This window comes from Arthrobacter sp. Leaf234 (assembly GCF_001422665.1).
Classification (GTDB): domain Bacteria; phylum Actinomycetota; class Actinomycetes; order Actinomycetales; family Micrococcaceae; genus Arthrobacter_D.
Genome location: NZ_LMLU01000008.1, coordinates 57,346 through 113,852 on the forward strand (window position 1 = coordinate 57,346; position 56,507 = coordinate 113,852).

54 protein-coding genes (2 of these 54 only partly in view) are annotated in these 56,507 nt (G+C 71.0%); 10 read left to right on the plus strand and 44 right to left on the minus strand.

Features of this window, described 5'->3' with window-relative positions:
- From ASF21_RS13920 to dapA, 3 genes are all read right to left on the minus strand, one after another.
- On the minus strand, positions 1 to 1,435 hold the start of the coding sequence (locus ASF21_RS13920) for an FtsK/SpoIIIE family DNA translocase (protein ID WP_055772509.1). Its footprint begins 1,442 nt before the window's first position; the window shows 1,435 of its 2,877 coding nt (coding positions 1-1,435); it begins with the start codon at positions 1,433 to 1,435; its stop codon lies beyond the left edge, outside the window.
- A gap of 120 nt (positions 1,436 to 1,555) precedes the next feature.
- Positions 1,556 to 3,256, minus strand: coding sequence for a ribonuclease J (locus ASF21_RS13925; protein ID WP_055772513.1), 1,701 nt, complete (start codon positions 3,254 to 3,256; stop codon positions 1,556 to 1,558).
- Positions 3,253 to 4,191 (minus strand): 4-hydroxy-tetrahydrodipicolinate synthase, encoded by a 939-nt coding sequence (gene dapA / locus ASF21_RS13930; RefSeq protein WP_055772516.1) that lies wholly within the window; start codon positions 4,189 to 4,191, stop codon positions 3,253 to 3,255. The genes ASF21_RS13925 and dapA overlap by 4 nt, the downstream gene beginning before the upstream one ends.
- A gap of 78 nt (positions 4,192 to 4,269) precedes the next feature.
- Between dapA and ASF21_RS13935 the strand changes: the two genes are divergently transcribed.
- A complete protein-coding gene (locus ASF21_RS13935) occupies positions 4,270 to 5,448 on the plus strand; it encodes a heparan-alpha-glucosaminide N-acetyltransferase domain-containing protein (RefSeq protein WP_055772519.1) in 1,179 nt (392 codons plus the stop codon).
- A gap of 48 nt (positions 5,449 to 5,496) precedes the next feature.
- On the opposite strand, the gene ASF21_RS13940 is transcribed toward ASF21_RS13935, so the two are convergent.
- The 7 genes from ASF21_RS13940 to ASF21_RS13970 form a co-directional block, all read right to left on the minus strand.
- On the minus strand, positions 5,497 to 5,985 hold the full coding sequence (locus ASF21_RS13940) for a hypothetical protein (RefSeq protein ID WP_055772522.1): 489 nt from the start codon (positions 5,983 to 5,985) through the stop codon (positions 5,497 to 5,499).
- Entirely contained in the window at positions 5,979 to 6,749 is a 771-nt protein-coding gene (dapB, locus tag ASF21_RS13945; RefSeq protein ID WP_055772524.1) for a 4-hydroxy-tetrahydrodipicolinate reductase, read from the minus strand. The genes ASF21_RS13940 and dapB overlap by 7 nt, the downstream gene beginning before the upstream one ends.
- 16 nt (positions 6,750 to 6,765) lie before the next feature.
- Complete coding sequence (locus ASF21_RS13950; RefSeq protein WP_055772527.1) at positions 6,766 to 7,197, minus strand: molybdenum cofactor biosynthesis protein MoaE; 432 nt, start codon at positions 7,195 to 7,197, stop codon at positions 6,766 to 6,768.
- Positions 7,184 to 7,669 carry a molybdenum cofactor biosynthesis protein B gene (locus ASF21_RS13955; protein ID WP_055772530.1) on the minus strand — a complete coding sequence of 162 codons (486 nt, stop codon included), beginning with the start codon at positions 7,667 to 7,669 and terminating at the stop codon, positions 7,184 to 7,186. The genes ASF21_RS13950 and ASF21_RS13955 overlap by 14 nt, the downstream gene beginning before the upstream one ends.
- On the minus strand, positions 7,666 to 8,178 hold the full coding sequence (gene moaC / locus ASF21_RS13960; RefSeq protein WP_055772533.1) for a cyclic pyranopterin monophosphate synthase MoaC: 513 nt from the start codon (positions 8,176 to 8,178) through the stop codon (positions 7,666 to 7,668). The genes ASF21_RS13955 and moaC overlap by 4 nt, the downstream gene beginning before the upstream one ends.
- A 30-nt stretch (positions 8,179 to 8,208) precedes the next feature.
- On the minus strand, positions 8,209 to 9,516 hold the full coding sequence (gene glp / locus ASF21_RS13965; protein ID WP_082471588.1) for a gephyrin-like molybdotransferase Glp: 1,308 nt from the start codon (positions 9,514 to 9,516) through the stop codon (positions 8,209 to 8,211).
- Between the two features lie 93 nt (positions 9,517 to 9,609).
- The gene (locus ASF21_RS13970) at positions 9,610 to 11,166 is read right to left on the minus strand and encodes a molybdopterin-dependent oxidoreductase (RefSeq protein ID WP_055772536.1); all 1,557 of its coding nucleotides are present in this window, start codon (positions 11,164 to 11,166) and stop codon (positions 9,610 to 9,612) included.
- A gap of 194 nt (positions 11,167 to 11,360) precedes the next feature.
- Between ASF21_RS13970 and moaA the strand changes: the two genes are divergently transcribed.
- Positions 11,361 to 12,431 carry a GTP 3',8-cyclase MoaA gene (gene moaA / locus ASF21_RS13975; protein ID WP_055772539.1) on the plus strand — a complete coding sequence of 357 codons (1,071 nt, stop codon included), beginning with the start codon at positions 11,361 to 11,363 and terminating at the stop codon, positions 12,429 to 12,431.
- A gap of 1 nt (position 12,432) precedes the next feature.
- Positions 12,433 to 12,684 (plus strand): MoaD/ThiS family protein, encoded by a 252-nt coding sequence (locus ASF21_RS13980; RefSeq protein WP_055772807.1) that lies wholly within the window; start codon positions 12,433 to 12,435, stop codon positions 12,682 to 12,684.
- 78 nt (positions 12,685 to 12,762) lie between these two features.
- Here ASF21_RS13980 and ASF21_RS13985 read toward each other — a convergent pair whose 3' ends face one another.
- From ASF21_RS13985 to truB, 8 genes are all read right to left on the minus strand, one after another.
- Positions 12,763 to 14,139, minus strand: coding sequence for a M16 family metallopeptidase (locus ASF21_RS13985; RefSeq protein WP_082471589.1), 1,377 nt, complete (start codon positions 14,137 to 14,139; stop codon positions 12,763 to 12,765).
- A gap of 110 nt (positions 14,140 to 14,249) precedes the next feature.
- A complete protein-coding gene (locus ASF21_RS13990) occupies positions 14,250 to 16,508 on the minus strand; it encodes a polyribonucleotide nucleotidyltransferase (protein WP_055772542.1) in 2,259 nt (752 codons plus the stop codon).
- 308 nt (positions 16,509 to 16,816) lie between these two features.
- Positions 16,817 to 17,086, minus strand: coding sequence for a 30S ribosomal protein S15 (gene rpsO / locus ASF21_RS13995; protein ID WP_055772546.1), 270 nt, complete (start codon positions 17,084 to 17,086; stop codon positions 16,817 to 16,819).
- Positions 17,087 to 17,189: 103 nt separating this feature from the next.
- A complete protein-coding gene (locus ASF21_RS14000; protein ID WP_055772548.1) occupies positions 17,190 to 18,185 on the minus strand; it encodes a bifunctional riboflavin kinase/FAD synthetase in 996 nt (331 codons plus the stop codon).
- Between the two features lie 226 nt (positions 18,186 to 18,411).
- The gene (locus tag ASF21_RS14005; protein WP_055772551.1) at positions 18,412 to 19,104 is read right to left on the minus strand and encodes a DUF4345 domain-containing protein; all 693 of its coding nucleotides are present in this window, start codon (positions 19,102 to 19,104) and stop codon (positions 18,412 to 18,414) included.
- A 180-nt stretch (positions 19,105 to 19,284) separates the two neighbouring features.
- Positions 19,285 to 19,686: a hypothetical protein gene (locus ASF21_RS14010; protein WP_055772812.1), complete on the minus strand. Its 402-nt coding sequence runs from the start codon at positions 19,684 to 19,686 to the stop codon at positions 19,285 to 19,287.
- Positions 19,687 to 19,799: 113 nt separating this feature from the next.
- On the minus strand, positions 19,800 to 20,168 hold the full coding sequence (locus ASF21_RS14015; protein WP_055772554.1) for a hypothetical protein: 369 nt from the start codon (positions 20,166 to 20,168) through the stop codon (positions 19,800 to 19,802).
- Positions 20,169 to 20,170: 2 nt separating this feature from the next.
- Complete coding sequence (gene truB / locus ASF21_RS14020) at positions 20,171 to 21,073, minus strand: tRNA pseudouridine(55) synthase TruB (protein WP_268753706.1); 903 nt, start codon at positions 21,071 to 21,073, stop codon at positions 20,171 to 20,173.
- Positions 21,074 to 21,173: 100 nt separating this feature from the next.
- Here truB and ASF21_RS14025 point away from each other — a divergent pair, with 100 nt between their 5' ends.
- The gene (locus tag ASF21_RS14025; RefSeq protein ID WP_055772557.1) at positions 21,174 to 22,355 is read left to right on the plus strand and encodes a pyridoxal phosphate-dependent aminotransferase; all 1,182 of its coding nucleotides are present in this window, start codon (positions 21,174 to 21,176) and stop codon (positions 22,353 to 22,355) included.
- A gap of 194 nt (positions 22,356 to 22,549) precedes the next feature.
- Here the strand turns inward: ASF21_RS14025 and rbfA are convergent, their stop codons facing one another.
- The 5 genes from rbfA to rimP all read right to left on the minus strand — a co-directional run bounded on the left by rbfA (position 22,550) and on the right by rimP (position 28,222).
- Positions 22,550 to 22,987 carry a 30S ribosome-binding factor RbfA gene (gene rbfA, locus ASF21_RS14030; protein WP_055772560.1) on the minus strand — a complete coding sequence of 146 codons (438 nt, stop codon included), beginning with the start codon at positions 22,985 to 22,987 and terminating at the stop codon, positions 22,550 to 22,552.
- Between the two features lie 112 nt (positions 22,988 to 23,099).
- The gene (infB, locus tag ASF21_RS14035) at positions 23,100 to 26,012 is read right to left on the minus strand and encodes a translation initiation factor IF-2 (protein ID WP_055772563.1); all 2,913 of its coding nucleotides are present in this window, start codon (positions 26,010 to 26,012) and stop codon (positions 23,100 to 23,102) included.
- 124 nt (positions 26,013 to 26,136) lie between these two features.
- Positions 26,137 to 26,556 carry a YlxR family protein gene (locus ASF21_RS16590; RefSeq protein ID WP_082471591.1) on the minus strand — a complete coding sequence of 140 codons (420 nt, stop codon included), beginning with the start codon at positions 26,554 to 26,556 and terminating at the stop codon, positions 26,137 to 26,139.
- 36 nt (positions 26,557 to 26,592) lie between these two features.
- Entirely contained in the window at positions 26,593 to 27,582 is a 990-nt protein-coding gene (gene nusA / locus ASF21_RS14040; protein WP_055772566.1) for a transcription termination factor NusA, read from the minus strand.
- Between the two features lie 10 nt (positions 27,583 to 27,592).
- On the minus strand, positions 27,593 to 28,222 hold the full coding sequence (rimP, locus tag ASF21_RS14045) for a ribosome maturation factor RimP (RefSeq protein WP_055772818.1): 630 nt from the start codon (positions 28,220 to 28,222) through the stop codon (positions 27,593 to 27,595).
- Between the two features lie 105 nt (positions 28,223 to 28,327).
- Here rimP and ASF21_RS14050 point away from each other — a divergent pair, with 105 nt between their 5' ends.
- Together ASF21_RS14050 and ASF21_RS14055 are read left to right on the plus strand one after the other, a co-directional pair.
- Entirely contained in the window at positions 28,328 to 29,623 is a 1,296-nt protein-coding gene (locus ASF21_RS14050) for a DUF4439 domain-containing protein (RefSeq protein WP_162237553.1), read from the plus strand.
- Complete coding sequence (locus ASF21_RS14055; protein WP_055772572.1) at positions 29,616 to 30,650, plus strand: aminoglycoside phosphotransferase family protein; 1,035 nt, start codon at positions 29,616 to 29,618, stop codon at positions 30,648 to 30,650. Before ASF21_RS14050 ends, ASF21_RS14055 begins: the two co-directional genes overlap by 8 nt.
- Before the next feature lie 58 nt (positions 30,651 to 30,708).
- On the opposite strand, the gene ASF21_RS14060 is transcribed toward ASF21_RS14055, so the two are convergent.
- The 16 genes from ASF21_RS14060 to ASF21_RS14135 form a co-directional block, all read right to left on the minus strand.
- Complete coding sequence (locus ASF21_RS14060; protein ID WP_055772821.1) at positions 30,709 to 31,521, minus strand: sulfite exporter TauE/SafE family protein; 813 nt, start codon at positions 31,519 to 31,521, stop codon at positions 30,709 to 30,711.
- Between the two features lie 14 nt (positions 31,522 to 31,535).
- Positions 31,536 to 33,335: a proline--tRNA ligase gene (locus ASF21_RS14065; RefSeq protein WP_055772575.1), complete on the minus strand. Its 1,800-nt coding sequence runs from the start codon at positions 33,333 to 33,335 to the stop codon at positions 31,536 to 31,538.
- A gap of 130 nt (positions 33,336 to 33,465) precedes the next feature.
- A complete protein-coding gene (locus tag ASF21_RS14070) occupies positions 33,466 to 34,368 on the minus strand; it encodes a GNAT family N-acetyltransferase (RefSeq protein ID WP_055772578.1) in 903 nt (300 codons plus the stop codon).
- Positions 34,322 to 35,488: a flavodoxin-dependent (E)-4-hydroxy-3-methylbut-2-enyl-diphosphate synthase gene (gene ispG / locus ASF21_RS14075; protein WP_055772581.1), complete on the minus strand. Its 1,167-nt coding sequence runs from the start codon at positions 35,486 to 35,488 to the stop codon at positions 34,322 to 34,324. Before ispG ends, ASF21_RS14070 begins: the two co-directional genes overlap by 47 nt.
- 110 nt (positions 35,489 to 35,598) lie before the next feature.
- A complete protein-coding gene (locus tag ASF21_RS14080; protein ID WP_055772584.1) occupies positions 35,599 to 35,889 on the minus strand; it encodes a YciI family protein in 291 nt (96 codons plus the stop codon).
- 18 nt (positions 35,890 to 35,907) lie between these two features.
- Positions 35,908 to 36,348 (minus strand): hypothetical protein, encoded by a 441-nt coding sequence (locus ASF21_RS14085; protein WP_055772587.1) that lies wholly within the window; start codon positions 36,346 to 36,348, stop codon positions 35,908 to 35,910.
- A 215-nt stretch (positions 36,349 to 36,563) separates the two neighbouring features.
- A complete protein-coding gene (locus tag ASF21_RS14090; protein ID WP_055772590.1) occupies positions 36,564 to 37,166 on the minus strand; it encodes a hypothetical protein in 603 nt (200 codons plus the stop codon).
- A 39-nt stretch (positions 37,167 to 37,205) separates the two neighbouring features.
- A complete protein-coding gene (locus tag ASF21_RS14095) occupies positions 37,206 to 38,549 on the minus strand; it encodes a M50 family metallopeptidase (protein WP_055772593.1) in 1,344 nt (447 codons plus the stop codon).
- A complete protein-coding gene (gene dxr, locus ASF21_RS14100) occupies positions 38,546 to 39,811 on the minus strand; it encodes a 1-deoxy-D-xylulose-5-phosphate reductoisomerase (RefSeq protein WP_055772598.1) in 1,266 nt (421 codons plus the stop codon). The genes ASF21_RS14095 and dxr overlap by 4 nt, the downstream gene beginning before the upstream one ends.
- A 29-nt stretch (positions 39,812 to 39,840) precedes the next feature.
- Complete coding sequence (locus ASF21_RS14105; protein WP_055772601.1) at positions 39,841 to 40,662, minus strand: HpcH/HpaI aldolase/citrate lyase family protein; 822 nt, start codon at positions 40,660 to 40,662, stop codon at positions 39,841 to 39,843.
- Positions 40,659 to 41,267: a MaoC family dehydratase gene (locus ASF21_RS14110; RefSeq protein ID WP_082471593.1), complete on the minus strand. Its 609-nt coding sequence runs from the start codon at positions 41,265 to 41,267 to the stop codon at positions 40,659 to 40,661. Before ASF21_RS14110 ends, ASF21_RS14105 begins: the two co-directional genes overlap by 4 nt.
- Positions 41,264 to 41,914, minus strand: coding sequence for a CoA transferase subunit B (locus ASF21_RS14115; protein ID WP_055772603.1), 651 nt, complete (start codon positions 41,912 to 41,914; stop codon positions 41,264 to 41,266). Before ASF21_RS14115 ends, ASF21_RS14110 begins: the two co-directional genes overlap by 4 nt.
- Positions 41,915 to 41,916: 2 nt before the next feature.
- Complete coding sequence (locus tag ASF21_RS14120) at positions 41,917 to 42,714, minus strand: CoA transferase subunit A (RefSeq protein ID WP_055772605.1); 798 nt, start codon at positions 42,712 to 42,714, stop codon at positions 41,917 to 41,919.
- A gap of 39 nt (positions 42,715 to 42,753) precedes the next feature.
- Positions 42,754 to 43,926 carry an acyl-CoA dehydrogenase family protein gene (locus ASF21_RS14125; RefSeq protein ID WP_055772607.1) on the minus strand — a complete coding sequence of 391 codons (1,173 nt, stop codon included), beginning with the start codon at positions 43,924 to 43,926 and terminating at the stop codon, positions 42,754 to 42,756.
- Entirely contained in the window at positions 43,923 to 46,022 is a 2,100-nt protein-coding gene (locus ASF21_RS14130) for a biotin carboxylase N-terminal domain-containing protein (RefSeq protein WP_055772610.1), read from the minus strand. The genes ASF21_RS14125 and ASF21_RS14130 overlap by 4 nt, the downstream gene beginning before the upstream one ends.
- A gap of 4 nt (positions 46,023 to 46,026) precedes the next feature.
- Complete coding sequence (locus tag ASF21_RS14135) at positions 46,027 to 47,646, minus strand: carboxyl transferase domain-containing protein (protein ID WP_055772613.1); 1,620 nt, start codon at positions 47,644 to 47,646, stop codon at positions 46,027 to 46,029.
- A gap of 116 nt (positions 47,647 to 47,762) precedes the next feature.
- Between ASF21_RS14135 and ASF21_RS14140 the strand changes: the two genes are divergently transcribed.
- Positions 47,763 to 48,374 carry a TetR/AcrR family transcriptional regulator gene (locus ASF21_RS14140; protein WP_055772616.1) on the plus strand — a complete coding sequence of 204 codons (612 nt, stop codon included), beginning with the start codon at positions 47,763 to 47,765 and terminating at the stop codon, positions 48,372 to 48,374.
- 132 nt (positions 48,375 to 48,506) lie between these two features.
- Positions 48,507 to 48,974, plus strand: a complete 468-nt coding sequence (locus ASF21_RS14145) for a GNAT family N-acetyltransferase (RefSeq protein ID WP_082471594.1) — start codon at positions 48,507 to 48,509, stop codon at positions 48,972 to 48,974.
- Positions 48,975 to 49,084: 110 nt separating this feature from the next.
- Here the strand turns inward: ASF21_RS14145 and ASF21_RS14150 are convergent, their stop codons facing one another.
- Genes ASF21_RS14150 through pdhA form a run of 3 tightly spaced genes read right to left on the minus strand, consistent with a single transcriptional unit; the run spans position 49,085 to position 52,901 of the window.
- Positions 49,085 to 50,680 (minus strand): dihydrolipoamide acetyltransferase family protein, encoded by a 1,596-nt coding sequence (locus ASF21_RS14150; protein WP_055772619.1) that lies wholly within the window; start codon positions 50,678 to 50,680, stop codon positions 49,085 to 49,087.
- Complete coding sequence (locus tag ASF21_RS14155) at positions 50,677 to 51,699, minus strand: alpha-ketoacid dehydrogenase subunit beta (protein WP_055772624.1); 1,023 nt, start codon at positions 51,697 to 51,699, stop codon at positions 50,677 to 50,679. Before ASF21_RS14155 ends, ASF21_RS14150 begins: the two co-directional genes overlap by 4 nt.
- Positions 51,699 to 52,901, minus strand: a complete 1,203-nt coding sequence (gene pdhA / locus ASF21_RS14160) for a pyruvate dehydrogenase (acetyl-transferring) E1 component subunit alpha (protein ID WP_082471595.1) — start codon at positions 52,899 to 52,901, stop codon at positions 51,699 to 51,701. Before pdhA ends, ASF21_RS14155 begins: the two co-directional genes overlap by 1 nt.
- 185 nt (positions 52,902 to 53,086) lie before the next feature.
- On the opposite strand from pdhA, the gene ASF21_RS14165 reads away from it, so the two are divergent.
- Together ASF21_RS14165 and otsB are read left to right on the plus strand one after the other, a co-directional pair.
- Positions 53,087 to 53,563 carry an Lrp/AsnC family transcriptional regulator gene (locus tag ASF21_RS14165; protein ID WP_055772626.1) on the plus strand — a complete coding sequence of 159 codons (477 nt, stop codon included), beginning with the start codon at positions 53,087 to 53,089 and terminating at the stop codon, positions 53,561 to 53,563.
- Between the two features lie 122 nt (positions 53,564 to 53,685).
- Positions 53,686 to 54,462 (plus strand): trehalose-phosphatase, encoded by a 777-nt coding sequence (otsB, locus tag ASF21_RS14170; RefSeq protein WP_055772630.1) that lies wholly within the window; start codon positions 53,686 to 53,688, stop codon positions 54,460 to 54,462.
- A 153-nt stretch (positions 54,463 to 54,615) separates the two neighbouring features.
- On the opposite strand, the gene ASF21_RS14175 is transcribed toward otsB, so the two are convergent.
- Both ASF21_RS14175 and ASF21_RS14180 read right to left on the minus strand, forming a co-directional pair.
- Entirely contained in the window at positions 54,616 to 56,253 is a 1,638-nt protein-coding gene (locus ASF21_RS14175) for a cation acetate symporter (RefSeq protein ID WP_082471596.1), read from the minus strand.
- A protein-coding gene (locus ASF21_RS14180) for a DUF485 domain-containing protein (protein WP_055772633.1) crosses the window boundary here: on the minus strand, positions 56,250 to 56,507 show its 3' portion. The gene runs 126 nt beyond the window's last position; only the last 258 of its 384 coding nucleotides appear in the window; the start codon falls outside the window, past its right edge — the gene reads right to left on this strand; its stop codon occupies positions 56,250 to 56,252. The genes ASF21_RS14175 and ASF21_RS14180 overlap by 4 nt, the downstream gene beginning before the upstream one ends.

Consider the following 56,507-nt stretch of genomic DNA (forward strand, 5'->3'; position numbering starts at 1 on the left):
GCGCGAGTTCGATCTCGTAGCGCGTGACCGTCGGACCACGCGAGAATCCGGTGACCTTGGCGTCGACGTTGAACTGGTCCATGGTGTGCGTCAGGGCGGCGACGACGGCGTCGTTGGCCTCCGAGCGCTCCTTGGGCGGGGTGCCTGCCGGCAGGTAGTCCGACGGCGGCAGGGTGTAGGCGACGTCCCCGGCGAGCTGCAGCTGCTCGGTGCGCTGCGGGATCGGCGTCGGCGGCACCTGGGGCTGCACCGGGGTCGACGGGACGATCAGGGCCTTCGCCGCCGGGACGACGTCGATGGCTTCGGTGGCGCCCTCGGGCGCGCGCTCCGGGGCCTCGGCGGCCGGCAGCCGGGCTGCGTTCGACCGCTTCAGCTCCTCGGCGGCGAGCTCCTGCTTGGTCGGGCGGCGGATGCCCGGGGGCACGGCGGCCTCGGCCTCGCGGGCGCGGCGCTCCTCGTCCTCGATGACGGCGCGCTCGAACGCCTCGTCGCCGACGTAGCCGTCGACGTCGTCCTCGCCGTGGTCCCCGGTTGCGGCGGACTGCCGGTCCTTGCCGAACAGGCGCTTGCGCTTCTTCGGCTCCTGTGCGGCGGTGGCCCCGTGCGTCTCGTAGAGGTAGCTCTGGTCGTGGCCGTCCTCTCGCCGGTGGTCGGCCGCGTCCGGGTCCTGGCCCATGAGGTGCTCGTAGAGGGTCCGCAGGCGCGAGGGGATGTGGCGGAAGGGTGTGGCGGTGACGATCAGCAGGCCGAGGAAGATCGCCGCGGTGAGCACGAGGGCGACGGGCCAGGCCGTGAGGACGCTGCTGAGGGGTCCGGCGACGACGAAGCCGGCCACTCCCCCGGCGCGCCAGAGGGCGTCCAGTCCTGCCGCGAGGCCGGGCTGGCCACCGACGAGGTGCGCGATGCCCGAGCCGGCGACGAGGATGACGAGCTGTCCGATGGCGACGCGGTTGTTGGCCCGGTGGCGTTCCGGGTACCGGAAGAGCCTGACGGCGCCGACACCGAGCATGAAGGGCACGAGCAGGGCCATCCAGCCGAATGTCCCTCCGGCGGCCGCGTGGACGATGTCGGCCGGCGTCCCGGTCAGGGCCCACCATTCGACGGCCGCGACGGCCAGTGCCAGCAGGAGGAGGAAGAACCCGGTGCCGTCACGGCGGAGGTCACGCTCCGGTTCGACGTGGTGCCCGAACGTGCGGACACCCGACCCCACGAGGCGCGCCGTGCCCATCCAGACGGCCCGGACGGCCCGCAGCGGCAGCGCCAGGCGGTCCTCGTGCTGCGGCTCCGGAGCGACCGGCACCTGCCGGGTCTTCGCCGTCGTGCGCTGGGTGTCCTTGGCGGGCGCCTTGGCCCGGCCGGTCCCCGCAGCGGCGGAGGCTCCCTTGCCGCGGGTCTGGTGCTGGCCCCGCGGGGCAGGGGACGTTCGAGTGGCCATGATCCTCACGGTACCGGACCGCGCCGCCGAAGCGTCGGATTCCCGCACCCACGGCACCCGGCACCCGGCACCCGGCACCCGGCACCCGGTCGAGCGTCGCCGCGGTGGACCCGTCTGCCGTCAGGCCTCGAGGACGACCGGGATGATCATGGGCCTGCGGCGGTACCGGCGATTGACCCAGGTCCCGATGATGCGCCGGACCACCTGCTGCAGCTGGTACGTGGTGTGGTCCGTGGTGTTCATCACGGCTTCCTCGAGCGCCTCGTTGATCTTCGGCTTGATCTCGTCGAACACGGAGTCGTCCTCCGCGAAGCCCCGCGCGTGGATGTCGGGGCCGGAGACGACCTTCCCCGTGGTCCGGTTCACGACGGTGATGATCGAGATGAACCCCTCCTCGCCGAGGATCCGCCGGTCCTTGAGGTCCGCGTCCGTGATCTCTCCGACGCTGGAGCCGTCCACGTACACGAAGCCGCACTCCACGGCGCCGACCACCCGCGCCCTGCCGTCCACGAGATCGACCACGGAGCCGTCATCCGTCAGGAGCACGTTGGAGGCGGGGACGCCGGTCTGCTGCGCCAGCTTCCCGTTCGCGATGAGGTGGCGCGTCTCGCCGTGCACGGGCATCACGTTCTTCGGCCGGAGGATGTTGTAGCAGTAGAGGAGCTCGCCCGCTGCGGCGTGCCCGGAGACGTGCACCTTCGCGTTCCCCTTGTGGATGACGTCCGCGCCGAGCTTCAGCAGGCCGTTGATGACCCGGTAGACGGCGTTCTCGTTGCCCGGGATGAGCGAGGACGCGAGGATCACGGTGTCGCCCTTGCCGACGGTGATGCGGTGGTCCCCGTTGGCCATGCGCGACAGCGCGGCCATGGGTTCACCCTGGGAGCCGGTGGACATGAGGACCACGCGGTCGTCCGGCAGGTCGTCGACGTTCTTGATGTCGACGAGGATCCCGTCCGGGACCTTGAGGTAGCCGAGCTTCGCGGCGATGGCCATGTTCCGGACCATCGACCGGCCGGCGAAGCAGACGAAGCGGCCGTGGGCGTGCGCGGCGTCGATGACCTGCTGCACGCGGTGCACGTGCGATGAGAAGGACGCGACGATGATGCGCTTGCGGACCTGCCCGAAGAGGTTCTCGAGGACCGGGCCGATCTCGCGCTCCGCCGTCGTGAAGCCGGGGACGTCCGCATTGGTGGAATCCACCATGAAGAGGTCCACGCCCTCCTCGCCGAGGCGGGCGAAGGCGCGGAGGTCCGTGATGCGGCCGTCGAGGGGCAGCTGGTCCATCTTGAAGTCACCGGTATGGAGGACGTTGCCGGCCTCCGTGCGGATGAAGACCGCCAGCGCGTCCGGGATGGAGTGGTTGACCGCCACGAACTCGCACTCGAAGGGGCCGAACTGCTCGATCTGCCCCTCGGACACCGTCAGGGTGTAGGGGCGGATCCGGTGTTCCTGCAGCTTGGCCTCGACGAGCGCGAGGGTGAGCTGCGAGCCGATGACCGGGATGTCGGCCTTGAGGCGCAGCAGGTACGGGACGGCGCCGATGTGGTCCTCGTGGCCGTGCGTGAGGACCAGCCCGACGACGTCGTCGAGCCTGTCCTCGAGGTAGGAGAAGTCCGGCAGGATCAGGTCCACGCCGGGCTGGGTCTCCTCGGGGAAGAGGACGCCGCAGTCGACGATCAGCAGCTTGCCGCCGATCTCGAACACGGCCATGTTCCGGCCGATCTCCCCCAGCCCGCCGAGCGGGACGATCCTCAGCGTGCCGGCCCCGAGTGCCGGTGGCAGGGTGCGCAGGGCGGGCCCGACACCGGCGGCGTCACTCATGCGCCTGCGCCCCGGTGCGCTCCGGTCGGGGCCAGGTCCCACCCCGCCTCGGCGAGATCCGCGAGGATCGGGGCGAGCTCCTGCTCGTCGGCCTGGACCAGGGGCAGGCGCACGACGGCGTTAGCCAGGACCCCCTGCAGGTGCAGGATGTGCTTGGCGGAGACCGCGCCGGGGATGTGCGTCATGACGGCGCGGATCACGGGGTCGAGCTCGAAATGGATGCGCCGGGCCTCCACGAAGTCCCCGGCGGCCGCCGCGTCCACCAGCGCCCGGAAGGCCGCCGTCGCGACGTGGGCGCTGACGCTGACGACGCCGACCGCTCCGGCCGCCATCCAGGGCAGGGTCAGGCCGTCGTCGCCGGAGTACACGTCGAGGTCGGTGGAGGCGAGGACCCGGGTGATCGCCGCGAAGTCGGCCTTGGCGTCCTTGAGGGCGCCGATCCTCGGATTCTCCGCGAGCCGGATCATGGTCTCGGTGGTGATGGGGATGGCCGAGCGGCCGGGGATGTCGTAGATCATGATGGGGAGGTCCGATGCCGCCGCGACGGCGTCGAAGTGCGCGATCACCCCGGCCTGGGTGGGCTTGTTGTAGTACGGCGTCACGACGAGCTGCGCGTGGGCCCCTGCCCGCTCCGCACGGCGCGCCATCTCCACCGAGTGCGAGGTGTGGTTGGTCCCGGTCCCGGCGATCACGCGGGCTCGGTCCCCGACGGTCTCCACGACCACGCGGTAGAGGTCCTCCTTCTCGGAGTCCTCCAGTGTCGAGGTCTCCCCCGTGGTCCCCGACACCACCAGGCCGTCGCAGCCGTCGTCCACGAGCTTCGAGGCGAGGACGGCGGTGGCGTCGAGGTCGACGGCGCCGTCGGCGGTGAACGGCGTGACCATGGCGGTCACGAGGGTCCCGAAGGGAGGGGTGCTCGAGGGGGTGTCAGCCATGGATGAAACGTTACCCGTTCGGGCGGCACCCGGTGGGACCCGGCGTGACCGTCACGATGCCTGTGGGACCATGACAGCATGCAGACGACGGCCGCGCCGCGGCGCCTCACCGGGATCGACGCGGCCCGCGGCGTGGCGCTGTTCGGGATGATGAGCACGCACATCCTGCCGCTGTACGCACCCGGGAGCACGACCGCCACCTTGACCGCCCTGGTCTTCTCCGGACGCGCCTCCGGCCTGTTCGCGGTCATCGCCGGGATCGGGCTGGCGCTGCTCACCGGCGGGCGATCGCCGCACCGCGACCGCACGCTCTCCGCCGACCGGACCGGGATCGCGGTGCGCGCCCTGCTCATCGCGCTGACCGGCCTGATCCTGGGCGGCGTCGAGACGAACATCGCGATCATCCTCGTCCACTACGGCGTACTGTTCCTCCTCGCCCTTCCCTTCGTGGGCCTCCGGCTGCGTGCGCTGGCCGCCTGGACCGTCGGGTGGCTCGTCCTCGCGCCCGTCGCGGCCTACCTGCTGCGGCCCGTCGTCACGGCGGGGATCGACCCCCCGACCCTCGGCGGCAATCCGGTCTTCGATCACCTCCTCGTACCGCAGACCCTCGCCGCGGACATCATGCTCACCGGCTACTACCCGGCACTGCAGTGGCTCGGCTTCATCCTCGTGGGGCTGGTCGTCGGGCGGCTGGACCTCCGCCGACTGCCCGTGCAGCTCGGCCTCCTCGGGGGAGGCGTCGCCGCGGCGATCGGGGCCAAGCTCCTCAGCGCACAGCTGCTCCGGGCGGGCGGCCTCGACGCCATCCTCGCGACCCCGGACGGCTCCCGGTATCCGCTGCAGGCCATGCTCGACGTCGGCCTCGCGGGGATCGACCAGACCGGGTCCTGGTGGTGGCTCGCGGTCAGTGCCCCCCACTCCGGCTCGACCCTCGACCTGGTGCACGTGTCCGGAGCGGCCGCCGCCGTCGTCGCCGTCTGCCTCCTGCTGACGCGCCGCTTCCCGCAGGCGCTCCTGCCGCTCTCGGCGCCGGGGGCCATGACGCTGACCCTCTACAGCCTCCACGTCTGCGTCATGAGCTGGGCCGACCAGCTGACTCCGCTCCCGGATCCCGTGCAGCTCTTCTGGCTCCAGCTGGCGGCCGCCGTCGCCATCGGCATCCTCTTCCAGCGCGTGCGCTCGCGGGGGCCCCTGGAACTCATCGCGTCGGGCGCGGCCAACGCGGCACGCGACGGCCGCATCGAAGCCCGCCGCTGAGCCGCTGGGGCTCCGGCGACCCGGTCCCGGTCCGTGCAGGCGACGCCGTCAGGGCGTGCTGGCCGCGTCGTTCTGCCGGTGGAGCTTCGCGGCCTCACGCATCGCCCGCCGGGCCCGCTTGCGGTCCCCGGCCGCATCGTAGGCGCAGGAGAGCCTGAACCAGCTGCGCCAGTTCTCCGGGTCGGACTCGACCTCGGCCTGGTAGGCGGGGAAGGCCTCGTCCGCCGCGGAGCGGACGATACGCCCGGCAGGGGTCCTCGGCAGGTCGTCGACCGGTAGCCCGCCCTCGCGGTCGAGCTGCCGCGCCATGCGCTGGGTCTGCGCACCGAACAGCAGTTCGCGGATCAGTGCCCACGCCCCGATGCACGGCAGGAGCAGGTACCCCGCGCCGATCGCCTTAGCCACGGGCTCGGGGTCGCCGAGCAGCAGGAAGCTGCGCTGGAAGGCGACCGCGAGCCAGAACACGAGCAGGGCCGTCACCAGCAGGACGCCGAGCTTGACCTTGTGCCGGCGGTAGAGGTCCACGGCGTTCACGATCGTCCGCCGGTCTGCAGGTCGAGGTAGCCGTCGAGTCCGACGGTCAACCCCGGATGCCCGGCCACGGAGCGGATGCCGAGGAGGACGCCCGGCATGAAGGACGCGCGGTCGTAGGAGTCGTGCCGGATGGTCAGCTGCTCCCCCGGACTGCCGAGCAGCACCTCCTGGTGCGCCGTGAGTCCCCGGAGCCGGACGGAGTGCACGGGGACGCCGTCCACACGGGCCCCGCGGGCCCCGTCGAGCTCGTCGCGCGTCGCGTCCGGCGCCCGGGAAACCCCAGCGGCGGCCCGCGCCGAGGCGATGAGCTGCGCGGTCCGCGCGGCCGTGCCCGACGGCGCATCCACCTTGTCCGGGTGGTGCAGCTCGATGATCTCGACGGATTCGAAGTACCGGGCCGCGGTGGCGGCGAACGCCGATGCGAGGACGGATCCGAGGGCGAAGTTCGGCGCGATGAGGACTCCCGTCGCGGGGCTGCCGGCCAGCTGGGCCTCGAGTTCGGCGAGCCGGTCGACGGTCCAGCCCGTGGTCCCCACGACGGCGTGCATGCCGTGGTCGACGATGAAGCGCACATTGGACGCCGTGGCCTCGGGTACGGTCAGGTCGACGACGACGGCGGCGCCGGCGGAGACGAGGGACTCGAGCGGGTCGCTGCTGCCGAGGGCGGCCACGAGGTCGAGGTCGGGCGCCGCCCCGATGGCGCGGACCGCCTCGGAACCCATGCGTCCACGGGCGCCGAGGACGGCGACGGGCAGGAGTTCGGTCATGCCCTCCAGCCTACTGTCACGCGCCGGCGCCGACCCATTCCGCGGTGCCGTCCGTGAAGAACTGCTCCTTCCAGATGGGCACCTTCTCCTTGACCAGGTCCACGAGGTCCGAGCACGCCCGGAACGCCTCACCGCGGTGGGCGGCCCCGACGGCGGCCACCAGGGCCTGGTCGCCGATGTCGAGGGGACCCACGCGATGCGCCACCCAGACGCGGATGCCCTCGTGCCGGGACGCGATCTCCTCGGCGACCTCGCGGATGATGCGCTCCGCGCTCGGGTGCGCGGAGTAGCTCAGGGACGTCACGCCCTTGCCGCCGTCGTGGTCCCGCACCACACCGCTGAAGCCGACGACGGCACCGCAGAACGGAGAATCGACGGCGGCGTACGCCTCCTCGGGGGTGATCGGCGATGCTGCGACGGCTGCGTGGACGACGTCACCGGTGGTCATTGCGGCCCTCCAACTGGGAGCAGATGTGGTCGATCAGCGGCGAGAGCACGGAGAGTCCGTCGCGGACCCCGCCGGGCGAACCGGGCAGGTTGAGCACGAAGGTGCTGCCGGCGGTGCCTGCCAGGCCACGGCTCAGCACGGCCGTCGGCACCTTCGGCTCACCGGCACGCCGGATGGCCTCGACGATGCCGGGGAGGCTGCGGGTGAGGTAGGGCGCCGTCTGCTCCGGCGTGGCGTCGTCGGGGCTGAGGCCCGTCCCGCCACTCGTGATCAGGACGGCGGGACGCGCCTCCAGGGCCGCGCCGATGGCGGTCCCCACGGCGTCGCCGTCCGGGACCACCACGGCGTCCGCGACGGCGAACCCGTGCTCGTAGAGCCACGCGGCGATGGCGGGGCCGCACTCGTCCTCGTAGGTGCCGGCGGCGGCGCGGGTGGAGGCGATGACCACGGCTGCGGTGCGGAGACCCGTCATGCCGTCCAGTCCCCGCTCTTCCCGCCGGACTTGGCCACCACGCGCGTCCCGTTGATCACGGCGCGCTTGTCCACGGCCTTGATCATGTCGTAGAGCGTGAGGGCCGCGACGGACGCGGCGGTGAGCGCCTCCATCTCGACCCCCGTGAGCGCCGTGGTCCTGACCAGCGCGACGACCCTGACGGTGCCGCCGTCCGGCTCGAAGTCGACCGTCACCTTCGACAGCGGCAACGGGTGGCACAGCGGGATCAGGGTGGAGGTCTGCTTGGCCGCCATGATGCCGGCCACGCGGGCGACGGCGAGGGCGTCACCCTTCGGCAGGGTCCCGTCCGCGATCAGGGCCACGACCTCGGCCGTGGTCTCGAGCGTCGACTCGGCGACGGCCTCGCGGACGGTCGGCTGCTTGCCGGAGACGTCGACCATGTGGGCGGTCCCGTCGGCCCGCACGTGGGAGAGGGCCGGGGACGCGGCCGGTGGGCCTCCGGCATCGGGAGGTGCTGGTGTGCTCATCGAGGAGTCCTTTCTGCGGATCCCATTCAATCAGTCCGTGACGCTCGCCGGTTCGGCGTCCTCGAGGACGAGGACGTCCTCGACGGCGAACGGGTCCGTGGGGACGGGTCCCAGGAGGGTCACCTGCACCCTGTCCCCCTCCTGCAGGATGTCCACTCCCTCGGGCACGTGGACCAGGCAGTTCGACGCCGCGAGGGCGTGGAGGAGGTGGGAGCCCGGTCCGCCGATGAGTGCCACCCGGCCTCCACGGAACAGCCCGCGCCGCAGCTGGTGCTTGCCCTCGGGGCTGGTGAGTCCCTCGGTCAGGACGGCGTCGAGGACGGGCCGTGCTGCCGGGAGGCCGGTGAGCTGCTGCAGGGCGGGCCGCAGGAACATCTCGAAGGAGACGAGCGCGCTGACCGGGTTGCCGGGGAAGCCGAGGAAGGGGATCCCCGAGAGCGTCCCGTGCGCCTGCGGCCCTCCGGGCTGCATCGCGACCGACGAGAATTCGACGCTGCTGTCGGCCAGGGCCTGCTTCACCACCTCGTAGGCCCCCTGGCTGATGCCGCCGGTGCTGAGGACCAGGTTGGTGCTGCCCGCGGCGATACCGGCGAGTGCCTCCCGGAGGACGGCGGGGTCGTCACCGAGGGGGCGGTGGCGGGTGACGGCGACCCCGGCCTCGGTCAGGGCGGACTCCAGCAGGGTGCTGTTGGCGTCGTAGATGGTGCCGGGAGCGAGCGGTGTTCCGGGCTCCGCCACCTCGTCGCCGGTGGACAGCAGCAGGACCCGGAAGCGTGGCCGGACGGGCACGCGTCCGACGCCGCAGGCCGCGAGCAGTCCGAGGTGTGCGGGCCCCAGCAGCGTTCCGGAGGTCAGCGCGGTGGCCCCCTCGGCGATGTCGCTCCCGGCCCGTCGCACGTACTGTCCGGCAGGGATGCCTGCGGGGAGGGCGACCGTCACCGCGGCACCGGGCCGGGCGAGATCGGCTGCAGCGTAGAACCGGGGTGGGACCGCCCGCTCGATGGGCACGACGGCGGCGGCGCCGGTGGGCAGCATGGCCCCCGTCATGATCGGGGCGGCCGTGCCGGGCCGCAGGTCGGCCGGCACGGAACCGGCCGCGATCGCGTCGGTGACGGCGAGCCGGGACGGATCCTCGAGATCGGCGGCATGGACCGCGTACCCGTCCATCTGTGAGTTGTCGAACGGCGGAAGGCTGACCGGAGCCGGGACGTCGGCGGCCAGGGACCGGCCGAGGGCGTCGGCGAGCGGGAGGATCTCCGGCGCTCCGGCGTCGTACCCGCTGCTCCAGCGCAGGAGGCCGGCGACGGCGGCCTGGTGTTCGGCGACGGTTCTTCTCATCAGTGCCTCCGCTGAGCCGGACGCCGTCCCGTGCGGAACCGCTGTCCCTGCAAGAGCCACGGGGAGCGGTCGGGCGCCGGGGAGGCGGGTGGTCTAGGTCACCGTGAACGTTACCGTGTGCAGGCCCTCGGCCCCGTCAGGCGCCGGAGCCACATCGGCGTCCGACTGCACGTCGCCCTCACGATCCACCGCCCGCGACTGGACGGTGTGCGAGCCGGCCGCCAGGGCCAGTGTCGCGCTGTACTGGCACCACGTGTCCGCGGAGATCGCCGTCGCGAGGACCGCGCGCTGCCAGGGACCGCCGTCGACCCTCACCTCGACGGCCTCGACGCCGCGGTGCTGGGCCCAGGCGACCCCCGCGACGACGACGTCCCCCACCGGTACCTCGGCGTTCGGGCGCGGCACGTCGACCCGCGAGGAGGTCTTCACGGGGCCGCGCTCGGACCAGCCCCGTGTGGACCAGTAGGCCTTCTCGTCGGCGAACCGGGTCACCCGCAGCTCGCTCACCCACTTCGTGGCGGAGACGTAGCCGTAGAGCCCGGGAACCACGAGGCGGACCGGGAAGCCGTGCTCGACCGGCAGCGGCGCGCCGTTCATGCCCACGGCGATCAGCGCGTCGCGGCCGTCGGTGAGCGCCTCCAGCGGGGTGCCCGCGGTGAAGCCGTCGACGCTGCGGGACAGCACCATGTCCGCCTCCGGCCGGACGCCCGCGCGCGCGAGGAGCTCCCGCACCGGCCAGCCCAGCCACCGTGCAGTGCCGGTCAGGCCTCCGCCCACCGTGTTCGAGACGCAGGCCAGGGTGATGTGGCGCTCGATGAGCGGCAGTGCGAGGAGCTCGTCGAAGGTGATCTCCACGTCCCGGTCCACGAGACCGGTGACCCGGAGTGTCCACCCGGCGGGATCCACCACGGGGACGACGAGCGCGGTGTCGATCCGGTAGAAGTCGTCGGCATCGGTCACCAGCTCGCTGATGCCGGGGATCTCCAGGTCCGCGCCCGCCGGGATGAAGGATCCCTCGGGGCGCGGGGGTACTGCCGGTTCCGCCGGCGCGGGCAGGGTGATGGACGAGCGCTGCTGGGTCACGGTCGACTGCGAGGACCGGACTCCGGTCGCCGCGGCACCGGTGGCGGCCACGACGACGGCCGTGCCGCCCGCACCCTGCAGGAACCGGCGTCGGGCCGGGGACCTGTCGGTCGTGGCTGCTCCGTCGGCGCCCTGCTGCCACGCCCTGAGGGCGCGGACCAGCGCGTCGAGCACGAGGACGGCCACCAGTGCCGCGACGACCGGCGCGACGAAGGAGACCGGGGAGGACTGCGGGCGGGACGCCACCGCCAGTGCGCCGACCACGCCGAAGCCGGCGATCACCGCCCGTCCGGCGAAGCGCCTGCGGTACTCGAGCACACCGGCGGCGAGGGCGAGCAGCGCGATGAGGACCGCGATGGTCACGAGGAACACCGCCTTGTCGGCGGTACCGAACCAGGCGATGGCCCAGTCCTTCACCCCGGGCGGAAGGCCGTCGATCACCGCGGACCCGACGGCGCTGACGGGCGTGACGGAGGGGCTCAGCGCCGCTGCGGACAGCTCCCCGCCGATCACGCCCAGCCCCACCGCCAGCGCTCCGGAGACTGCTGCCCATGTCCGCCGCCGCATACCGGTGCCTTCCGTCCGGGCCCCGGGCGGCAGGGTGCCGCCCGCTGTGGTCCTCCCGATACACGCGTGCCGCCGTCGCCGGGTTCCCCGGCCCCCGCCGCCGTCCCCTACCTCCCCGGAGGTGGCGGCGGAAGGCCCGCCCCGCACGGGCTGCCGGGTAGGGTCCGGAGGCGGCGAGGGCGTACCCTCGAACCATGGGAACCGACCTGGGCATGCCGAGCGCCGCCCCCGTCGTCCCGGCAGCGGGATTGATGGACACCCACGGCCGGCAGGCCACGGACATGCGCCTCTCACTCACCGACAAGTGCAATCTGCGCTGCACCTACTGCATGCCCGCGGAGGGCCTGAACTGGCTGCAGAAGGACCAGGTCCTGTCCCGGGTCGAGATCGTCCGGCTGGTCCGCATCGGCGTCGACCGCCTCGGCATCAGGGAGCTCCGGCTGACCGGCGGTGAGCCCCTCGTCCGGGCGGACCTGCTCGACATCATCCGGGAGATCAGGGCGAACCATCCGGATCTGCCCATCTCCATGACGACCAACGCGCTCGGCCTGGACCGGCGCGCCGTACAGCTCAAGGAGGCCGGGCTGACGCGTATCAACGTCTCGATGGACTCCCTTCACGCGGAGACCTTCGCCCAGCTGACGCGCCGCCCCTTCCTCGACCGTGTCCTGAAGGGCATCGAGGCCGCAGCGGACGCCGGGCTGGGCCTCGTCAAGATCAATGCCGTCCTCATGCGCGGCATCAACGACCACGAGGCACCCGATCTGGTCGAGTGGGCGGTGAGCCGCGGCTTCGAGCTGCGCTTCATCGAGCAGATGCCGCTCGATGCGGACCACGGCTGGACCAAGGAGGGCATGGTGACGGCCGCGGAGATGCGGGAGCTCGTCGAGACCCGCTTCGTCCTCACCCCGGATCCGCGCAACCGGGACGGCGCCCCTGCCGAGCGGTGGGAGGTCAGGTCGAAGGACGCACCCGACGTCGTCCTGGGGACCGTGGGCATCATCGCGTCCGTCACCGAGCCGTTCTGCGCCGACTGCCGCCGCACGCGCGTCACCGCGGAGGGCAAGATCATGAGCTGCCTCTTCTCCCGCGAGGAGACCGACCTCCGTGACCTGCTCCGCTCGGGCGCGGACGACGACGCCGTCGCTCAGCGCTGGCGCGACGCCATGTGGCTGAAGCCTAAGGCGCACGGCATGGGGCACACGGGCCTCGGTGCGGACGGCTTCGTCCAGCCCGACCGGTCGATGAGTGCCATCGGTGGCTGAGATCCTCGTACGCTACTTCGGGGCGGCGAAGGCCGCGTCCGGCGTCGACCAGGAGCAGCTGCCCGCCGGACGTCCCCTGGCGGAACTGCTGGCGGATCTCCGCGGCAGGTCCGGCCCACCCGGCTCCCCCTCGCTCGCGAAGGTCCTCGACCGCAGCAGCTACCTGCTCAACGAGATCGCGGTGCGCGACCACGCCACGGTCCTCCGGCCCGACGACGTCCTCGACATCCTGCCGCCGTTCGCCGGCGGCTAGCCGGGACCACCGGCCGTCGGGCGCACCGCCGCTCCCCCGCCGTGCAGCGTCGGCACGTCCTGACAGCCTGTCTGCGCCTCAGCCCTCCTGCTCGGCGAAGTCGGCCTCCGTGTCGAAGGGACCGACGACGACGGTGGTGCGGGGCGCTGCGGCCAGCTCGCGGGCCAGGCCCCGGACGTCCTCCGCCGTGACGGCCCTGATGCGTTCGAGCGAGGCATCCATGTCCACGAACTCCCCCGACACGAGCTCCGAGCGGCCGAGGCGTGACATGCGGGAGCTGCTGTCCTCAAGCGCCATCACGAGTCCGCCGGAGAGCTGGCCCACGGCCTTGCGGAGCTCCTCGGCGTCGATGCCGTCCGCTGCGAGCCGGTCGAGCTCGGCACCGAGCAGCCGGATCACCTGGCCGGTCTTGGCCGGCGAGCAGCCCGCGTACATGCCGAAGTAGCCGGCGTCCGCGTACGCCGCGGAGAAGGAATAGGTGGAGTACACGAGCCCGCGCTTCTCGCGGATCTCCTGGAACAGCCTGGAGGACATCCCCCCGCCGAGCACGGCGTTCAGCACGCTCATCGCGAACCGCCGTTCGTCGGTCGCGGTCAGGGACGGGCAGCCGATCAGGATGTTCGACTGCTCGACGGCGCGGCGGATCACGTGGGTGCCGGTCGCACCGTGGACGGGTGTCGCCGTCGTCGACCGCCGGGCCACGGGCAGGGCACCCTCGGCCAGGGACCAGCCCGCCGTCTCGAGCGCCTCCTGCACGAGCCGGCAGACGACGTCGTGGTCGAGACCGCCCGCCGCGGTGACGACGATCTCCGAGGAGACGTAGTAGCGCCGGTAGTGGGCGAGCACGGAGTCCCTGGGGACGGCCATGATGGCCTCCGGGGTCCCGCCGATGGGGCGGCCGAGCGGGTGGTCCCCCAGCACGAGCTCCACGAACTTCTCGTGCACCACGTCCCCGGGATCGTCGCTGTCCATCGCGATCTCCTCGAGGATGACATCGCGCTCCTGCTCGAGCTCCTCGGGGTCCAGCACGGCGGAGGTCACCATGTCGGCGATGACGTCGATGGCCATGGGCAGGTCGGAGTCGAGCACCCGCGCGTAGTAGCAGGTGTTCTCCTTCGCGGTCGCCGCATTGGACTCACCGCCCACCTCGTCGAAGGCGGACGCGATGTCCATGGCGCTCCGGCGCGCCGTGCCCTTGAAGAGCAGGTGCTCCAGGAAGTGCGTGCTGCCGTGCTGGCCCTCGGCCTCGTCGCGGGAGCCGACGCCCACCCAGAAGCCGATCGTGGCGGACCGCTGGCCGGGCATGGCCTCCGTGAGCACGCGGACCCCGCCGGGCAGGACGCTGCGCCGGACGACGTTGCCGCCCGGGTCGCCCGCCACGAACGAGTGGTCGGAGCCACCGCCGTCACGCGGCGTGGGCAGCAGGGGCAGGGACACTACGGAGGACAGGGACATCCTGGTCTTTCTTCTCGAGCTGTTCGGGAAAGGCAGACGGCCCCGGCGCCGACCGAGGTGATCGGTGGGCGCCGGGGCCGTACGTCGCTCAGGAGGAGCGGGGCATGCGGCTACTCGGCGTCTGCTGCCTCGGGCAGCTCGATGCCGGCATCCCCGGAGGAGTCCCCGGCCTCGTCCGCCACGACGGGTGAGAGCGAGAGCTTTCCGCGGTCGTCGATCTTGGTGATCTCGACCTGGACCTTCTGGCCCACGGAGACGACCTCGTCGACGTTGTCGACGCGCTTGCCACCGGCGAGCTTGCGCAGCTCGGAGATGTGCAGCAGGCCGTCCTTGCCCGGGGTCAGCGAGACGAAGGCGCCGAAGGTCGTGGTCTTGACGACCGTGCCCAGGTAGCGCTCGCCGATCTCAGGGACCTGCGGGTTCGCGATGGCGTTGACCGCGGCACGCGCAGCCTCGGCCGACTCACCGTTGGTCGCACCGATGAGGACGGTTCCGTCGTCCTCGATCGAGATGTCGGCGCCGGTGTCCTCCTGGATCTGGTTGATCATCTTGCCCTTGGGGCCGATGACCTCGCCGATCTTGTCCACGGGGATCTTGACCGAGATGATCCTCGGCGCGAACTCGGAGAGCTCGTCCGGGGTGTCGATCGCGGCCTGCAGGACGCCGAGGATGTGCAGGCGTGCTTCACGGGCCTGCTTCAGGGCGGCCGCGAGGACCGACGCGGGGATGCCGTCGAGCTTCGTGTCCAGCTGGATGGCCGTGACGAACTCGGACGTACCGGCGACCTTGAAGTCCATGTCGCCGAAGGCATCCTCGGCGCCGAGGATGTCCGTCAGCGCCGCGTAGCGCGTCTGGCCGTCGACGACGTCGGACACGAGGCCCATGGCGATACCCGCGACCGGTGCGCGCAGCGGCACACCCGCGTTGAGCAGCGACAGCGTCGAGGCGCAGACCGAACCCATCGACGTCGAGCCGTTGGAGCTCAGTGCCTCGGACACCTGACGGATCGCGTAGGGGAACTCCTCGCGCGTGGGCAGCACGGGCACGAGGGCGCGCTCGGCGAGTGCTCCGTGGCCGATCTCGCGGCGCTTCGGCGAACCGACGCGGCCGGTCTCACCGGTGGAGTACGGCGGGAAGTTGTAGTTGTGCATGTAGCGCTTGCGCGTGACGGGCGACAGCGAGTCGATCTGCTGCTCCATCTTGAGCATGTTCAGCGTGGTGACACCCAGGATCTGGGTCTCGCCGCGCTCGAAGATCGCCGAACCGTGCACGCGCGGCAGCACCTCGACCTCGGCGGTCAGTTTGCGGATGTCGCTGAGGCCGCGGCCGTCGATGCGGACCTGGTCCTTCAGGATGCGCTGGCGGACGACGGCCTTGGTGAGCGAGCGGAACGCTGCGGACAGCTCCTTCTCGCGATCCTCGAACTGGGCCCCGAGGGATTCCATCAGCTCTGCCTTGAGGGCGTCGGACGCGCTCTCGCGCTCCTGCTTGTCGGCGATCTGGAAGACCTGCGCGAGCTTGTCGGAGCCCGCGGACTCCACGGCGGAGTAGACGTCGTCCTGGTAGTCGAGGAAGACGGGGAACTCGACGGTCGGCTTGGCCGCGCGGCCCGCGAGATCCGACTGCGCCTCGCACAGCGCCCGGATGAAGGGCTTGGCCGCCTCGAGGCCGTCGGCGACGATCTCCTCGGTGGGCGCGGTGGCACCGTTCTCCTTGATGAGGTTCCAGGAGTTGTCGGTGGCCTCGGCCTCGACCATCATGATCGCGACGTCGTCACCGGTGATGCGGCCGGCGACGACCATGTCGAAGACCGAGTTCTCGAGCTCGGAGTGCTTCGGGAAGGCGATCCACTGGTCGTTGCCGCTGCCGTCGGACACGAGCGCGACACGGACGCCGCCGATCGGACCCGAGAAGGGCAGGCCGGAGAGCTGCGTGGACATCGAGGCCGCGTTGATGGCGACGACGTCGTAGCGGACGTCCGGGTTGATCGCGAGGATGGTCACGACGACCTGGACCTCGTTGCGCAGTCCCTTGACGAAGGCCGGACGCAGGGGGCGGTCCATCAGGCGGCAGGCGAGGATCGCCTCGGTCGAGGGGCGGCCCTCGCGACGGAAGAACGAGCCGGGGATGCGGCCCGCGGCGTACATGCGCTCCTCGACGTCGACGGTGAGCGGGAAGAAGTCGAAGCCCTCGCGCGGGTGCTTGCCGGCCGTGGTGGCCGAGAGCAGCGCGGTGTCCTCGTCGATGTAGACCATGGCGGACCCTGCGGCCTGCTGGGCGACGCGCCCGGTCTCGAACCGGATGGTGCGTGTTCCGAAGCGACCGTTGTCGATCACTGCTTCGGCGAACTGAATTTCGGGACCCTCCAAGAGAGTCACCTCCGTTTCTGTATCTGTAGGAGTATCGGAGGCAGCCGGCACCCGTCGTGGTCTCGTCCGTCCTGGACGGCCACAGCACCCGGTCTTCGATCGAGATCCACGGAGGCGCCGGTCCGGCGCTTTCCGGGGATCACTACCGAGGACCGCGAATGCGCGGTGCCGGTTGACTCCATCGTTGTGCGGTCTTTGCCCCTGCTGGTGCAGGGTGGTGCTGTCGTGCGTCGCACGGCCGGACGGGGTCCGTCAGTGCGAGAAGGCGACGCCCTCTCCGTGGAGAAGGTGCCGCCTTCAGGTACTGCTTATCGACGCAGGCCGAGGCGCTCGATGAGCGACCGGTACCGCGAGATGTCGGTGTCCCGCAGGTAGTCCAGCAGGCGACGACGGCGACCGACGAGAAGAAGCAGGCCACGACGCGTGTGGTGGTCGTGCTTGTGCATCTTCAGGTGCTCGGTCAGGTCGAGGATTCGACGGGAAAGCATCGCGATCTGCACCTCGGGTGAACCGGTGTCACCTTCGGCGAGAGCGTATTCCTTGATGATTTCCTGCTTGATGGCGGCGTCAAGGGCCACGAGTAACTCCTAGAGTTGTACCGTGAACAGGTGCTGAGCGTCGCTTGCGCGACGACACAGAAAAATCCAGCCACCACGGACTGCAGCCGGATCTCCCTGAAGTTTAGCGTCTGGGCTGTTGTTCTGTCGAAAGCACGCCGCGGGCCTGCTCCACGTCGAGCTTCATCTGCTCGATGAGCGCTTCGGGCCCACGGTAGGTGACCTGCCCGCGGAGCCGCTCGACGAACTCGACGACGACCGCCTGGCCGTACAGGTCGAAGTCCTGCACGCGCTCCGGCGGGCGGTTGATGACGTGCGCCTCGACCTGCCGGTCCACGCCGTCGAACGTGGGGTTCGAGCCGACCGAGATGGCGGCGGGCCACCGCGTACCGGCTTCGTCCACGAGCCATCCGGCGTAGATTCCGTCCGCGGGGATGTAGCCCTGTGAGGACGCCGCGAGATTCGCCGTGGGGTAGCCGAGCTCACGTCCGCGCGCCGCCCCGTGCACGACGTCTCCGCGCATGCGGTGGTGGCGTCCGAGCACCCTGGCGGCGGTGCCGACCTCCCCCGACTCCAGGGCCTCGCGCACCCAGGTCGAGGAGCACCGGCGGTCGCCGTCGTCGTCCGTGGCGTCCATGGGGAAGCTGGCGCCGAAATCGTCGATCGCGATGACCTCGAAACCGAGCTTCCGGCCGAGCTCGCGCATGGTGTCCAGGTCGCCGCTGTTGCCGGCCCCGAAGCGGACGTCGTGGCCGATGACGACGGCCTTCGCCTTCAGCGCCCGGACGAAGACGCGCTCCACGAACTCCTCCGGCGAGTTCGCGGCGAGATCGAGCGTGTAGTGCATCATCAGGAGGGCGTCGATACCGGTCTCGGCGAGCGTCTCGACGCGGTCGGCGAGGCCCATGATCAGTTCCGGCGCGGAGTCCGGACGGTGGACCTGCGCGGGGTGCGGGTCGAAGGAGACAACGACGGCGGCGGCCGAGCGCTGCCGGGCGGCTTCGACGACCTGCTGCAGGACGCGCTGGTGGCCCCGGTGGACGCCGTCGAAGTTGCCCAGCGTCAGAACGGAGGGCCCGAAGTCCTCGGGCACGCTGTCCAGGTCTCTCCAGTAGAACACGCATCTCCTCTGTGATCCGGCTGCGTCCCGCGACCTCGGACGTCGCCCGGCGGGTTGTGCGCCGCTCCCATTATGGCCGACCGCACCCCCCCGCTCCCGCCATCGCCGAAGCCCCGGACCGACGGCCACAGCTCCCCCGGGTCCGTCCTCCGACCCGTCGGTGTGGACGTGCTGCCTGCGGGATCCGGTCACCACATCCTCGTGGACGCGCCGCTCCCCCGGACTCCTAGCCGCGCTGCGCGAACTCCTGGCGCATCTGGCTCGTCTTGGCGATGTACTTGTGCCACACGAGCAGGGCCGGCGGGAAGGCGAGCTCGACGACCATGAGGATGATCATGATGTAGTTCGGTGTGCCGGAGAAGGCCCAGGACAGCACCCGGCCGATGCCGCCGACGAACACCATGAGGCAGACGAGCCAGAGCATGTTGGCCCACTGGAACTTGATGGCGATCGTGATGAAGGCGGCGCCGACGCCGACCATCATGGCGGAGAAGAACCGGAACTGGTTCTCCAGCGTCGGGTTGACCGGCGTGCCCTCGGTGTCCGGCAGGCCCGCGGTGCCGAGGATCAGGTAGTAGGCGCCGAAGCCCGCGATGACCAGGCCGACGAGGACGACGACGGTGCGGAAGACGTTCCAGTCCCCGCCCGACGCCTTCTTCCCCGATGTCCTGGCTGCGCCGGCCTTCTTCCCGGGAGTGCCCTGTCCGGCCTTCGTGGCTTCTGTGGCTTCCCCTGCCGATGCGCGAGCCTTGTCCGCGCCCCGCGGCGCGCTCATCGGTGCCGGGCCATCGACGGCGGAGGACCGCGCGCTGTCCGGCGAGAGCCGACCATCGCTGCCCCCGGCGCGGAGGGGCTCGCCCGACGTCGGGCGGCGGCCCGGCACGGAGGGTCCGTCGTGATCGGGGCTGTTGCTGGTCATGTCGCTCCTAGGTGCTGGTTGATACCTAGCGCCATCGTCTCACGATGCCGCGCGACCGGGACGGTCGGTTGCCGGTCCGGCGTGAGCAGTCGCCCGGGCCCGGGCGGACGTACTCCGGTCAGGACCCGGGCGGGACCTGGCGGAGCGCACCGGCCGTTCCGATCCGCCGACGCGGACCGGTCAACGCACCGCGCGGTCCGGGCGGGTGCGCCGCAGCCAGAGGAGCCCCAGCACGGGAAGGAGCAGCGGGACGAACCCGTACCCGCGCCCGAATCCGGACCAGACGGTCTCGTGCGGGAAGTCCTGCGCGTCGACGATGCTGAGCAGGCCCACGACCAGGACGCCCACCAGTTCGGTGGTGACGGCGACGACCGACAGGCGGTAGGCGCGGATGCCAGGTCGGGCCAGCGACACCGTGGCGACGATGTAGACCACCGCGGCGACCGCGGAGAGCAGATAGGCGATCGGCGCCTCATCGAACTTGGTCGCGATCTGGAACACGGCCCGCGCGGTCGCGGCGAGTGCGAAGACGCCGTACACGGCCACCAGCAGCCGTCCGGGACCGGTGGCGCGACCGGTCACCGGCGCGGGCCCGGGCGCGCCTGATGCTGCCGCCGACCTCCCGGCGCCGGAGCCCCGTGGCGGACGCGAGGGGTCCAGGCCGCCTGCGCGGTCCTCATGGTTCCGATCGTCGGTCACAGTCCTGCCACCCCGTCCCAGATCTGCTCCATGCGGAAGAGCATGACGAACACCGTGAGCGCGGAGGCCGCGAGCACGAAGTTGCTCCAGCGGGTCTTCTCGAGGATGGACCACCAGAAGGCGCCGACGGGCACGAGGAGCGCGGTCAGCAGGTAGCCCCAGAACTCCCAGGCCTCACCGAGCACCGGTTCCCCCGTCACCTGCCGGATCACCGCACCCACCGTGTACGCGAGCAGGAACAGTTCGACGGCCGCGGTGGACAGGATGGTGATGTCGTTCGGGGGCTGGCGCAGGAGGCCGGCACCGATGCACAGGAGGGCAGCGACGGCGCAGACGATGACGCCGACGAGGAAGAACGGGTCCATGGTCACTCCTTCCCGCCGGGCGCGAAGACCAGCACGGTCCGTGCGGCACCACCGCGGTTCTCGAGCAGCGCCACGAGGGTGCCATCGGGGGCGAACGCCGCGACGGGGACGTCGGTCCGGGCACTGGGCTCGATCCTCCGCCCGTGGGACACGTCCGCGGTCTCGGCCTCGGACAGGTCCCGGACGGGGAAGAGCGCCCGGCCCGCGTCGTCCAGCGGGAGGACGGAGAGGTCCTCCGCGAGTTGCTCGAGCGTGCGTGCCTGCTCGATGGAGTAGGGGCCGACGCGGGTGCGGCGGAGCGCCGTCAGGTGCCCGCCGACGGAGAGCGCGGAGCCGAGGTCGCGGGCGAGGGCGCGGATGTACGTGCCGGAACTGCACTCGACCGTCACGTCGACGTCCTGGAGCCGCCCGTTGTTCACGCGGCGGATCGAATGGACGTCGAAGCGGTGGATGGTGACCGGTCGGGACGGCAGGTCGACGTCTTCGCCGGCCCGGACGCGGGCGTAGGACCTCTCGCCCTTGACCTTGATGGCACTGACGCTGCTCGGCACCTGCTCGATATCGCCCGTGAGGTCCGCGATCGCGGACCGGATCTCGTCCTCGGTCACGGCCGCCGCGATGCTGCCACCGGTGATCTCGCCCTCGGCGTCGTCGGTGATCGTGGACTGGCCCAGGCGGATCGTCGCCGTGTAGGTCTTGGTCGTGCCGACGATGTAGGTGAGAAGCCGCGTCGCGCGGTTGATGCCGATCACGAGCACCCCGGTGGCCATCGGGTCGAGGGTGCCCGCGTGGCCCACCTTGCGGGTGCCGGCGAGCCGTCGCATCCGGCCGACGACGTCATGACTGGTCCAGCCCTGTGGCTTGTCCACGATGATGAGCCCTGAGTGGACCTGCCCTGCATTCACGCCTCCCAGTATATGGGCGCGGCAGTACGGTCCCTGCTGTCGTCGCCGACCCAGGACGCCTGCCCGGACTCCCGCAGCCCGCCGCGATACCCTACTGCCTATGCCCTCCGCTCCCGCCCGCGTGGCGAATGTCCCGGTCAACCAGATCCGCGAGATCACGCAGGCGGCCTGGGCGGTCCCGGACTCGATCGTCCTGAGCATCGGCGAACCGGCCTTCCCCGTCGCCCGCCACGTCCTGGAGGCCGGTATGGCCGCGCTCGACCGGGACGACACCAACTACACACCCAACGCGGGCATCGGCCCGGTCCGTGCGGCCTTCGCGTCCAGGTTCGCGAGCCTCGCGGGCGTGGACGACGACCCGTCACGCATCTTCGTCGTCGCCGGAGCTCAGCAGGGCCTCCACCTGGCGCTCAGCACCCTCATCGGCGAGGGGGACGAGGTCCTCGTCCCCGATCCCGGGTACCCGACCTTCGCGATGACGGTCGGACTCCTGGGCGGCCGGCCGGTGCCCTATCCCCTGGTGCCGGGCCACGGCTTCCAGCCGCGCATCGAGGATCTGCAGGGCCTCGTGACGCCGACGACACGCGTGCTCATGCTCAACTCCCCGTCGAACCCGCTCGGCTCGGTGTTCAGCCACGACCTGACGCGCGCGCTCGTCCGGTTCGCGCATCGGAACGATCTCTGGATCATCTCCGACGAATGCTACGAGGCCTTCACCTACGACGTGCCGCACGTCAGCCCCGCGCGGTTCGACGCCGGGGGCCCCGAGGCCGTCGCCGAGGCCACGGAGGCCAGGATCATCACCTCCCTCACCCTCTCGAAGACCTACGGACTCACCGGGCTGCGCATCGGCGCCCTCGTGGTTCCGCCCGGGATGGAGGCCGTCCTCAGCAACGTCATGGAGTCCACGGTCTCCTGCGTCTCGGCCGCCTCCCAGTACGCCGGGCTCGCCGCGCTCACGGGTCCGCAGGACTACGTCAGGACCGCCCTGGATCACTACAGGGCCAATCGCGACGAGGCGACCGCCGTGCTGGACCGGCTGGGCATCGACTACCTCGACGCCCGGGGCGCCTTCTATCTGTGGGCGGACCTCCGCCACGCGACGGGCGGGGATGTCCGCGCCTGGACGCGGTCCTTCCTCGCCGAGCACGGAGTGGCCCTCGCACCGGGTACGGCCTTCGGTTCGATGGGTGAGGGCTGGGTGCGGATCGCCCTCTGCGGACGGACCGCGGATCTCGTCGAGGGCCTGTCCAGGCTGCCCGCACCGCCGCGTCGGTCCTGATCCGGTCGACGCCGTGCTGCCCGCAGGGTCAGCCCTCCTCGGGTAGGGGAACAAACGGTCCCCCGGCTCCCGCCGACGACGTCCGAAGCGGTTCCGGACGAGCTCCGATGCCCCGGATACGACAACGGCAGCCGACCCGGAGGTCGGCTGCCGTTGTCGTACAGGCCATCCGTGGAACGGACGGGAGGAGGAGCCTAGCGGGCCGCCTCGTCGTCCTCCGAGGTGCGGTACGGGTCCGCGTCCCCGGCGAAGTCCGCGCCCTGGGCGATCGCGGCCACCTCCGCGTCACGCTCCCGCGCCTTCTGCAGCAATTCCTCGAGGTGGCTGGCGTTGACCGGCACCTCGTCGGGGACGAACTCCAGCGTGGGCGTCAGCCGGGCGGTGATGTTCTTGCCGACCTCCGAGCGAAGGACGCCCCGGGCGGATTCGAGCGCCATGCGCGTTGCCTGCTGCTCCTCCGGATCGCCCAGCACCGTGTAGTACAGCGTGGCGTGCTGGAGGTCGTTCGTGACGCGCGCGTCGGTGATGGTCACGGCTTCCAGCCGGGGATCCTTCACGCGACGCCGGAGCGCCTCGGCGACGATGACTTTGATGCGCTGCGCGAGCCGCGCGGCGCGGGCCGGATCTGCCATTGCTGATACTCCTACTGAAGCTGGTCTGGTGGGGGGACCCGGCCGGCGGGTCCCGGTGGTGCGACAGGCACAGGCGCCCCGGAAGACCGGAGCGCCTGTGCTGACCTACGGCCTAGACGCGGGGCTTCTCCCGCATCTCGAAGGTCTCGATGGTGTCGCCTTCCTTGACGTCGTTGAACGACCCCAGGCCGATACCGCACTCGAAGTCCGTCCGGACCTCGGTGGCATCGTCCTTGAAGCGCTTGAGCGAGTCCACGGAGAGGTTGTCCCCGATGACCTTGCCGTCGCGCAGGACACGGGCCCGCGAGTTCCGCCGGATGATGCCCGACCGGACGATCGAACCGGCGATGTTGCCGAACTTGGAGGAACGGAACACCTCGCGGACCTCTGCGGTACCGAGCTGCACCTCCTCGTACTCCGGCTTGAGCATGCCCTTGAGGGCGAGCTCGATATCGTCGATCGCGGCGTAGATGACCGAGTAGAAGCGCATGTCGACGCCCTCACGCTCGGCCAGGTCGGCGACGCGCTCGGCCGGCTTGACGTTGAAGCCGATGATGATCGCGTTGTCGACCGTCGCCAGGTTGACGTCGTTCTGCGTGATCGCACCGACGCCGCGGTGGATGACGCGCAGCTGCACGCCCTCGCCGACGTCGATCTTGAGCAGCGAGTCCTCCAGGGCCTCCACGGCACCCGAGACGTCACCCTTGAGGATGAGGTTGAGGGTGTCGACCTTGCCGTCGGCGACGGCCTGGTCGAAGTCCTCGAGGCTGATGCGCTTGCGGCGCTTGGCGAGGGCCGCATTGCGGTCCGCTGCCTCACGCTTCTCGGCGATCTGACGGGCGGTGCGCTCGTCGTCCGTGACGAAGAACGTGTCACCGGCGCGGGGCACGTTGGACAGGCCCAGCACCTGGACCGGGCGGGACGGCTCGGCCTTCGTGACGACGTCGCCGTTCTCGTCGAACATCGCGCGCACACGGCCGTGAGCCGTACCGGCCACGATCGTGTCGCCGACGTTCAACGTTCCGGACTGCACGAGCACCGTCGCGACAGCACCCCGGCCGCGGTCGAGGTTGGCCTCGATCGCGATACCGCGGGCGTCCTTGTTCGGGTTGGCCCGCATGTCCAGCGCGGCATCGGCCGTGAGCAGGACGGCCTCGAGGAGCTCGTCGATCCCCATGCCCTGGAGCGCGGAGACGTGGACGAACATGGTGTCGCCACCGTATTCCTCGGGGACCAGGCCGTACTCGGTGAGCTGGCCCTTGACCTTGTCCGGGTTCGCGCCTTCCTTGTCCATCTTGTTAACGGCGACGACGATCGGCACGTTGGCTGCCTGGGCGTGGTTCAGCGCCTCGACGGTCTGCGGCATGACGCCGTCGTCGGCGGCCACGACGAGCACGGCGATGTCCGTGACCTTCGCACCACGGGCACGCATGGCGGTGAACGCCTCGTGACCGGGGGTGTCGATGAAGGTGATGGCCCGCGTGGAGTCCTCGTGGACGTGCTGGATCTGGTAGGCACCGATGTGCTGGGTGATGCCACCGTGCTCGCCCTCGACGACCTTAGTGTTGCGGACGGCGTCGAGCAGTCGCGTCTTACCGTGGTCGACGTGGCCCATGACCGTGACGACCGGCGGACGGGCCTCCAGGTCATCGTCACCCTCGGCCTCGAGCTCCGCATCGAAGTCGATGTCGAAGCTGCTGAGGAGTTCGCGCTCCTCGTCCTCGGGGGACACGACCTGGATCTTGTAGCCGAGCTCGGTTCCCAGGACCTCGAAGGTGTCCTCGTCCAGCGACTGGGTGGCCGTGGCCATCTCGCCGAGGTGGAAGAGCACGGTCACCAGTGCTGCGGGGTTCGCCTCGATCTTGTCGGCGAAGTCCGTGATGGACGAGCCACGGCGCATCGTGACGACGGTGTTGCCGTCCCCACGGGGTACGCTGACGCCGCCCAGCGAGGGAGCCGACATCTGCTCGAGTTCCTGCCGCTTCGCACGCTTCGACTTGCGCTGCTTGCCGCGACCGGCGCCGCCCTTGCCGAAGGCACCGGCGGTGCCGCCGCGTCCGCGGCCGCCCTTGCCGAAGCCGCCGCCGGCGGGTGCACCGCTCGGGCTGTTGGGGGCTCCACCGGGACCGCGGCGCGGACCGGCTCCCGCTCCGGGTGCACCGCGGCCGGGGGCAGCGGGACGCTCGGTGCGGTTGGGCATCATGCCAGGGGTGGGGCGTGATCCGGGTGCGCCACCGGGACGGGGGGCGCCGGGACGGGGTGCGCCCGGACGGGGACCGCCGGCACCTGCCGCGGGACGGGGTCCGCCCGCACCGGCTGCGGGACGGGGTCCACCGGGACCGGCGGCGGGGCGCTGCTGCGCATCGTCACGACGGCCCGGGCGCGGCATACCCTGCGAGGGCGCGAACGGGTTGTTGCCCGGACGCGAGGTGCGCTCGGGACGGTCGGTGTCGCCGCGGCGCGCACCCATGCCCTGCGAGGGCGCGAACGGGTTGTTGCCCGGGCGGGGAGCGCCACCGGGACGGGCTCCCGACGGACGCGTCGTCCCTGCGGACGGCGCCGCGGGCGGCGTGGCCGGACGGGGGCCGGGACGGCCCGGTTCCTCCTGCGAACCCTGCTGGGTCGGCGCGGGAGTCGCCTGGGCGGCGGGGGCGGGGACGTCAGCGGGCGCGGCACCGTTCGAGAACGGCGATGCCTGCGGAGCGGCCGGGGCTGCTGCCGCCGGCGCTGCCGGCGCAACGGGTGCTGCCGGCGCTGCGGGTGCTGGCGCTTCGGGTGCCGCCTGGGCAGCTCCCGGCTTCGGGCCCGACGGCGTGGGCGCCGAGGGACGTGAGGGTGCGGGTGCCGGGGCGGTCTTGGCGCCACCGGCATCGGGGAATGCGCCGCGAAGCTTCTTCACGACGGGGGCCTCGATGGTGGACGAGGCTGAACGGACGAATTCGCCCAGTTCCTGCAGTTTTGCGACTGCGTCTTTCGAGGTTATACCGAGCTCTTTCGCGAGCTCGTGTACGCGGACCTTGGCCACATTTCTCCTGTCTCGGTCCGTACCGAGTCAGGCACGAACCGTCTATTTCCTACTGCTGATCCCAGTCGCGAGGGCGGCTGGCAGATCGAATGCAGAGCGCAACGGATGGGTCATCGTTGCGCACTCATCGCTGGGTTCTCATCGGGTTTCCATGAGGGTTCTGACCCGCTTTCAGGGAGGACGGTGGTGAATCGGGGCCTCGGTTCAGACGCCCCAGGTATGCCTGGAAGTCCACTGCCAACTGCGCAGTGTCGACCGGCCCGCGGAAGGCCCTGCTGAAGGCCCTCCGCTTGATGGCCGTGTCCATGCATGCCGGGTCGGGGTGCAGCCAAGCACCCCGTCCGGATAGCCGGCGCCGCTCATCGATGACGGCGACGATCTGTCCGTCCATCGGTCGTGCAACGACCCGCATCACGTGTGACTGGCGGTCCCGCCGGCGGCATCCCACGCAGGTGCGTACGGGATGGGCATCCGCCGGATGGTGCCCGGATCCTCGTCGTGAACCGACGTCGTCCGGGCGCGACTCGACAGCAGTCCGTTCCATTCTACCCCTTCCGACCGTTCCGGGAGACCGGACGGATCAGGCTTTCGCCGCCTGCGCGGGCTGCGCGGCATCGGACACGATGTCGATCCGCCACCCGGTCAGCTTCGCCGCGAGGCGCGCGTTCTGGCCCTCCTTGCCGATGGCCAGGGACAGCTGGTAGTCGGGCACGACGACGCGGGCGGAGCGCGTGGCCTCGTCCGTGATCGTGACGGAGGTGACGCGCGACGGCGACAGCGAGCTGGCGATGAAGGCCGCGGCGTCGTCGTTGTAGTCCACGATGTCGATCTTCTCGTCGTTGAGCTCGTTCATGACCGCACGGACCCGCGTCCCCATCTCCCCGATGCATGCACCCTTCGCGTTGACGCCCGGGACGTTGGCCTTGACCGCGATCTTCGTCCGGTGACCCGCCTCGCGTGCCAGGGCAACGATCTCGACGGTCCTGTCCGCGATCTCCGGCACCTCCAGCTCGAAGAGCTTCCTGACCAGGCCGGGGTGGGACCGCGACAGCGTGATCGAGGGGCCCTTCATCCCACGGTGGACATCGACGACGAAGGCACGGAGCCGAGTGCCGTGCAGGTACTTCTCGCCGGGGACCTGCTCGGGCGGCGGCAGGACGGCCTCGACGGACCCGAGGTTCACCTGGATCATGTGCGGGTTGTTGCCCTGCTGGATCATGCCGGCGACGAGTTCGCCCTCCTTGCCGCGGAACTCGCCGAGGATGTTCTCGTCCTCCGCGTCACGCAGCCGCTGCAGGATGATCTGGCGCGCCGTGCTCGCCGCGATACGGCCGAAGCCGCTCGGGGTGTCGTCGAACTCGCCGACGCTCTCGCCGTCGTCGTTCTTCTCCGTCGCCCAGATGGTGACGTGGCCGTTGCGGCGATCGAGCTCCGCGCGTGCGGTCTCCTGCGCCCCCGGGGAGCGGTGATAGGCGATGAGCAGTGCCTGCTCGATCGTCGGGACGAGCTTGTCGAGCGGGATCTCCCGCTCGCGCTCGAGCAGCCTCAGGGCGCTCATGTCGATGTCCATGTAGATCTCCTTACGCGTGGTGCTCGGCGCCGGAGGAATCCGGTTCGGCCCCATCGGTGTGGTCGGTGTGTTCATCATCGAGATGCGCGAATTCGACCTGCACGGTCCCCGTGCGGATCTTGGCGAACTCGAGCGCGAGGGGGTCGCCCTGCTTCGGCTTCATGCCCTTCTTGACGGGCAGTTGCGGGAGGAGCCGGATACCGGAGGCGGTGACCTCCTGCAGCCTGCCGACCACGACGTCGCCGGTGACCGGCTTGACCTCTACCAGGCGCCCGACACTGCGTCGCCAGTGCCGCGGTTCCGTCAGGGGCCGCGAGACACCGGGCGAGGAGATCTCGAGGCTGTACGGGCGGTCGTCGTCGTCCGGGTCGCTGTCCATGGCGGCGGAGAGGTCGGTGGAGATGGCGGAGATCACATCGAGGCCGACGCTGCCGGAGGCTTCCTCGGGGAGGTCGACGACCACGTGGACGGTGCGGTGCGAGCCGGCGACCTTGATGTCCACATCCTCCAGATAGAGGTTGTGCTGCTCCACCACGGGTTGCAGCCTGGTCCGCAGGCGCTGTGCCTCGGCCTGCAGTTCGGCCTCGACGGCCGTCTTGCGGGTCGAGGCTTGATTTTCGTTCCCGGACCGGACCGCCATGGCTGCCTCCCACTCGATGATGTTGTCCACCAAGAGTACCGACATTCCGTGGCGCCCGGTGTGTGACCGGGGGGAACGCGGCCCTCCGTGGCATCATCGGGGACTGTGACTGTGCGGGGGCGGAAGGGCGGCGATCGGGCGCGCGAAGGGCGCCGGACCTCCGGCCTGCGTCGGGCCGCCGGCTGGGCCGTCCGGCTGGTCGGCCTGTTCGTCGCCGTGCTCCTCGTCGTCGGCCTCGGCCTGGGCGTGCGGCCGCCCGAACCCGACGGGCCGTCCTCCTCCCCCACCGAACAGGCACAGCTCGACGCCGAGGCGGGCTACACCGCGCTGGCGGCGGACGCGCGGTCTGCCGCGGCCCTCGATCCGGCCGCCGCGGACGTCCTCACCGCCCTCGCCGAGGACCTCGAGGTGCAGGCGGACGCCGTCGCGCTGCCGCGCTCTCCCGCAGCGCCGACGCAGGACCCCGAGGGATCGGAACCCCTCCTGCCGTCTCCGGAAGCGTCCTCGACGCCCGGCCCGGCGGTGACGGCCGACGGCCGTGCGGTCCTCGCCGGGCTCCGGGAGAGTGCGCTCCGAAGCCTCCATGATGCCGCGCAGGCCGAGCCGGGTCCGGGCCGCGTGCTCGCCGCAGCCGGGGCGAACCAGTGGCGGAACGCCGTGCTGCTGTCCGTGCTCCTCGGCGCCGACCCCGGTCTCCCCCCGGCCGATGCCGTCCCCGCGACCGATCTCGCGGCCGGGACCGGTCTCTTCTCCGGGCTGCCCGGCGGACCGGACGGCCCCTCATCCCCTCCTTCCGTGCCGTCCGGTCCGGCCACCGCGATCGCGCCGACGGGGGCGCCCGGAGCCGGCCCCGGTCCGTCGGGGGCGCGTCCCGGCGGAGCGGGCACGGTGGACCCCGATGTCGAGTGCACGGACACTCCCCTGGGCCCGGACGCGGATCGCGCAGCCCTGCTGGAGGCCAAGGCCGCCGAGGAGCGCGCCGCCTACGCCTACGACGTCGCAGCCGCCCTGCTCCCGGAACCGGGCGACGCCCTGGCGCGGTCGGGTGTCCACCGGGCTGCGGCAGACGCCGCAGCCGAGCGCCTGGCCCTGCTCTGCGCACCGGCCGGCCCCGCCCCTGCCGGTCACGCGCTGGGTACGGGGTTCCGCGCCGATCCCGCCGGCGCCGTGAGGGAGCTCGAGCAGGACCACGCCGTCTTCTACGTCGACCTCCTCGCCACCGTCGGACCCGAGGCTCGCGCCTGGGCCGTCACCTCGTACAACGCGGCCGCGCAGCGCAGTCTCGACGCCGGGACGCCGCTGACGGCGCTCCCCGGCCTGGAGGATGCCGCGGATCCGGCCGGCGGCGCCGCACCCGGCACCACTGCACCCTCCGTCGCACCGGAGCCCGGTGATGGCTGAGCACGGTCATCCGCCTCGACAGTCCGTCGCCGGGCCGCCGGACCTGCCCCCGCAGCTCGTGGCCAGCGCCCGCACCATCGAGGGTGGTGCACGGTGGATGCGGGAGTGGAGCACCGTCCTGATGGATCGTCTCGCCGCCTGGGACCTGGAGCTCGATCTGCCGCCGGGGCAGCCCGCCTGGGCCGGACAGTGCGCCGTCGTCGTGCCGGTGACCCGCCGGAGGGCGACCGGCCCCGCGGCTGCGGTCCTCAAGATCACGATCCCGCACGAGGAGGCCCGTCCCGAGCCGGACGCGCTGGAGCTGTGGGACGGGCACGGCGCGGTGACCCTGCTCGCGGCCTCACGCCCTGACTTCACCCTGCTGCTCGACCGGCTCGACGGCGACCGGTCCCTGCGTGACGTACCCCTCGACGAGACCCCGGGGCCCTGGGCCGATGTGGTCCGCCGGCTGTCCATCACGCCGGGCGACAGCCCGCTCTGGGCGTCCTTCCCGCATCTGGCCTCCGAGGCCGAGCAGTGGACGGACACGCTGCCGGCACGCTGGGACGAACTCGGCGAACCCTTCCCGCGGTGGCTGATGGAGTCCGCCCTCGAGGTGTGCCAGTCGCGGGGGGTGCTCGGCCGGCGGTCAGAGCGGGACGTGCTGGTGCACACCGACCTGCACTACGGGAATCTCCTGCCGTCGACACCGGGACAGCTGCGCGACTTCACAGCGATCGACCCCAAACCCGTCCTCGGTGACGCGGAGTACGCCGTCGCGCCCATGCTGTGGAACAGGCTCGGCGAGCTCGACGGGACGGATCCGGCCGGCCATCTCCGGGCACACTGCTCCGCCCTCGCCGCGGCAGCGGGCTTCGACGGGGAGCTGGCGCGCGGCTGGACGGTGGTGCGGGAGGTCAGGAACGCACTCTCCTACCTCGGTCATGGGCGGACCGGCGATGCCGAGCGCTCGCTCTGGGTCGCCAGTTCGGTGCTCGGCAGGACCCTCGACGGCCTGCCTGCGGTGGGCGACCTGCCCGCCCTGTAGGCGGCGCCCGCCAGGAGCGGCCCGGAAGGAGTCACCGGGCAGGGAAAACCGGCAGGGATCAGGCGGACGCCATCAGCGGTCGGATGTTCTCCACCCACACGTCGTAGCCCAGCTTGACGATCAGCGCGCCGACGACCGCGAGGAACACGATCCGGATGAACCTGCTGCCCTGGCTGATCGCCATGCGGGAGCCCGTGTAGCCACCGGCCATGTTCGCGACGCCGAGCAGCAGGCCGAGGCCCCACAGGATGGACCCGTTGGGCAGGAAGAACATGAGGGCACCGAAGTTGGTCGCCATGTTCACGATCTTCGCCTTCGCGCTGGCGCCGAGGAAGTTGTACCCCAGCAGCGTGACCATCGCGATGATGAGGAAGGATCCCGTGCCCGGGCCGATCAGCCCGTCGTAGAACCCGATGACGAGTCCGATGCCGGCCGCCGTGCCGTAGTGGCGTGCGCCGTGGTGGCGCAGCTGCGTGAGGGTCCCCACAGACGGCTTCAGCGCGGTGAAGATCGCGACGGCGACGAGGGCGGCCACGATGATCGGCTTGAAGACCGACGACGGCAGCGACGCGGCCAGGATGGCGCCGCCGAAGCTGCCTCCGAGGGCGATCGCCGCCATGGGCAGCGCCGTCCGCAGGTCGGGATGCGCGCGCCGGTAGTACGTGACGGCGCTCGTCGTCGTCCCGAAGATGGAGCCCAGCTTGTTCGTGGCGAGGGCCTCGACGGGCGTGATGCCGGGCACCAGCAGCAGAGCCGGGAGCTGCAGCAGGCCTCCGCCGCCCACGACGGCATCGACCCAGCCCGCTGCGAATCCCGCGACGAGGACCAGCAGGATGGTCGCGAGGTGCAGTTCCTCGAGTCCCGAGCCCACGGGGAACATCGCCGCTAGTCTGCGGCGATGCCGCGCACCAGCGCGACGGCATCGGCCACCGCGACGTTCTGCGCCTCGCCCGTGCGGCGGTCCTTGACCTCGAGGACCCCCTCGGCGAGCCCACGGCCCACGACGACGATCGTCGGGACGCCGATGAGCTCCGCATCTCCGAACTTCACGCCGGGAGAGACCTTCGGACGGTCGTCGTAGAGCACCGTCAGACCGGCCGCCTCGAGATCGACGGCGAGCTTCTCGGCCGCCTCGAAGATCTCGGCGCCCTTGCCCGTCGCCACGACGTGGACATCGGCGGGGGCGACGTGGCGGGGCCAGATCAGTCCCCGATCGTCGTGGTTGGCCTCCGCGAGGGCCGCGATGGCGCGGGTGACACCCACCCCGTAGGAGCCCATGGTCACGGTGGCGAGCTTCCCGTTCCGGTCCAGGACCTTGAGGCCGAGGGCCTCCGCGTACTTCCGGCCGAGCTGGAAGATGTGGCCCATCTCGATGCCGCGGGCGGCCACCAGCGGGCCGGATCCGTCGGGGGCCTCGTCGCCCTCGCGCACCTCCACGGCCTCGATGGTGCCGTCCCAGGTGAAGTCGCGGCCGGCCACCAGTCCGAACACGTGCCTGCCCTGCTCGTTGGCGCCGGTGATCCAGGCGGTACCGCTGACGATCCGTGGGTCCACGAGGTAGCGCAGGCCCGTCGACGCGTCGGCCCCGAGCACGGCGTCCCCGGGGGTGAGGCCGGGGCCGATGTAGCCCTTGACCAGTCCGGGGTTCTTCTTCAGGTCGTCCTCGTTCGCAGCCTCCACGGCCACTTCCCCGCCCGTCTCGAGGTGGCCGGCGATGGTCGCCTCGATGCGCTTGAGGTCCACGGACCGGTCACCGGGAACGCCGACGACGACGATCTCCCGCTCGCCGGTCGGCAGCACGGCGGCGAGCACCACGTTCTTCAGCGTGTCCGCCGCCGTCCAGGCACGGTCCTCACGCGGTGCCGAGGCGTTGGCATGGGCCACGAGCGTGTCGATGGTGGGGGTGTCGGGCGTGTCCCGCACCTCGGCCGCGGGGGCGGCGGAGAAGTCCACGGGCTCCGGGACCACCGTGGTCACGGCCTCCACGTTGGCGGTGTAGCCGCCGGCGGAGCGCACGAAGGTGTCCTCGCCGATCGGGGTGGGGTGGAGGAACTCCTCGCTCCTGGACCCGCCCATGGCCCCGGCCGTCGCGGTGACGGGGACGACGTCGAGCCCGAGACGCTCGAAGATCCGCAGGTAGGCTCCCCGGTGCAACTGGTAGCTCGCCTCGAGGCCCTCGTCGTCGATGTCGAAGGAGTAGGAGTCCTTCATGATGAACTCGCGGCCGCGGAGGAGTCCCGCGCGGGGCCTCGCCTCGTCGCGGTACTTGGTCTGGATCTGGAACAGGCTGACGGGGAGGTCCTTGTAGGAGGTGTACAGGTCCTTCACCAGCAGCGTGAACATCTCCTCGTGCGTGGGCGCCAGGAGGTAGTCCGCGCCCTTGCGGTCCTGGAGGCGGAAGATGCCGTCGCCGTACTCGGTCCAGCGGTTGGTGGCCTCGTAGGGCTCCTTGGGGAGCAGCGCCGGGAAGTGGACCTCCTGCGCTCCGATCGCCTCCATCTCCTCGCGGACGATCGCCTCGACGCGCGCCAGCACCTTCAGTCCCAGCGGCAGCCAGCTGTAGATCCCGGGGGCCGCTCGCCGGATGTAGCCCGCGCGGAGGAGCAGGCGGTGGCTCGCCACCTCGGCGTCGGCGGGATCCTCGCGCAGGGTGCGCAGGAAGAGGGTCGAGAGTCGTAAGACCACGCGGGTGTCCGTTCGTCTGGGTGGTGCGCTGCCATCGGTCCCACCGCCGTCCGGCGGGAGACAACAGGTACCAATCTAGCGGGTCGGCCCGCCGGGACGGGCACGCGACGGGCGCCCCGCGGGCGGCTCCTCAGAAGAGGATGGTCGCGAAGGTGTCCACCTGATCGAACCCCACGCGCTTGTACGCGGCGATGGCGCGCGCGTTATACGAGTTCACGTAGAGGCTCACCGTCGGTGCCAGGGAGCGGGCGGCGACGACGACTGCGGCCATGTAGGCCGCGCTGCGTCCCTCGCCCCGGTGGTCGGGGTTCATCCACACGCCCTGCACCTGGACGGCCTGGGAGGACACGGTGCCCAGTTCGGCCTTGAAGACCACCGTGCCGCCGTCGTCGAACGCCGCCAGGGAGTGCTTCCGTCCGATGAGGGAGGCGACACGGCGGCGGTAGTGGTCCGATCCGCCGATGAACGGTGAGTAGCCCACCTCCTCCTCGAACATCGCCGCACAGGCGGGCAGGAGCCGGTCGAGCTCCTCGGGCCGGGTGAAGCGCAGGTCCTCGGCCGGTGCGATGAGCGGGTCCGAGTGGATCGCCATGAGCGGCTGGGTGGGGCGCACGTCGAAGGGTTCTCCGCTGTAGTCCTCGAGGGTGGACCAGAGGTCCATGACGCCCTCGGAGAGTCCAAAGATGGAGGAGAAGGTGCGGCCGGAGCGCCCGAGATGGTCGCCGAAGATGGCCCCGGTCTCGTCCGTGACGCCAACCGGTACGAGGTTCACGCCCGCCCAGCAGGCGGCGCGCAGCTCGTTGTGCCGGAACATGCCGATGATCTCCCCGCCCGCGAGCGACGGCGCGGCACTCCCCCTCGACTCGAGGTGCGACGCCACGAACACGTTCGCCACCGGGTCGTCGTTGACGATCGCCCAGAGGTCCCGGGTGTCCTGTTCGCCGAGGACGCGGAAGGACCACGGTCCTTCGGGATCGGCCTGGGGTCTAGCTAACGGTAACCATGGGGCCACCCTGGCCAGCAGTTTCGCCATCAGCCTCACCCATCTCCTCTGCGAGCCGCATCGCTTCCTCGATGAGTGTCTCCACGATCTGGTCCTCGGGGACGGTCTTGATGACCTCTCCCCGAACGAAGATCTGTCCCTTGCCGTTGCCGGACGCGACGCCGAGGTCGGCCTCGCGGGCCTCTCCAGGACCGTTCACGACGCACCCCATCACCGCGACGCGGAGGGGCACCTCCATGCCCTCGAGGCCGGCGGTGACCTCCTCGGCGAGCGTGTAGACGTCCACCTGGGCGCGGCCGCACGACGGGCAGGAGACGATCTCCAGCTTGCGGGGGCGGAGGTTCAGGGACTGCAGGATCTGGTTGCCGACCTTGACCTCCTCGACCGGCGGGGCGGAGAGCGAGACGCGGATGGTGTCGCCGATCCCCTTGGAGAGCAGGGCGCCGAAGGCCGTGGCGGACTTGATGGTGCCCTGGAAGGCGGGGCCGGCCTCGGTGACGCCGAGGTGCAGCGGCCAGTCGCCGCGCTCGGCGAGGAGCTCGTAGGCCCGCACCATGATGACGGGGTCGTTGTGCTTCACGGAGATCTTGAAGTCGTGGAAGTCGTGCTCCTCGAAGAGGGACGCCTCCCACACGGCGGACTCGACGAGGGCCTCGGGCGTCGCCTTGCCGTACTTCTCCATCAGCCGGGGATCGAGCGAGCCGGCGTTGACGCCGATGCGGATCGAGGTCCCGGCGGCCTTCGCCGCCGCGGCGATCTGCTTGACCTGGTCGTCGAACTTGCGGATGTTGCCCGGATTGACGCGGACGGCGGCGCAGCCGGCGTCGATCGCGGCGAACACGTACTTGGGCTGGAAGTGGATGTCCGCGATCACGGGGATCTGCGACTTCTTCGCGATGATGGGCAGCGCCGCGGCGTCGTCGGCGGAGGGGCAGGCGACACGGACGATGTCGCAGCCCGTGGCCGTGAGCTCCGCGATCTGCTGCAGCGTCCCGTTGATGTCCGTAGTCGGCGTGGTGGTCATCGACTGGATGCTGATCGGCGAATCCGAGCCCACACCCACCGATCCGACCTTGATCTGGCGGGTCTTGCGCCGGGGGGCGAGGACGGGCGGCGGTGCTGCTGGCATTCCTAGGCTGACCGAGGTCAAAACATCCTCCATGCTGGCGGCCTGAACCGCTCGTGTGACGAGATTCCTGATTTCATTATCCACCCGACCCGGGGCTTCGCGGGCCGCCCGCGATCCATCTCACACGGTGCTCACACGCGGTCGCGGAACGCCCCGATGACCGGGTTCCACTCCGTGGTCTGCACGGCCGAGATGGCACCGACCCGCGCGAAGGGGTCCTCGCTGACGAGCTGGTTGAGGTCCGCCTCCGTCTCGGCGGAGAACATCAGGAGCGCGCCGCTTCCGTCCGTGAAGGGCCCTGCGGCGAGGACGCGGCCCTGCCCGACGAGCTCCTCGAGCCACTGGCGGTGCGCGGGGCGGTGCTCCGCGCGGAGCTCCTCGTGATCGGGGTTGTACACGTATTCGACGGCGAAGATACTCATGGCCTCACCCTACGTGAATCACAGCAGGTAGACCTTGACGACCGACGCGATACCCGCGGCCCACAGCATGGAGGCCAGGGTCCCGATGATGAAGCGCTCGGAGGCCGCGGGTGACTCCTTCAGCTCCGCGTACCTGCCCAGGGCCTTCACCGCCACGACGTAGGCGATCGCGACCGGCTGCCCGCCGAGGATCGCCACGGTGACCGCGAGGCGCTCGAGCACCCCGATCACCAGCCCGCCGCGCAGGACGCCCGGCGGCAGGGCGTCCACCGGCGCCCTCGGAGGCTCGGCGGGCGGTGCCGGCAGCTCGAACTGGGGCTGGTCGGCGGGCTCGGGCGGTTCTGCGCGGCGGCGCTCCGCGGTGTCGACCGACCGGGCCAGGCGCAGCACCAGCATGGTCACGGGTAGTCCGACGCCGCCCGCGGCGAGCAGGGCCACGACGATCCACAGAGCCTCCATCGATTCCCCTTCCGCGACCGGCCGGACGCCCGGCCCGACCGTCCTGCTCCATGTCTACCGCACGGCACCCACGATCGCGGCCACCGCTGCGCCCCGCCCGCGGGACAGGCGTTACAGCGTCACGGCGTCTCCGCGTCTCCGCGTCACCGCGTCACGGCGTCACGGCGTCACCTCGTCACGGCGTCACCTCGTCACGGCGTCACCTCGTCACGGCGTCACGGCGTCACCGCGTCACGGTCCACCCACGTCAGCAGCCGCGCCGCCGCGGGTCGCACCGCCTGCTCCTCGTGCCAGGCCGCCCTGGCGGCGGCCTTGCTCACGGCCTGCGGCGTGATGCCCAGCGTCCGGGCGACGGCGGTCTGCGTGCCGCGCACGCCCGGTTCGAGGAGGTCGAGGATGCGCCACTCGGCCTCCGACCGCGCCAGGACATGGCGTCCGAGGAGAGCCAGGACGCCCTCCGCCTCGGCTGCGCCGTCGGGCCCCTCGACCGCGAGCGGCGCGCGCTCCCCCGCCTTCTTCGCACGGTCGACGGCGGCCCGGGCGTGGACGAAGGCCGAACCGCGTCCCTCCCGGGGAGAGGTGGGCAGCGGCGTGTCGATCTCCCCGACGCCGATACCGATGTACCAGCCGCCCGCGCGGAGGCACAGGAGCACGGCCTGGACGACGTCGGATGACCTGGCGAGGACGCCCTGGGCCTCGTCGCCGACCGATCGCTCCCACGGCAGGACCGTGGGGACCGGACGGAGGAGCGCGAGCAGCTCGGGAATCCGGTCGGTCGAGCTCCGGCTGCCGATCTGGTCGATGGTGAGGACGAACATTCATCAACCTTATGGGGTTGAAATACGATTTACAACCGATCAGCCGAACAAGTCGACCGGCTTCACGATGTCGGCGTAGATCAGGAGCACGCCCATGCCCATCAGCAGGATCGCCACCGCATAGGTGAGCGGGAGGAGCTTCGCCATGTCGAACGGCCCCGGATCGGGACGCCGGACCAGGCGGGCGAACGTCCTCCTCAGTCCCTCCCACAGGGCGCCCGCCACATGTCCGCCGTCGAGCGGGAGGAGGGGGATCAGGTTGAAGACGAACAGGGCCAGGTTCACGCCGGCCACCAGGCCGATGAGCGTCGCGGTCCGGGACGCCACCGGGATCTCCTCCATCGCCGAGATCTCGCCGGCGATCCGCCCGACACCCACCACGCTGATGGGCCCCTCGGGATCACGCGGCGCGTCGGAGAACGCTGCCTGACCGACCTCGACGACACGCTGCGGCAGGTTGAGCACCACCCCGGCCACCCGGGCGAGGGAATCGCCCACGGCGGGCAGCACCTCACCCGCGGGCTGCGGGACGAGCTCCTGCGTGGACCCGACGCCGAGGAAGCCGACCTCCTGCGTCACCGCCACGCCGTCGTCGTCCACCAGAGGCGTGCCGTCCTCCGAGGCGACGGGCCGCTCCGTCAGGAGGGGCGTGATGGTCGACTCGATGGTCTCACCGTCGCGCACGTAGCTGATGGACACCTCGCGGCCCGCGGCCTCGCGGATCCAGCCCGAGAAGGAGTCCCAGTCGGCGACCTCCCGGCCGTCGAAGGCGACGATCCGGTCCCCGGGCAGCAGGCCCGCCTCGGAGCCGGGAGCGGCCGGGTCGGCCGGCGTGCACTCGGTCTGGCCCGTGGCGGCCTGCTGGCTCGCGGGGACGACGCACTCCGAGACGGAGGACAGCGTGGTGGTCGGCTGCGCGGTGCCGAAGCCCATGATCAGGACGGCGAACAGCACGGTCCCGATCAGCAGGTTCATCAGGGGACCACCGAGCATGATGATGATGCGCTTCCAGATGGGCAGCTTGTAGAAGACGCGGTCCTCGTCGCCGGGCTGCAGCTGCTCGGCGGCCGCCTGGCGCGCGTCGTCGGTGAGCTGCTGGAAGACGCCCGTGCTGGACCGCCGCACGGCTCCGGCCGCCGTCGAGGCAGGCGGGAACATGCCCACCATCGAGACGTAGCCGCCTGCCGGGATGGCCTTGAACCCGTACTCGGTCTCCCCGCGGCGGCGGGACCAGACGGTCGGCCCGAACCCCACCATGTACTGCGTGACCCGGACCCGGAACAGCTTCGCGGGGACCAGGTGCCCCACCTCGTGCAGGGCGATCGACGCGGCGATGCCGACGACGACGACGAGGACGCCGGCGATGAACAGCAGAACGGTCACAACGTGTCCTTCAGGTCTTCGGCAGCGGCCGCCCCGGCCGCTGGTTCCACCACCCCACAACGGATCCGCGCCCGCGTACGTGCCCAGCGCTCCGCCTCGAGCACGGCAGCCAGGGTCAGCGCAGTTCCTGCATCCGCGTCCAGGCGGCGCTGCTCGTCGACGACGGCGGACACGATGTCCACGATGTCCGTGAAGCCGATGGCTCCCTGGTGGAACGCCTCGACGGCCTCCTCGTTCGCGGCGTTGAACACCGCCATGCGCGTGCCGCCCTCGGCTGCCGCCCGCTTGGCCTCCACGATCGCGGGGAAGGCCTGCTCGTCGAGCGGCTCGAACGTCCACTCCGACGGGCGGCTCCAGTCGCAGGCGCGGGCGGACCCGGCCACGCGGAACGGCCAGCCGATGCCGAGGGCGATGGGCAGGCGCATGTCCGGCGGCGATGCCTGGGCGAGCGTGGATCCGTCGATGAACTGGACCATGGAGTGGATCATGGACTGCGGGTGCACGACGACGTCGATGCGCTCGAGCGGGATGTCGAACAGCAGGTGCGCCTCGATGACCTCGAGGGCCTTGTTGACCATCGACGCGGAGTTGGTGCTGATCACGCGGCCCATGTCCCAGGTGGGGTGGGCGACGGCCTGCGCCGGCGTGACGTCCTGCAGCTGTGCCCGCGTCATGCCGCGGAACGGACCGCCGGACGCCGTCAGCACGAGCCGGTCCACCTCGTCCGCCGTCCCGCCGCGCAGGGCCTGCGCGATGGCGGAGTGCTCGGAGTCCACGGGGACGAGCTGGCCGGGGGCGGCCGCCGCGCGCACGAGGGCTCCCCCGGCGATCAGCGATTCCTTGTTGGCGAGCGCGAGGAGGTGCCCGGCCCCCAGCGCCGCCAGCGTCGGCTCCAGGCCGATGGACCCGGTGATGCCGTTGAGGACGACGTCCGCGTCGGGCCACGCCGCGACGTCCGAGGCCGCCCGGTCCCCCACGAAGAGCCGGGGTGCGTAGCCGGACACGCCGGCCTCGTCCGCTGCCGTGCCGATGGCCTGCTCGAGCGCGGCCTCGCTGCCGGTGGCGACGCCGACCGCCGGGGCCCGGGCGGCGACGGCCTGGCGTGCGAGGAGCTCCGGATCCCGCCCGCCCGCGCTGATCCCGGCGACGCTGAACCGGTCCGGTGCGGCGGCGATGACGTCGAGGGCCTGCGTGCCGATGGAGCCGGTGGAACCGAGGATGGTGACGCGCCGGTGCTCCCGGGTCGGGTTGCTGAAATCCATGGGACCAGTATCCCGCAGGAGCCCGACCGTCAGGCGCGGGCCCTGGCCAGCACGCTCCGGGCGTGCCGGAGGATGGGCTCGTCGACCATGCGCCCCTCGTGGGTGAAGACCCCGCGCTCGTGCTCGGCGGCGGCGAGCAGCGCCCGCGCGTGCTCGACGTCGGCGGCGGCCGGCGCGAACGCCGTGCGCACGGCTGCGACCTGGCCCGGATGGATGCAGGCCTTGGCGCCGAAGCCCGAGGCGACGGCATCCTCCGCCTCCAGGCCCAAGCCGCGGGCATCGGCGATGTCCACGTACACGGCGTCGATGGCGGTGCGGCCCGCCGACCCGGCGGCGAGCAGCACCTGCGAGCGCGCGTGCAGGGCCACGGCGCGGTACATGCCGTCCGGCGAGCGGCTCGACGTGCCGCCGAGGGACGCCACCAGGTCCTCCGCCCCCCACATGAGGGCGGTGACACCCTTCGCGCGGGCGATCCCCACGGCGTTCACGACGCCGCGCGCGGTCTCGCAGAGGGCGATGACGTCGACGTCGCCGAGGGCCGAGCGGACGGCGTCGACGTCCTCCGGTGATTCCGTCTTGGCCAGCATGACCGTCCGGTACGGCGTGCCGCGGACGGCCTCGCAGTCGAGCGCGAAGTCGGCCGTACCGACGGCGTTCAGGCGGACGACGGTCCGGGCGGGATCGAGCGACGAGGCGGCGAGCACCTGCCGGGCGGCCGGCTTCGCGGCGGGAGCGACGGCGTCCTCGAGGTCGAGGATGACCGTGTCCGACCGCTCGGCCGCCTTCGCGTAGCGCTCGGGGCGATCGGCCGGGCAGAAGAGGAGTGCCGGTCCGAGCTGGATGCCGCTCATGATCGCTCCTGCGCGACCGTCGTCGGTGCTGTCGTCCGTACCGTCGTCCGTGCTGTGGTCGGGGCCGTCGTCCGTGCTGTGGTCGGGGCCGCCGCCGAGGACCACATGAGCACCGAGCGGGTGGCGGTGGCGACGACGTCGCCGTGCTGGTTGCGTCCGGTGTGGGTCATGGTCGCGATGCCCTGGCCGGGGCGGGACGAGGACGCGCGGACACCGGTGACCTCCGTCTCCGTGTACAGGGTGTCCCCGTGGAAGAGCGGCTTCGGGAAGGCGACGTCGGTCAGGCCCAGCTGCGCCACGATGGTGCCCTGCGTCAGCTGCGAGACCGACTGGCCGACGAGCGTCGCGAGGGTCAGCATCGAGTTGACGAGCCGCTGGCCGAACGGCTGGCCCTCGGACCAGGCGGCGTCGAGGTGCAGGGCCTGGGTGTTCATGGTGAGGGTCGTGAACAGGACGTTGTCCGCCTCGGTGAGGGTACGGCCCGGCCGGTGGGCGTAGACGGCACCCACCTCGAGCTCGTCGAGGTAGAGACCACGCTGCTCGATGACGCGGCGGTCGGGGGCTGTCCCGTCGGTGTCGCCCGACGGGGCGGCGGGAGCGGTCACGCCGCGGCGTCCGTGAGGGCGATCCGCAGCGGTGCGCCCGTCGCCGCCACCACGTCGTCGACCGTGACACCGGGCGCCGTCTCGCGCAGCACGAGGCCGTCCGCCTCGACGTCGATCACGGCGAGGTCGGTGACGATGCGGTTCACGCAGCCTTTGCCCGTCAGCGGGAGGGAGCACGCCTCGACGATCTTGGGGCGTCCGGCACGGTCGACGTGCTCCATCATGACGATCACCCGCTTGGCGCCGAAGACGAGATCCATGGCACCGCCCATGCCCTTGACCATCTTCCCCGGCACCATCCAGTTCGCGAGGTCGCCGTTCCGGGCGACCTCCATCGCGCCGAGCACGGCGACGTCCACGTGGCCACCGCGGATCATGCCGAAGGACGCGGCCGAGTCGAAGTAGGCGGCACCGGCGTTCGCGGTGACGGTCTCCTTGCCGGCGTTGATGAGGTCGGGATCGACGGCGTCCTCCGCGGGGTAGGGTCCCACGCCGAGGATGCCGTTCTCCGAGTGCAGCACCACCTCGACGCCGTCGGGGATGTAGTTCGGGATGAGCGTGGGCATGCCGATGCCGAGATTGACGTACTGGCCGTTCTCGAGCTCCAGGGCGACCCTCGCGGCGAGGTCGTTGCGGGTGAGCGCCATCGTCATGCTCCTTCGGGTGCGTTGAGGCCGGCCTGCGGATCGGGGCTGCCGGCGATCGAGACGGTCCGCTTCTCGACGCGCTTCTGAACGTCGCCGGCGACGACGACGCGCTGCACGAAGATACCGGGTGTGTGGACCTGTGCGGGGTCCAGCTCGCCCGGCTCGACGAGTTCCTCGACCTCCGCGATGGTGATCCGCCCGGCCTGCGCGCAGAGCGGGTTGAAGTTCATCGCGGTCGCGTGGAAGACGAGGTTGCCGTGCCGGTCCCCCTTCCAGGCGTGCACCAGGGCGTAGTCGGGCCGCAGCGACTCCTCCAGCACGTAGTCGACGCCGTCGAAGGACCGCACCTCCTTGGCCTGGGAGGCGACGGCGATGTTCCCCTCGGCGTCGTACCGCTGCGGCAGGCCGCCCTCGCTGACCTGCGTGCCGACCCCCGCCGTCGTGTAGAAGGCGGGGATGCCCGCGCCGCCCGCCCGGAGCTTCTCGGCGAGCGTGCCCTGCGGCGTCAGCTCCACCTCGAGCTCGCCCGAGAGGTACTGGCGCGCGAACTCCTTGTTCTCGCCGACGTAGGAGCTGATGGTCCGTCGGATGCGGTGATCGGACAGGAGGATCCCGAGGCCCCAGCCGTCCACGCCGCAGTTGTTGCTGACCGTCTCGAGCTCCGCCGTCCCCTGCGCGTGCAGGGCATCGATGAGCGTCACCGGGATCCCGCACAGACCGAACCCGCCGACGGCGAGCGAGGCGCCGTCCGGGATGTCCGCCACGGCCTCCGCCGCACTGCCGACCACCTTGTTGATCACTGCTTCTCCTTCACGTCGCCGTCGCCGTCCGCGCTGCGGTCAGAGTCCGAGGTCCCTCGCGATGAGCATGAGCTGGACCTCCGTGGTCCCCTCGCCGATCTCGAGGATCTTGGAGTCACGGTAGTGCCTGGACACCACGAACTCGTTGATGAACCCGTAGCCGCCGAAGATCTGTGTCGCATCCCGGGCGTTGTCCATGGCCGCCTCACCCGCGACGAGCTTCGCGATCGAGGCCTGGGTCTTGAAGGGCTTCCCGGCGAGCATCCGCGCGGCGGCGTCGTAGTAGGCCAGGCGCGCGGTATGGGCACGGACCTGCATGCGGGCGATCTTGAACTGGATGGCCTGGTAGGCGCCGATGGTGCTGCCGAAGGCCATGCGCTCCCCCGCGTACCGGACGGACTGCTCGACACAGCCCTGGGCGGCGCCCGTGGCGAGCGCGGCGATGGCGATGCGGCCCTCGTCGAGGATCTGCAGGAAGTTGGCGTAGCCGCGACCGCGGGTGCCGAGGAGGTTCGCCTCGGGGACCCGGACGTCCTTGAGCGTCAGCGGATGCGTGTCCGAGGCGTTCCAGCCCACCTTGTTGTAGGCCTTCTCGGCGGTGAAGCCCGGCGTGTCGGACGGGACGAGGAGGGTGGAAATCTCCTTCTTCACCGTGCCGTCCGGGCGCTCGCTCGTCCCGGTCACCGCGGTGACCGTCACGAGCGAGGTGATGTCGGTGCCGGAGTTGGTGATGAACTCCTTGGTGCCGTTGATGACCCACTCGGATCCGCCGGCGCCGTCCTCGAGCTTCGCCGTCGTCTTGGTCCCCGAGGCGTCGGAACCGGCCTCGGACTCCGTGAGGCCGAAGCCGCCGAGCGCCGCACCGGAGGCGAGGGAGGGCAGCCACTGCTGCTTCTGCTCCTCGGTGCCGAAGCGGTAGACGGGCATGGCGCCGAGGGACACCCCGGCCTCGAGGGTGATCGCCACGGACTGGTCCACGCGGGCCAGCTGCTCGAGCGCGAGGCACAGGGCGAAGTAGTCGCCGCCCATTCCCCCGTACTCCTCGGGGAACGGCAGGCCGAAGAGGCCCATGTCGCCCATCTGCTTGACGACCTCGTAGGGGAAGCTGTGCTCGGCGTCGTGCTTGGCGGACACCGGGGCCACGACCTCGTCCGCGAACTCGCGGACGGTGTCGACGAGGTCCTGGTACTCCTCGCTCAGTTCGAAATTCATGCTGTGTTCCCTTCCGTGGGGTGTTCTGCGGGACTGGCTGTCTGATCGGGTGCCGCGTCGGCGGCGTCGATGCTCGCGACGACCTGCTGCGCCCTGACGAGGTCCCCGGGTTTCAGGGACAGGCGGACGACGCCGGCGACGGCGGCGGTGAGCTGGTGCTCCATCTTCATGGCCTCGACGGCGAGCAGGACGTCGCCGACCTGCACGGATGCGCCGTCCTCCACCGACACGGACACGACCGTGCCGGGCATGGGGCTGCGGACGAGCGGGTCCGCCGCACCGTCCTCGCGGCTGATGCGGGCGAGGGCGGCATCCAGCAGCTCCCGGCGCGAGGGACGCCGCACGCTGGCGGACCAGCCGGCGTCGCCCAGCCACACGGTGTCGCCGTCGACGGCGAAGGACCGTGGCGAACGGATCCCGTCGAGGATCACCCCGTTCCCCACGACCTCGAGGTGGACGCGGGTCTCCCCGACCGTCGCGATCCAGCCGTGCTCGGCTCGCTGCAGCAGGACGGTCTCCGTGACGCTCCCGACCTCGAGCGTGACGGCGCGGGGCCTCGGGGTGCCGAGGCGGAAGCCGTCGGCGCGATGCCACGGCGAGCCACCCGGGATGACGGGCTCCGCCTCGACGAGGAGGACGGCGGCGAACGCGAGCTCCTCGCGCGCGACGCGCCGGAAGGAGAGGTCCGGGAGCTTCCGCTCGATCATCGTGGTGTCGAGCCGTCCGGCGCGGACGTCGTCGTCCGTGACCAGCAGGCGCAGGTACTCGATGTTGGTGTCCACCCCGAGCACCACGGTGTCCGCGAGCGCGGCGTCGAGGCGGTCGAGCGCCTCGCGCCGGTCCGTGCCCCAGGCGATGACCTTGGCGAGCATCGGGTCGTACGACGACGAGACGGTCCCGCCGGGCAGGAGCGAACTGTCCACCCGGATGCCCTCTCCCGTCGGCTCGCCGAGCGCGACGACGGTGCCGGTGGAGGGCAGGAAGCCGGCCTCGGGGTCCTCCGCGTAGACCCGTGCCTCGACGGCATGTCCGGTGAGGACGATGTCCTCCTGCCTGAGGGACAGCTCCTCACCGGTGGCGATGCGGATCTGCCACGCGACGAGGTCCACCCCGGTGACCAGCTCCGTGACGGGGTGCTCCACCTGGAGCCGCGTGTTCATCTCCATGAAGAAGAACTCGTCGGGGGCGGCGTCGGAGACGAGGAACTCGACCGTGCCGGCCCCCGTGTAGTCGACACTGCGGGCGGCGTTGCAGGCCGCCTCGCCGATGCGGTGTCGCATCGCGGCGTCGAGTAGCGCGGAGGGCGCTTCCTCGATGACCTTCTGGTGCCTGCGCTGCAGGGAGCACTCGCGTTCGCCGAGGTGGATGACGTTGCCGTGGCCGTCCGCGAGGACCTGCACCTCGATGTGGCGGGGGCGTTCGATCAGCCGCTCGAGGAACAGGGTGTCGTCCCCGAAGGCACGGGCGGCGACACGGCGCGCCGTGACGAGCACCTCGGGGAGGTCCTCGGACCGGTGGACGGCGTGCATGCCCTTGCCGCCACCACCTGCGGAGGGCTTGATCAGCAGGGGGAAACCGACGTCGTCCGCGGCGGCGAGGAGTGCCTCGTCGGTGAGTCCGGGCTCGGCGATCCCGGGCACGATCGGCACCTGGAAGCCGGCGACGTGGTTCTTGGAGCGGATCTTGTCACCCATGATCCCGAGTGCGTGCACGGACGGTCCGATGAAGACGATCCCCGCCTCCTCGAGTGCCTCGGCGAAGGCCGCGTTCTCGCTCAGGAAGCCGTAGCCGGGGTGGACGGCGCCCGCGCCCGTGCGCCGGCAGGCCTCGACGACGGCGGGGATGGAGAGGTAGCTCTCGGAGGGCGCTGCTCCCCCGATGCGCACGGCGACGTCGGCCTCGAGCACGTGGCGTGCTCCGGCGTCGGCGTCGCTGTAGACCGCGACGGAACGCAGACCCAGGGCGCGGACCGACCGGATCACGCGGCAGGCGATCTCGCCGCGGTTGGCGACGAGGACCGTGTCGAAGGGCCGGTCCGGGACGCCGGTGGAGTCGTCTGCCGCGGGGACGCTGGGTGTGTGGGAGGAGAGAGTCATCTGGTCACATCCGGAAGAGGCCGAAGGAGGAGTCGGGCAGGGGCACACCGGCGCACACGTCCAGGGCCAGCCCGAGGACGGTCCGGGTGTCGGCGGGGTCGATCACGCCGTCGTCCCACAGGCGCGCCGTGGAGTAGTAGGGGTTGCCCTGCGCCTCGTACTGGTCGCGGATCGGCGCACGGAAGGCCTCCTCGGCCGCCGTGGACCACTCCTCGCCCCGACCCTCGAGCTGGTCGCGCTTGACCGTCGCGAGGACCGACGAGGCCTGGTTGCCGCCCATCACCGAGATCCGGCTCGCGGGCCACATCCAGAGGAACCGCGGCGAGTAGGCCCGGCCGCACATCGAGTAGTTCCCCGCGCCGAAGGATCCACCGATCACCACGGTCAGCTTGGGGACGCGGCACGTGGCGACCGCGGTCACCATCTTGGCGCCGTTCTTCGCGATGCCCCCCGCCTCGTAGTCCTTGCCGACCATGAAGCCCGAGAGGTTCTGCAGGAACACGAGCGGGATGCCCCGCTGGTCGCAGAGTTCGATGAAGTGCGCGCCCTTCAGCGCCGACTCGCTGAACAGCACGCCGTTGTTGGCGACGATGCCGACCCGGTGCCCGTGGATCGTCGCGAAGCCCGTGACCAGCGTGGTGCCGTACTCGCGCTTGAACTCGTGGAAGAGCGAGCCGTCGACGATCCGCGCGATCACCTCCCGCGCGTCATAGGCGGCGTTCACGTCGGTGGGCACGGCGCCGTAGAGCTCGTCGGGGGCGACGGCTGGCTCGGCGGGCTCCGCGGCTTCCGCCACCTTCGGCACGCCCGCGTGCGGGTCCGGCGGCAGTGTGGCGATGATGTCCCGGACGATCTCGAGGGCGTGCTGGTCATTCTCAGCGAGGTGGTCGGTGACGCCGGAGACGCGGGAGTGGACGTCGCCGCCCCCGAGCTCCTCGGCCGTGACCACCTCGCCGATCGCGGCCTTCACCAGGGGCGGTCCGCCGAGGAAGATGGTGCCCTGGTTGCGGACGATCACGGTCTCGTCGCTCATCGCCGGCACGTAGGCGCCACCGGCGGTGCAACTGCCCAGGACCGCGGCGATCTGCGGGATCCTGCGGGCGGACATGGAGGCCTGGTTGTAGAAGATACGGCCGAAGTGGTCCCGGTCCGGGAACACCTCGTCCTGCCGCGGGAGGAACGCACCGCCGGAGTCGACGAGGTACACGCACGGCAGGTTGTTCTCGAGGGCGATCTCCTGCGCACGCAGGTGCTTCTTCACGGTCATCGGGTAGTAGGTGCCGCCCTTGACGGTGGCGTCGTTGGAGATGACGAGGACGTGGCGCCTGTGCACCAGGCCGATACCTGCGATCACCCCGGCACCCGGGCACTCGTCGTCGTACATGCCATTCGCCGCCAGGGGTGCGATCTCGAGGAAGGGGCTGCCGTCGTCGAGCAGCTGGTCGATGCGCTCGCGCGGAAGCAGCTTGCCGCGGGCCACATGCCGCTCACGGGAGCGCTCGGGGCCGCCGAGGGCCGCCGTGGCGAGCCGGGAGCGGAGATCGGTGACGAGCTCCCGCTGCGCGGCAGCGTTGGCCGTGAAGACCGGTGAGAGCGGGTCGACCTTCGACGTCAGTGTCTCCATCGACTACTTCCTCGCGCAGTGTTCAGTTAGCATTCGCTAACCGGGATCAGGTTAGTGGTCATTAACCTGAATGTCCATCAGAATGAGGGGAAGACCCCCCGGATGATGAGGAATGCATGGAGGCACTGCCCACCGAGGACCGCGTGACCGGCCGGAGCATCGCGAAGGCCACCCGACGCGCAGCCCTGCTCGACGCAGCGGCGCAGCTGTTCGCGGAACGCGGCTACAACGGCGTGTCCATCGAGGACCTCGGCGCCGCCGCGGGCGTCAGCGGTCCGGCCGTCTACCGGCATTTCACCGGCAAGCCCTCCGTGCTCTCGTCCCTGCTCACCGGGGTGAGCGAGGACCTCCTCGAGGGAGGCAGGGCCGTCGCCGACTCCGCCCCCTCGCACGAGGAGGCGCTGCGGGGACTGATCCGTTTCCAGGTCGAGTTCGCCCTCAGGCACGCGGACGTCATCAGGGTCCAAGACCGTGATCTCGGCTCACTGGCCCACGACGACGAACGCGCCGTGCGGTCGCTCCAGCGGAGCTACGTCCAGGTCTGGGTGGACGAGCTCGCCGCGTACCGGCCGGACTCCGAGCGGTCGCTGCTGCGCCGCCGGGTCCACGCCGTGTTCGGACTCATCAACTCGACCCCCCACACGGCGCACGGCACGGGGACGGGCCGCGAACTCGGCGCCCTGCGGGAGCTGCTGCAGGACATGGCGTGGGCCGCGCTGACCGTCTGACGTCCGGGCCGGACACCGGGCCGGGGCAGCGCAGCTGTGCCCAGCGGCCGGCCCGGCCGCCTAGTACGCTGAACCACGAGAAGTCCCGGTCGCGCGGAGCGGCCGGGGTCGCCCACAACTGAAAGTACCGCCGTGATCACGCTACGTCCCGTGGAAGCCACCGACCTCGACGAGTTCTTCTCGCACCAGCTGGACCCCAGCGCCAACCACATGGCGGCCTTCGGCGCGAAGAACCCGTCGGATCGCGGCGTCTTCGACCACCACTGGCAGGACATCCTGAACGACTCGAGGATCACGGTGCGGACCATCCTGTCCGACGGCCAGGTGGTGGGCAGCATCCTCGCGTACAACGACGGTGACGCCCCGGAGATCAGCTACTGGATCGACCGGTCACGCTGGGGTCAGGGCATCACCACGGCCGCCGTCGGGCAGTTCCTGAACGAGGTGACCGAGCGGCCGATCCGCGCGCGGGCCGTCGCGGACAACGTGAGCTCCATCCGCATTTTGGAGCGGTGGGGTTTCCAGCAGGTCGGCGAGGCACAGGGTTTCGCACCCGCGCGCGGCGCCGTGGTCCGGGAACTCATCCTCGAACTGGTCTGACCGCCGCCGCCGACCGCGAGGCACCCGCCCTGATACATCCGGCAGGGCGGGCAACCGGTCGGACCGCCCGACACGTCCGAGCGGGACGTCCCGGAGTCCCGGACCTCCTGCTACACCATGGTCAGGACCATCGCCGGGTTCCGGAGGATGGTGCCGACGTCGGCCAGGAAGCGCGAGCCCTGCTCACCGTCCACCAACCGGTGGTCGAAGGACAGGCTGAGCGTCATGACGGACCGCAGGGCCACCGTGCCCTGGTACTCCCAGGGCATGCTGCGCACTGCGCCCATCGCGAGGATCGCCGCCTCCCTCGGGTTCAGGATCGGCGTCCCCGCATCGATCCCGAACACACCGATGTTGGTGATCGAGAGGGTGCCGCCCGCAAGATCCGCCGGTGGGGTCCGGCCCGCACGGGCCGTCTCGGTCAGGCCGTTGAGCGCGCGGGCGAGCTCGACCAGGGCAAGCCCCTGGGCGCCCTTGATGTTCGGCACGAGCAGGCCACGCGGCGTCGCCGCCGCGATGCCGAGATTCACCGCGGAGTACTGCACGATCTCCTGCGCCGCCTCGTCCCACGACGAGTTCAGGGTGGGGTTGCGTGCCACCGCGATGCACACGGCCTTGGCCACCAGGGTCAGCGGCGTCACCTTCGTACCCTCGAACGCCCTGGAACCCTTGAGCTCCGCCAGCAGCTCCATGGTCGGCGTGACGTCGATGGTGAGGAACTCCGTGACGTGCGGCGCGGTGAAGGCACTGGCCACCATGGCCGCCGCGGTGTGCTTCCGCATCCCCTTGATGGGTGTGCGGATCTCCCCCGGCGCCGCCGCCGCTCGCTCGGCCCGCGCCGGCTCGGGGGAACCGACGGGTGCCGTGCCCGCATCGAGCACTGCCGCGGCGGGCCCGGCTGCGCCTGCGAGCGCGGCCAGCACGTCCGCCCGGGTGATGAGTGCTCCCGGACCGGTTCCCGCGAGGTCCTCGAGTGCGATCCCGAGGTCCCGTGCGAGCTTCCGCACGGGCGGAGTGGAGCGCGGCCGCTCGTCGGTGGGTGCGACGACCGTCCGCGACGACGCCGCGGACACGTCGTGAACGGCCGGGTGCGACCGGCCGGGCGCGAGGGCCGCACTGGGAACCGCGGTCCGGGCCTGCGCGGGGGTCTGGACAGGGGCCGGCCTTCGCTCCGGGGCCGAGGTCGGCGCAGGGATCGCTGCGGGGAGGACGGTCGCGGGGAGGACGGTCGCGGGGAGGACGGTCGCGGGGAGGACGGTCGCCTCGAGCGCCGGCACCTGCGGGACCGGGGCACCCGCGGCAGGAACGGTCGATCGGCTCCGCCGCTGCGGCCGTCCGCCCTTCTCGACAGCGGCCCCGTATCCCACGAGGTTCGGTTCACGCCGGGCCGGGGCCTCGTCCTCGGGAACCGGACGGACGACGGCCTCGGGCTCACCGGCGATCCGGAACGAGACGATCGGCGCTCCGACGTCCACCACGGCGCCCGCGGGCTCGTGCAGGCGGACGACGACGCCCGCGTACGGCGACGGCAGTTCGACGACGGCCTTGGCGGTCTCGACGTCCGCGATGATCTGGTTGAGTTCCACCGTGTCACCCTCGGTGACGTGCCACTGCACGATCTCGGACTCGGTCAGCCCCTCCCCGAGGTCGGGTAGCCGGAACTCCCGGACGGTGGTCGGCGACGCGTCGGTCGCGGGTGCGCTCACAGTGCCGCCCCTTCGGTTGCGGGTCCGCTCAGGGAGTTCGGTCGGCGGAGCACCCGGTCCACGCCGTCGAGGATCCGGTCGAGGTCCGGGAGGTGGTGGAACTCGAGCTTCGAGTAGGGGTACGGGATGTCGAATCCGGTGACGCGGACGGGTGCGTGCTCGAGGAAGTCGAAGCAGCGCTCCGTGATGCTCGCGGCGATCTCCGCGCCGAGCCCGCCGGACTGCGCCGCCTCGTGCGTGACCACCAGGCGGCCGGTCCTGCGCACCGACCCCTCGACCGTCGCGAAGTCGATGGGCGCCAGGGACCGCAGGTCGATGACCTCGATGGAGACGCCGTCGTCGGAGGCCGCGATCGCGGCGTCACGCGCGGTGGGCACGAGCGGGCCGTAGGTCACGAGGGTGACGTCGGTCCCGCGGGTCACCACGTGCGCCGCGCCCATGTCCGACGACGCCGGATCGACCGCCTCGTCCACCTCGCCCTTGACGTGGTAGCGCCGCTTGGGCTCGAAGTACAGGACGGGGTCGTCGGACCGGATGGCCTGCTGGATCATCGTGTAGGCGTCCTGCGGGTTCGAGACGCTGACGACCCGCAGACCGGAGGTGTGCGTGAAGTAGGCCTCGGGCGACTCCGAGTGGTGCTCGGGCGAACCGATGCCACCCCCGAAGGGCACGCGGATGGTGATGGGCATCCTGACGGCGCCCTGCGTGCGGTAGTGCAGCTTCGCCACCTGGCAGACGATCTGGTCGAAGGCCGGGTAGATGAAGCCGTCGAACTGGATCTCCACGACCGGCCGGTACCCCCGGTAGGCCATCCCGACGGCGGTACCCATGATGGCCGCCTCGGCCAGCGGGCTGTCGAGGACCCGGTGGGCCCCGAAGTCCTTCTGCAGGCCGTCGGTGATGCGGAAGACACCGCCGAGCTTGCCGATGTCCTCCCCCATGAGGATCACCTTCGGGTCCTCGTCCATGGCACGGCGGAGGCCGGCGTTGATCGCGCGGCCGAAGGTCATGGTGGACATCAGCGGGTCCCTTCCTGGGGTGCCGGGGCGAAGGAGGCGAGGTAGCGCTCGTAGTGGTCCTGCTGGCGCTCCAGCCAGGAGTTCGGTTCGCTGTAGACGTGCCGGAAGACGTCCGACGGCGCCGGTTCCGGCATGGACAGGCACCCCTCGCGCAGTTCGGCGGCGACGGCGTCGGCCTTCGCCTTCACCGCGTCCGAGTAGTCCGCACCGAGCAGTCCGAGCGAGTCGAGCAGCGTGGCGATCCTGGCCAGCGGGTCGCGGGCCGCCCAGTCCTCGAGCTCGTTGGCGTCGCGGTAGCGGGTCGGATCATCGGCCGTCGTGTGCGGGCCCATCCGGTAGGTCACGGCCTCGATGAAGGTGGGGCCTCCGCCGGAACGGGCCCGCGTCAGCGCCTCGCGCGTGACGGCGAGGCAGGCGAGGACGTCGTTGCCGTCCACCCGGACCGAGGGGATGCCGAACCCGGGCGCCCGCCGGGCGATCGGCACGTGGGCCTGCAGTCCCACCGGTTCGGAGATGGCCCAGTGGTTGTTCTGGCAGAAGAAGATGACGGGCGCCTGGTAGCTGGCGGCGAACACCATGGCCTCGTTGACGTCGCCCTGGCTCGTGGCGCCGTCGCCGAAGTAGGTGACGGCCACGGAATCGGCGCCGTCGTTGATGATGCCCATCGCATAGCCGGTGGCATGCAGCGTCTGCGCACCGATGATGACCTGCGGGGTGGCCATGTTGATCGTGTAGGGGTCCCACCCCGAGGACGCGTTGCCCCGCCAGACGCGCAGGATGTCGCCGAGGTCCACGCCGCGGCAGTAGGCGACGGCGTTCTCCCGGTAGCTGGAGAACACGAAGTCGTCGGAGCGGAGCGCACGCCCCGAGCCGATCTGCGCGGCCTCCTGGCCGAGCAGCGGCGGCCAGAGCGCGAGTTCGCCCTGGCGCTGCAGGGCCGTGGCCTCGGCGTCGATGCGCCGCACCACCACCATGTCCTCGTAGAGTTTCTGCAGCGCGGCGCCGTCGACGTCCGCGACGAGCGCGTCGTAGTGGCGGTCCGGGTGGCGCACGCCGTGGTGGTCGACCAGCCGGACGAGGTCGTCCGCACCCTCGCGGCCCGGTCCCGGATGGACCGTTCCGCCGGTACCCGACGGCGCCGCCCCCTGCGGGTCGGACCCGCTGTCGGGTCCTGCTCCCGGCTGCGTGGAGTCCTCGGTCATTGCACGCTACCTCCGCGTTGGCAGACAGACCCTCCCCCCGCGATCAGCAGATGGAAGGGCTCCGGGCGCCTTTACCCGGAGTGGTTGTGACCCTACTCACACAGCACAGGAGGCACAACCGATTCCTGATCGACTGAGCAGAGTGCACTATTCCGGGCGCAGCGGCCGTGTTAGCGTTGCGCACTATGCAACCCCTCGACCTCACCGACACGCGCCTCCTGCAGGCCATGGCGAAGGACCCCCGGCGCACCGTCGTCGCGCTCGCCCAGAAGCTCGGGCTCTCGCGCAACACGGTGCAGGCGAGGATGGCGCAGCTCGAGAAGAAGTCCGTCTTCCTGTCCTTCGAGCGGCGTATCAACACGGTGTCGCTGGGCTACCCGCTGACCGCCTTCATCCACGTGCACGTCCAGCAGCAGAAGCTGGCAGCCATCACGCGGAGCATCGCGGCCGTGCCCGAGGTCATCGAGGCCTTCGGCGTGACGGGCCAGGCGGACATCCTGGTGCGCGTGGTCGCCGTCGATGCCGAGGACCTCTTCCGCATCAACGGCAAGATCCTGGCCTGCGACGGCGTGGAGCGCTGCGACACGTCCCTGGCGATGGGCGAGCTCATCCCCTTCCGGGTGGAGCCCCTCCTCGCGCGCGGACCGCAGCAGGCATCCTGACCGGGAGGCAGCGGCGCGGCCGACGCCGGCGGCACGGGCGCGCCCGGTGCGGCGACGGCGTGGGGCGCACCGGTCGCACACGACGCCGACCGCTGCCTCGCACGTCCCGCTAGGGTCGATGCATGGAATCAGCGAACCAGGTCATCAGCGCACTGACGAGCGGACCGAAGGCCGGGCTGGTGATGGATTTCGACGGGGTCCTCTCCCCCATCACCGATGATCCCGCAGCGAGTGACCTCCTGCCGGACACAGCGGCCATCCTCGCGCATCTCGCCACGAGACTCCCCCTCGTCGCCCTGCTCTCCGGCCGGCCCGTGCGTTTCCTCGCGGACCGTGCAGGCATCCCCGGCGTGGAGCTCCACGGCTCGTACGGCCTCGAGCGCCTGACGGCCGGCGGCGTCGAGCAGGTGCCGGAGGCGGATCGGTGGAACGACGCCGTGGCGCAGGCCACCGCGCTCCTGCACGAGGAGTTCGACGGCATCGAGGGCATCCACGTCGAGGACAAGTCCCTCGCCGTCGCCGTCCACTGGCGGCGCGCCCCGGACCAGGAAGCTGCGATCAGCCGCATCACGCCCGTCCTCCGTCGGGCGACGGAGACCTTCGGGTTGAGGCGTGAGCCCGGGAAGATGGTCGAGGAACTCCGCATGCCCGTGGACCAGGACAAGGGCACCGCCCTGCGGTCGATCATCCGGCGGCATGGTCTGGTCGTCGTGGCCTACGCCGGCGACGACCGGGGCGACCTGCCCGCCTTCGCAGCGGCGGCCGCCGCCGGCGGCCACTGCCTCGTCGTCGACGGAGCCGACGCGGCACCGGAGGTCGCGGCGGTGCCGGGCTCCCACTTCGACGGTCCCGAGCACTTCCGGACCTGGCTGCAGTGCCTCGGCGATGCGCTGGGGTGAGGAGACACGGGCCGACCTCCGGCCTCCACGCCCGTCAGGACCCCCTCGTGTCCCGCCCGGCCCCGCCTGCCCCTGAAAGCGCGGGATCACCGGACGGACGAGGCCGCCCCACCAGCAGGTGGGGCGGCCTCGTCGGTCCTACGCGTCGCGTGCCTAGTGGTCGGTGGCCTTCTCGGCTCCGACGCCGGTCAGCGAGCGGACCTCCATCTCCGCCTGCTTCATCGGGTCCTCCGTGGTGCGGGAGAGGACCGTCCCGAGCCAGCCGAGGAAGAAGGCCAGCGGGATCGAGACGATCCCGGGATTGCTGAGCGGGAAGACGGAGAAGTCGGCACCCTGGATCATCGACTTCTCGCCACCGGAGACGACGGGCGAGAGGGCGATCAGCAGGATGGCCGAGCCGAGGCCGCCGTACATGCTCCAGATGGCGCCCTGGGTGTTGAACCGCTTCCAGAACAGCGAGTAGAGGATGGTCGGCAGGTTCGCGCTGGCCGCCACCGCGAAGGCGAGGGCCACGAGGAACGCCACGTTCTGACCCTGCGCCCCGATTCCACCCGCGATCGAGACGAGACCGATCACGACCACCGTGCGGCGCGCCACCTTGACCTCGCCGTCCGGATCGACCCTGTCCTTGCGGATGACGCTGGCGTAGATGTCGTGCGCGAACGATGCAGCGGCGGTGATGGTGAGACCTGCGACCACCGCCAGGATGGTCGCGAAGGCGACGGCCGAGATGAGTCCGAGGAGGATCGACCCGCCGAGCTCGTACGCCAGCAGCGGTGCCGCCGAGTTCACCCCGCCCGGGGCGCCGAGGATCCGCTCGGAGCCGATCAGCGCGCTGGCGCCGTAGCCGAGGATCAGCGTGAAGAGGTAGAACGCGCCGATGAGCCAGATGGCCCAGACCACCGAGCGTCGGGCCTCCTTCGCCGTGGGGACGGTGTAGAAGCGCATGAGCACGTGCGGGAGGGCGGCGGTGCCGAGGACCAGCGCGAGCGCCAGGGACAGGAAGTCGAGGCGCGTGATCGACGTCAGCCCGTACTGCAGGCCGGGGCTCGTGATCGCTGCGTTGCCCGAGGTCTCGATCGCCGCACCCAGCAGGGTGGACAGGTTGAAGCCGTGCAGCGCGAGGACCCAGATGGTCATGATGAACGCACCGGCGATCAGGAGGCAGGCCTTGATGATCTGCACCCAGGTGGTGCCCTTCATGCCGCCGATCAGCACGTACATGATCATGAGGACGCCCACGACCGTGATGACGATCGACTGGCCGAGACGGTCGTTGATGCCGAGGAGCAGCGACACGAGCCCACCGGCACCGGCCATCTGGGCCAGCAGGTAGAAGAAGCAGACCGCGAGCGTGGTGATCGCCGCCGCGATGCGCACGGGACGCTGCTTGAGCCGGAAGGACAGGACGTCGGCCATGGTGAACTTGCCCGTGTTGCGGAGCAGTTCCGCGACGAGGAGCAGGGCCACCAGCCAGGCGACGAGGAAGCCGATCGAATAGAGGAAGCCGTCGTACCCGTTGATGGCGATCGCTCCGACGATCCCGAGGAAGGACGCCGCCGAGAGGTAGTCACCGGCGATGGCCGTACCGTTCTGGCCACCCGTGAACGAGCGTCCGGCGGCATAGTAGTCGGCCGCGGTCTTGTTGTTGCGGCTCGCCCGGAGCACGATCACGAGCGTGATCGCGACGAAGAGGCCGAAGATGGCGATGTTCAGGACCGGCGAGCCGACGGTGGTGACCTCGGCGGTCTGCAGGGGGACGTGGATGCCCCCGGCGGTGATGGTGCTCATTTCTTTCCACCTGACGGGTCGACGAATACCTCGGGGGCTGCTTCCTCGAGTTCATGCCGCAGGTTCGCGGCGATGGGGTCGAGGCGGCGGTTGGCGTAGCTCACGTACCACATGGTGATGGCGAACGTACTGACGAACTGCAGCAGGCCCAGGATGATGCCCACGTTGATGTTGCCGAACACGGGCGTGGCCATGAACTCGTGGGCGTAGTCGGCCAGCAGCACGTAGGCGAAGTACCAGAGCAGGAAGAACAC

Excerpts from the sequence above, each read along its gene's own strand:
- ASF21_RS13925 (WP_055772513.1), bottom strand. The coding sequence starts at position 3,256 with ATGAGTGACGCCGCCGGTGTCGGGCCCGCCCTGCGCACCCTGCCACCG.
- dapA (WP_055772516.1), bottom strand. The coding sequence starts at position 4,191 with ATGGCTGACACCCCCTCGAGCACCCCTCCCTTCGGGACCCTCGTGACC.
- ASF21_RS13935 (WP_055772519.1), top strand. The coding sequence starts at position 4,270 with ATGCAGACGACGGCCGCGCCGCGGCGCCTCACCGGGATCGACGCGGCC.
- dapB (WP_055772524.1), bottom strand. The coding sequence starts at position 6,749 with ATGACCGAACTCCTGCCCGTCGCCGTCCTCGGCGCCCGTGGACGCATG.
- ASF21_RS13950 (WP_055772527.1), bottom strand. The coding sequence starts at position 7,197 with ATGACCACCGGTGACGTCGTCCACGCAGCCGTCGCAGCATCGCCGATC.
- ASF21_RS13955 (WP_055772530.1), bottom strand. The coding sequence starts at position 7,669 with ATGACGGGTCTCCGCACCGCAGCCGTGGTCATCGCCTCCACCCGCGCC.
- moaC (WP_055772533.1), bottom strand. The coding sequence starts at position 8,178 with ATGAGCACACCAGCACCTCCCGATGCCGGAGGCCCACCGGCCGCGTCC.
- glp (WP_082471588.1), bottom strand. The coding sequence starts at position 9,516 with ATGAGAAGAACCGTCGCCGAACACCAGGCCGCCGTCGCCGGCCTCCTG.
- ASF21_RS13970 (WP_055772536.1), bottom strand. The coding sequence starts at position 11,166 with ATGCGGCGGCGGACATGGGCAGCAGTCTCCGGAGCGCTGGCGGTGGGG.
- moaA (WP_055772539.1), top strand. The coding sequence starts at position 11,361 with ATGGGAACCGACCTGGGCATGCCGAGCGCCGCCCCCGTCGTCCCGGCA.
- ASF21_RS13985 (WP_082471589.1), bottom strand. The coding sequence starts at position 14,139 with ATGTCCCTGTCCTCCGTAGTGTCCCTGCCCCTGCTGCCCACGCCGCGT.
- ASF21_RS14005 (WP_055772551.1), bottom strand. The coding sequence starts at position 19,104 with ATGACCAGCAACAGCCCCGATCACGACGGACCCTCCGTGCCGGGCCGC.
- ASF21_RS14015 (WP_055772554.1), bottom strand. The coding sequence starts at position 20,168 with ATGGACCCGTTCTTCCTCGTCGGCGTCATCGTCTGCGCCGTCGCTGCC.
- ASF21_RS14025 (WP_055772557.1), top strand. The coding sequence starts at position 21,174 with ATGCCCTCCGCTCCCGCCCGCGTGGCGAATGTCCCGGTCAACCAGATC.
- rbfA (WP_055772560.1), bottom strand. The coding sequence starts at position 22,987 with ATGGCAGATCCGGCCCGCGCCGCGCGGCTCGCGCAGCGCATCAAAGTC.
- ASF21_RS16590 (WP_082471591.1), bottom strand. The coding sequence starts at position 26,556 with ATGGAACGGACTGCTGTCGAGTCGCGCCCGGACGACGTCGGTTCACGA.
- nusA (WP_055772566.1), bottom strand. The coding sequence starts at position 27,582 with ATGGACATCGACATGAGCGCCCTGAGGCTGCTCGAGCGCGAGCGGGAG.
- rimP (WP_055772818.1), bottom strand. The coding sequence starts at position 28,222 with ATGGCGGTCCGGTCCGGGAACGAAAATCAAGCCTCGACCCGCAAGACG.
- ASF21_RS14055 (WP_055772572.1), top strand. The coding sequence starts at position 29,616 with ATGGCTGAGCACGGTCATCCGCCTCGACAGTCCGTCGCCGGGCCGCCG.
- ASF21_RS14070 (WP_055772578.1), bottom strand. The coding sequence starts at position 34,368 with ATGGCGAAACTGCTGGCCAGGGTGGCCCCATGGTTACCGTTAGCTAGA.
- ASF21_RS14080 (WP_055772584.1), bottom strand. The coding sequence starts at position 35,889 with ATGAGTATCTTCGCCGTCGAATACGTGTACAACCCCGATCACGAGGAG.
- ASF21_RS14085 (WP_055772587.1), bottom strand. The coding sequence starts at position 36,348 with ATGGAGGCTCTGTGGATCGTCGTGGCCCTGCTCGCCGCGGGCGGCGTC.
- ASF21_RS14090 (WP_055772590.1), bottom strand. The coding sequence starts at position 37,166 with ATGTTCGTCCTCACCATCGACCAGATCGGCAGCCGGAGCTCGACCGAC.
- dxr (WP_055772598.1), bottom strand. The coding sequence starts at position 39,811 with ATGGATTTCAGCAACCCGACCCGGGAGCACCGGCGCGTCACCATCCTC.
- ASF21_RS14105 (WP_055772601.1), bottom strand. The coding sequence starts at position 40,662 with ATGAGCGGCATCCAGCTCGGACCGGCACTCCTCTTCTGCCCGGCCGAT.
- ASF21_RS14115 (WP_055772603.1), bottom strand. The coding sequence starts at position 41,914 with ATGGCGCTCACCCGCAACGACCTCGCCGCGAGGGTCGCCCTGGAGCTC.
- ASF21_RS14125 (WP_055772607.1), bottom strand. The coding sequence starts at position 43,926 with ATGAATTTCGAACTGAGCGAGGAGTACCAGGACCTCGTCGACACCGTC.
- ASF21_RS14130 (WP_055772610.1), bottom strand. The coding sequence starts at position 46,022 with ATGACTCTCTCCTCCCACACACCCAGCGTCCCCGCGGCAGACGACTCC.
- ASF21_RS14135 (WP_055772613.1), bottom strand. The coding sequence starts at position 47,646 with ATGGAGACACTGACGTCGAAGGTCGACCCGCTCTCACCGGTCTTCACG.
- ASF21_RS14140 (WP_055772616.1), top strand. The coding sequence starts at position 47,763 with ATGGAGGCACTGCCCACCGAGGACCGCGTGACCGGCCGGAGCATCGCG.
- ASF21_RS14155 (WP_055772624.1), bottom strand. The coding sequence starts at position 51,699 with ATGTCCACCATGACCTTCGGCCGCGCGATCAACGCCGGCCTCCGCCGT.
- pdhA (WP_082471595.1), bottom strand. The coding sequence starts at position 52,901 with ATGACCGAGGACTCCACGCAGCCGGGAGCAGGACCCGACAGCGGGTCC.
- ASF21_RS14165 (WP_055772626.1), top strand. The coding sequence starts at position 53,087 with ATGCAACCCCTCGACCTCACCGACACGCGCCTCCTGCAGGCCATGGCG.
- otsB (WP_055772630.1), top strand. The coding sequence starts at position 53,686 with ATGGAATCAGCGAACCAGGTCATCAGCGCACTGACGAGCGGACCGAAG.
- ASF21_RS14175 (WP_082471596.1), bottom strand. The coding sequence starts at position 56,253 with ATGAGCACCATCACCGCCGGGGGCATCCACGTCCCCCTGCAGACCGCC.